This window comes from uncultured Ruegeria sp., assembly GCF_947497005.1.
Classification (GTDB): domain Bacteria; phylum Pseudomonadota; class Alphaproteobacteria; order Rhodobacterales; family Rhodobacteraceae; genus Ruegeria.
Window position 1 is genome coordinate 225859 of sequence record NZ_CANMFF010000008.1, and the last position, 40812, is coordinate 266670.

The following is a 40812-nucleotide window of genomic DNA, read 5'->3' on the forward strand; positions in this document are numbered from 1 at the left end:
CTGGCATATTAACGCATCGACACCCTGCCCAGTTTTACCGGAAACGCCATCGCTAGAATCATTTCGGAGATCCGCCTTAGGGAGAACATGAATATCGCCATCCTGAGTTGCCACACCCAACTGTTCTGGCGTTTCTGATAGAAAGACCCGAAGATCCGCGGCCTCCGCTCTTTTACGAGCCAGCTCAATCCCAAGGTTTTCAACGAAATCTTCGGTATCCCTCAACCCTGCTGTATCCAGAAGTGTGACGGGCAACCCGGCGAGGTCCATCCGAACCTCGATTACATCCCGTGTTGTACCCGCATATTCCGACGTGATTGCAGCGTCACGGCCGGCAAGCGCGTTCAGCAAAGTGGATTTCCCGGCATTTGGGAGGCCCACAATCGCAACCTCGAAACCATTACGAATACGCTCAGCGATTTTCACGCCATCTGCTTCGCGACGCAGGTCTGACATAACGCCATTTACCAGAACACGAACTTCCGGTGTGACATCCGTTGGAACCTCTTCATCAGCAAAATCAATCACGGCTTCCAGCAAAGACGCTGCGCGAATCAAATCGCGACGCCAACGTTCCGCCAACGCACCAAGTTCACCTGCCAGAACAGTCTGGGCCTGTTTTCGCTGAGCTTCAGTTTCTGCGTCGATCAGGTCAGCCAGACCTTCGACCTGTGTCAGGTCCATCTTGCCATTCTCAAGCGCCCGGCGCGTGAATTCACCCGGTTCGGCGATACGCAGCCCCTCCGTATCTGACAAGCAGCGCAACACCGCGTTGACAGACGCTGTGCTTCCATGGATCTGAAGCTCAGTCACATTCTCTCCGGTGAAACTGGCCGGGGCCTGGAATGTCAAAACCAACCCGTCGTCCAAACGCGCTCCACCGTGATCGCGCAAAGTGCGCAAGACCATACCGCGGTTTGGCAGCGTGCTTCCAGTCAAGCGAGCTGCAGCTGAATGCGCTTCGGGGCCAGAGAGGCGAATGACCGCCACCCCGGCTTTACCTTGCGCGCTGGCCAAGGCGAATATCGTATCCATTCGAAGGCCTCGCTTGAAACTAAGACCTGTGTCAGGTGTTCATCGAGTCGAAGAATTCACCGTTTGTTTTGGTTTGCTTCAACTTGGACAACAGGAATTCGATTGCGTCGGTGGTACCCATCGGGTTGAGAATGCGGCGCAAAACAAAAGTCTTGGCCAGATCACCCTTGTCGACCAGAAGGTCCTCTTTCCGGGTACCGGATTTGAGGATGTCGATCGCCGGGAACACGCGTTTGTCTGCGATTTTGCGATCCAGAACGATTTCCGAGTTGCCGGTGCCTTTGAATTCTTCGAAGATCACCTCGTCCATCCGGCTGCCCGTATCGATCAATGCGGTGGCGATGATGGTCAGCGAACCGCCCTCTTCAATATTCCGTGCCGCACCAAAGAAACGTTTGGGCCGCTGAAGTGCGTTCGCATCCACACCACCGGTCAGAACTTTACCCGAGGACGGCACCACAGTGTTAAACGCTCTACCAAGTCTTGTAATCGAATCGAGAAGGATAACAACATCTCGTTTATGCTCGACCAAACGCTTGGCTTTTTCGATAACCATTTCAGACACAGCCACGTGGCGCGTAGCGGGTTCATCAAAGGTCGAGGATACAACCTCACCCTTCACCGAACGTTGCATGTCGGTCACCTCTTCCGGGCGTTCATCGATCAGCAGGACGATCAGATAGCACTCAGGGTGGTTCTTCTCGATCGAGTTCGCGATGTTTTGCAAGATCACAGTCTTACCGGTCCGCGGTGGCGCCACGATCAAAGAACGCTGACCCTTACCGATGGGAGACACCAGATCGATGACACGCGCAGATTTGTCCTTAATGGTGGGATCTTCAACCTCCATTTTCAGACGCTCATCGGGATAGAGCGGTGTCAGGTTGTCAAAGGCGATCTTGTGCTTGGCCTTTTCAGGATCTTCAAAGTTGATCTTTGTAACTTTGATCAGTGCAAAATAGCGCTCATTTTCGTCCGGAGCTTTAATATCCCCTTCAACCGTATCCCCGGTCCGCAGCGAGTGCAGGCGGATCATCTCGGGCGAGACATAGATGTCATCCGGACCCGGCAGATAGTTCGCCTCGGGCGAGCGCAGGAAACCGAAACCGTCCTGAAGAACCTCCAGCACGCCATCGCCGCCAACGGTCCAGCCTTCATCCGCGCGTTCGCGCAGGATCTGGAACATCATCTCGCCTTTACGCATGGTCGAGGCGTTTTCGATTTCCAGATCTTCGGCCATCGCCAGAAGGTCTTTGGGGCTTTTGGCCTTCAGATCGGCCAGATTCAGAGTATCTGTTGTCATTATACAAACCTTCACCGCTGAGACTGCGGCACGAAGTTAAATTTCAGTACGGAAGATACGCCGCCCGGACGGGCGTGTTGACCCTTACATATGCGCAGCAAGGTTCGGAGTCAAACAGGCCCTCAGAACTTCAGAATGACCGCCAGAACGATGGCAACCATCAATACGGTCGGAACTTCGTTCATCATGCGGTACTGCCGCCCAGTGAGCTTATTTCGGCCCTCTACGAAGTCCTTGCGTCGTGCCATCAACCAATGATGAAACCAAGTCATTCCAATCACGGCAGCACCCTTTACCCAAGGCCACGACCAGTCCCATCCGATGATGCCTGGCGTGAACACCATGATCAGACCGCAGGCCCACGCCACGATCATCGCCGGCCCCATGATCACGCGCAGAAGCTTTTCTTCCATTTCAAGGAAGATCTGTTCAGCGCCATCAACGGTCTGTGCCTTTTCTACGTGATAGACAAACAGTCGGGGCAAATAGAACAATCCAGCCATCCATGAAATCACAGCCATGATGTGAAGCGCCTTCACCCAAGGATAGATCGTAAAAAGAAGATCGGTCATTTCGACTCCGGGCGTTGCTCGGGACTCTCCCTAATAAAAAAAAAAGAAAAGAAAAAGGATGATGGTTTTGTAGGGCGAGTAAAATCCGTGGATTACTTTTTTACACAAGTGTTTTCCCCAAGTGGACAGAACTAAAGAATTTGCAAGTGATTCTGTTAGTTGATATTTTAATCGTTTAAAAACAATTGGATACATACTTGCAGGCAATCTAGACTTGGGGATAACTGGTAGGAGTTCTTGGGATATCTAGATTTTCCTAGGAAGCCGACTTATCCTTGTCCCGGCTGGATGGGATTTGAGCGACTCATGGTTCTTTGCCGCGAAATTCCCAGGGTTGCGTGTCAACCGGAAAACCATACAAAGCACCCCAGAACTCTTATCGATTTGCACACGGGGTTTTCCACATGTCTGTCCCCATTCTTCTGGCTTCAGGGTCCTCCATACGCGCGCAGCTGCTTGAAAACGCAGGTGTACAATTCTCTGTTCAAACAGCGCGCGTGGATGAAGAGACGGCCAAGCGCGCTTTGCTGGCCGAAGGCGCTTCGCCACGCGATATTGCCGATACGCTGGCTGAAATGAAAGCCCGCAAGGTCAGCGACAAGAACCCCGGCGCGATGGTTCTGGGATGTGATCAGGTTCTGGACTTTGAGGGCCAGTTGCTGTCGAAGCCTGAAACCCCGGAACTGGCATTGGCTCAGCTGAAAGCCATGCGTGGCAAGCGTCATATGCTTTTATCCGCGGCGGTGATCTATCAGGATGGTGAGCCAATCTGGCGGCATGTGGGACAGGTACGCTTGCGGATGCGGGCCAGTTCCGACGCATATCTGAAAGATTATATTGCAAGGAACTGGGATAGTATCCGACATGCCGTCGGGGCCTACAAGCTGGAAGAAGAAGGTGTGCGCCTGTTCGCTACCATTGACGGCGACTATTTTAACGTTTTGGGTATGCCACTGTTGGAGCTTCTCAACTTTCTGGCTGTAAAAGGGGTGATCGATCAATGACGGACTACCAGGTGCCTTTGGCAGGCGTGATTGGTCATCCCATTGGACATTCACGTTCGCCCAAGCTGCATGGTCATTGGCTGAAGACCTATGGCCTTGCGGGTCATTACATTCCCATGGATGTGGCCCCTTCGGATCTGGAAACCGTGCTGCGAACCCTGCCCAAAGCTGGTTTTGTCGGGGCCAATGTGACCGTTCCCCACAAAGAGGCTGCGTTGAAGATCGCGGATCACGTGTCAGATCGCGCGACGGTGATTGGCGCGGCGAATACACTTGTGTTTCGCAAAGACGGCTCGATCCATGCAGATAACACCGATGGGTACGGGTTCATGGAAAACTTGCGCAGCGGAGCACCGGACTGGAATGCGAAAGATGGCCCGGCCGTTGTGTTCGGGGCCGGAGGGGCCGCGCGCGCCGTTCTGCAGGCATTATCTGATGCGGGCGTGCCGGAAATCCTGCTCACGAACCGAACCCACGCCCGAGCCGATCATCTGAAAGAAGAATTTGGCCAGCGCATCCGCGTGGTTGACTGGGTTCAGGCCGGAAACGTCATAGAGAATGCCGAACTGGTGGTGAATACGACCTCGCTTGGGATGCAGGGTCAGCCAGAGTTGCGAGTTCCGCTGGACGGGTTGCAGCCCGGCGCCGTTGTGACTGATCTGGTCTATGCGCCACTGAAAACCCGACTGCTGCAAACCGCGGAAGAGGCCGGGTGCACCATCGTCGATGGTTTGGGTATGCTGCTGCATCAGGCCGTTCCCGGGTTTGAACGCTGGTTCGGTGTCCGACCAGAAGTGGACGCAGGCACACGTGCGGCGGCATTGGCGTGAGTTTTATGCTTGGCCTGACCGGTTCCATCGGTATGGGGAAAACGACTACCGCGCAGATGTTTGTCGAAGAAGGCTGTGCCTTATGGGATGCGGATGCGGCGGTGCATCGGTTGTATTCCAAGGGCGGCGCTGCGGTTGATCCTCTGGAGCAAGAGTTTCCGTCTGCCATTCTGGACGGTGCGGTCAGCCGGGATGCATTGAAGCAGATAATTGCCGCCGACTCTTCTGCGCTGAAGACCATCGAAGCCATTGTGCACCCTCTGGTCGCCGCTGATCGTGCCGAGTTTCGGGAAAGCGCGACAACCGACATCCTAGTGTTCGACATCCCGCTTTTGTTTGAAACGGGCGGCGCCAAAATGATGGACGCGGTGGCGTGTGTTTCAATTCCGGTCAGCGAGCAAAAACGGCGCGTCATGGAACGGGGAACGATGACAGAGGCGCAGTTCGAGCAGATACGCGCCCGGCAGATGCCGAATGATGAAAAATGTGCGCGGTCGGATTATGTGATCGTGACCGACACTCTGGACCATGCTCGTGCGCAGGTGCAGGATGTGGTCAGGCAGATACGGGCGGGGATGGCGCATGCGTGAGATTGTACTCGATACAGAAACCACCGGGTTCGATCCCGAAAGCGGCGACCGGATCGTGGAAATCGGTGCTGTTGAATTGTGGAACCACGTCGCCACAGGTGAGACGTATCACGTCTATATCAACCCTGAACGTTCGATGCCGGAAGAGGCGTTTGGCGTGCATGGTATTGGCCCGGACCTGCTGGAAAACTCGCGCCCGCCTGAAAAAGGTGAAGTGACGCTGAAAGACAAACCGGTCTTTGCTAAGGTCGGTCACGGGTTTCGCGAATTCGTTGGTGATGCACGGCTGGTGATCCACAACGCGTCATTCGACATGAAATTCCTGAATGCCGAACTGAAATGGATGGGCGCCCCGCTCATCCCGATGGAACAGGCGCTGGATACGCTGGCGATTGCGCGCAAACGGTTTCCCGGTTCTCCGGCATCTTTGGATGCGCTTTGTCGTCGGTTCAATATCGACAATTCAAACCGTGTTTTGCACGGCGCTCTGCTTGACTCCGAAATTCTGGCGGAAGTGTATCTGGAGCTGATCGGAGGGCGGCAGCCTGATTTCGGCCTGTCGACATCAGCAACATCCGCGGCGGGTGGTGTCGACGATTGGCGTCCAACCCCGCGCGCCACAGCACTGCCATCCCGTATCACCGAAGATGAACGAGCCGCTCATAAAGTTTTTGTGGAAAAACTGGGCGAAAGAGCCCTGTGGACCCGTGCCTGATCCGGTCAGGCACGGGCCAAACCTCAGGCGTCAGCTTTCTGGGCTTGCTCGGCCTGACGACGCATCAATTCGTTGCGATACAGGGCAACGAAATCAATATTGTCCAGGTTCACCGGCGGGAAGCCGCCGTCACGGGTGATGTCGCTGACGATGCGGCGCAAAAACGGGAACAGCATACGGGGGCATTCGATCATCAGGAACGGGTGCAGCTGATCTTCCTGTACCCCTTCGACGTGGAACAACCCGCAATAGTCCAGCTCGCACAGGAACAGAACATCGTCCAGGCCTTTGGCTTTGGAGGTCAGGTTCAGTTTGACGGACACTTCGAACTGATGGTCAGCGGGGCGTTTTTTGGCATCCAGGTTCACCTGAACGGCGATTTCGGGCTGTACATCGCCCGATACACCTTTTTGTGCCATCACGTTCTCAAAGGACATATCGCGGATGAACTGCCCCAGAACACGCATCTGAACCTGCGGGGCGGCTTGGGCGGCAGAGTTTCCTGCAGCGTTTTCTTCGGCCATGGATCTACTCCAAAATTGAAATTCGCCACTGCTTATCAAGTTGGGCGCGCTACCTCAATGCTGGTGCGGGCCTTCCACCCATTTCGAGGGCTTGGATGGGTCTTTTTTAGGTTGGATCTCGGTGAATTCCCCATCGATGACGTCACTCTTGTCGAATGGGTTTCCCTGCGACTGATAGCCAGGACCGGGGCCCATCTGGAATTGAGCGACGGTGACCTTCGATTTCAAATAGCGGAAAACGGCAACCCTGACGCCCGGTATCAACAATGCAAATCCAACGGCATCAGTGAAAAACCCCGGTGTCAGCAACAAAGCACCCGACAAAAGGATCATCGCACCATGTGCCAGTGGTTCGGACGGATCATCAAGCTCGGCAAAAGAACGCTGCAGGTTTCCCAGTGCCATGCGACCTTGTGTCCTCACCAAAACTGTGCCCAAAACCGCTGTCAGTACTACGATGGCAAGGGTCGGCCACAAGCCAATCAACCCGCCAACCTGAATAAACAGCGCGATCTCGATGATAGGCACCAACAAAAATGCCAAGAACAGATACATTTGCGTTAACCTTTCCGTTAGGCCGTGCTGTGGACTTGCTACCCACGGTCACCTACATAGTGGCATGAGGCCGCGTATACAAAGTCGCGGTTCTGAAAAGAGGATGAAATGAACGAACCCATGATCCAGTTGCTGGTCCTGGCCGGAATTGCCATTTTCCTGATCTTGCGCCTCAAAAGCGTATTGGGCTCACGTGAAGGTTTTGAAAAACCGCCCGTGCAGCAACAACCCGAAGCGCATAAATCGCGCCGCGATTTCGAGGTGATCGAAGGCGGCCCGGATCATGACATTACCGACCATGTTGCGGAAGATAGCGAACAGGCACAAACATTGACCGCAATGAAGCGGGTCGAGCCGGGCTTTTCGGTCACCGAGTTTGTTCAGGGTGCACGCGGTGCCTATGAGATGATCGTGATGGGGTTCGAAAAGGGCAACCTGGATGAAATCCAGCCATTCTTGTCGGAAGAAGTATTCGATACCTTCGTGTCCGTCGTGTCCGACCGTGAAGATCAAGGCCTGTCCATCGAAGCGGAATTTATCGGGGTCAGGGAAACCACCCTGGCGGATGTGAAATTCGACAAGGATTCCAATCAGGCCGAGATCACCATGAAATTCGTGGGTGAGCTGACTTCGGTCGTGCGGGATCGCGGTGGGGATATCATCGAAGGCAATCCCAATACCGTTAAACGCCAAAAGGACAGCTGGACCTTTGCCCGCGTGATGGGCAAGGACGATCCGAACTGGCTGCTTGTCGCCACGGACGCATGATTGCAACGCTCCGGTCGCTATTTCTGGTGGGTGCAATGACCACTGCCAGCGCCGCCGGAGCTGAGGCAACGCGATCCATTCTGTCGTTCGATGATCTGCAGGGCTGGGCCGATGATGATCATGGTGCAGCCCTTTCGGTTTTCCTAAACACATGTGGTGATCTGAAGGATCCGGATTGGCGCGCCCTGTGCGGCGTCGCCAAAATCTATGACGCGGGCGCGGCACGGGCGTTCTTTGAGCTCTTCTTTCGCCCGGTTCTTGTTGAGGATGGCGAAGACGCCCTGTTCACCGGGTATTTCGAGCCCGAGCTTGACGGCGCACGTACCCGGACGGGCCGTTTCAAATACCCAATCTACAAGATGCCCCCCGAGGCCCGCACTGAGGGGCCATGGCTGAGCCGCCGTGAAATCCTGACCAGTGACGTGATGCAGGGTCGCGGGCTTGAGATCGCCTGGGTCGATGATCCCGTTGAGTTGTTTTTCCTGCAGATCCAGGGGTCTGGCCGTGTTCGACTGCCGGATGGCGGTGCCCTGCGCGTGGGATACGGAGGCGCGAATGGACATCCCTACAGGTCCATCGGTGTCGAGCTTGTGCGGCGCGGTATTCTGGGTTCGCATGAGGTCAGCGCCCAGATGATCCGCGCCTGGGTGCGCAAGAACCCCGAAGCAGGTGCAGAATTGTTGTTCCACAACCAGTCCTATGTTTTCTTTCGCGAAGTCTCGCGTGTTGCGCCCGAGCTTGGGCCTTTGGGTGCCATGAACCGATCCGTTACGACGATGCGCAGCATCGCGGCCGATCCGGTCTATACCCCGCTGGGTGCGCCGGTCTGGGTGGAAAAGGACGGCAAGAAACCAATGCGCCGCCTGATGATCGCGCAGGATACAGGCGCGGCCATCAAAGGCGCGCAAAGAGCTGATATCTTTTTCGGGACCGGTGACAAAGCCGGGCAAGACGCGGGCAAATTGAAAGATCCGGGCCGGATGGTGGTGTTGCTGCCCATCCAGCGTGCCTATGCCCTTTTGCCGGATGAGTTCTGATGACCAGGCGAAAGCTGACCAACGAAGAGATCGAGCTGTGGCGCAAGGTTACCAAGCAGGCTGAGCGGCTGCACCCGGAAATGCCGCAGACGGTCCATCCAACCTCCTTGCCGAAACCCAAACCCAAGAGAACGCCGAAACCCCGGTTCGACGCGATTGAACTTGGGCAGAAACATCAAGCAAAACCGAAACCAAACGATCTGAAACCGTCGGTGACAGATGCACTGCGCAAAGCTCCGGTTCAGATGGATACCAAGGCCTTTGGTCGGATGAAGCGGGGCAATCTGAAACCCGAAGGCAAGCTGGACCTGCACGGTATGCGGGTTGATACGGCCCACCCCGCGTTGATCCGATTTGTCCTGAGTGCGCAGGCACAGGGTAAGCGCCTTGTTCTGGTCGTAACCGGGAAAGGTAAGGACAGGGATGAACCCGGCCCGATCCCGACACCACGCGGTGTCCTGCGCAACCAGGTGCCTCATTGGCTATCCATACCCCCATTGGTACAGGCAGTGATGCAGGTCACGCCTGCTCATATCAGCCATGGCGGTGATGGGGCTTACTATGTGTATCTCAGGCGCGTGCGCTAAAGATCACGGCGGGCGTGAGAAATGCCAACCCAAACCAGAACGCATACCAGTATGAAAAACACGCCGATCCAGATGAATTGCGTGTTCAGCGATATGCCGGTGTCGATAAGAATACCGGTCAAACCCGGCCCGATGGCCGAGCCCAGGACCAGGATCGCTGCGGCCATTGCCTTGATGGCCCCGATATGCCGGGTGCCATAAAATTCGGCCCAGAATGCGCTGGGCAAAGTGCTGTTCGCCCCAACCGTCAAACCCAGAAACACCAATCCGATCGTCGCGCCACTGATTGAGTCGGTCATGCCCAGTATGACAAATCCGACCGCTATCGGAAGTTGGTAAAATGGCATGATGCGCGCGGTACCCCATTTATCCAATGCCCAGCCCGCCGCAAACAACGACAACAGCGATACACCGGTATAGACCGGAAACAGGGCGACCAACTGGATATGCTGCCAACCTTTCGCGTCAGCCAGATAGACCTGATGAAAGAAAAATGCGGTGATAAATGCCGATGGCGCAAGTATCGACGGCACCATGAACCAGAACAGGGGATGGAACAGGGCGTCCCGGCGGCTCCAGTGACGACCCTGCATACCTGTGGCAGAAAATTCACTGGATAGGCTTTGCGGTGTTCGTTCCTCGCGCAGTAACCGCGTCAGCACGGGAATACCCAGGACGGTGATACCCGCAGCGATGATCCACAGCCAACGCCAATCCAGAAAAGCCATGGCAGCCACAAAGATCAGAGGCAGCATTGCTTCGCCGATCGCATAGCCCGTTGACGCTATGGATAATGCTTTGCCCCGTGTAACCGTGAACCATCGTGCCATCGCGACCACGGCCAGATGCGTACTCATCCCCTGACCGAACAAACGCAACAAAAAGATCACCACCGGCAGGAGCGGCAGCCAGGTGTTCAACGCCATGGCAAGGCCAGCCAAAGCCAACCCCGCCAGCACCACAGGGCCCAACACCCGGACACGGAAGATGTCTGTTAATCCTCCGGCCCAGATCATCACAATGGCGGACAGGGTTGTGCCCAATGTGTATAGCCCGCCCCAAGCACCATGGCTAAGGCCGTATTCCGCGCGAATTTCGCCGGCGAAGATCGAGATGAAAAAGGTCTGCCCGAAGCTGGACAGAAAAGTCAGCAGAACACCGGTGCCAAGCCAGGTTGCATTGTCAACAAGGTATCGGCGCAGGTTGAACCGCGTCAAGGAGAGCTGACCTGAGCCTGTCCTGTTTCTGTCAGAACAATTTCAGTGGCGCCATCTGGATTGCGCTCGCTTGGTGGTACCAGGATATCGATTGCGGGCCGGTCTTCACGCCCGAAAGTACTGTTCACGCGTCGCAACGAGTTGAGGATCGACAGCAATGCCGGGGAGGTCGCGGCAACGAAATGCGAGGATCCCGCGTCGCTGTTGAATGCAGTCGTATCGATGACGCTGATCGGGAATTCCTCAAGCGAGTCAATCGAGCTGATATTTCCCAGCCTTTTACCCTCATGCGTGCCGCGCAGGCGGGCCGAGAAGTTCAGAATCTTATCCTTTTGGGACACCATTACAAGGAATGGATCCGGCGGGTTATCGATCCGCTTCATCTGCGAGCGGAACAGGTCGAGATCCAGATCGGGTGAGATCAGCACGACCCCTTCGATATTTCTGTTGGCCCAGCCGGGTTCCTGCAGCTCGGTTTGCCGGATCATTTCCATTGTCAAAGCGCCACCCATGGAATGGGCGACCAGAATCACGCGTTTGACACCCATGGATTTCAGTTCGCGGATGGTCTGCTCCAGCCCGTCGCGGGCAAACAGCATGCTGTCCAGATCATAGGCATATCCATAACCCGTTGCACGGCTTGGCCAAGAATACACCAGCGTCGAGCCTGGAAGTCCGATATCATGCGTCAGCTGTGCGGCGCGAAAGATCGTTTCGGTCTGGGTCGAATTGTAGCCGTGCACAAATATCGTGACGTCATCCTGGCCTCGCAAATGTTCACGTAGCCCTCCGGGCCCGTCCAACTCGGTCACATCCGCCAGGACGAATTCTTTCTGTGGATTTGGGTTCGCGTAAGAGAACCGGAGCGTACCCGGAGTATGTGTCGGCGGGACCGAAACCGTGGTTTCCAGAAACTTGAGCGTTTCACCGCGTCGGAAGCCATAGGATCCGTCGGCCTCGCGCGCTCGGGTCGTACTTGCGAATATGATTTCAGGAGTGCCCACATTTAAGGCAGTGGGCACGACTTCGGACACCGTCCGGTCAACGCAAGCGCTGAGCGAAAGGGATGCGAGCAGAATGATGAAATAGCGCAGCACGGGTCAGCCCTCGGGGTGAATTGTGCACACGCTACCGCATTCTTGACCAACGTCCAGCATGGTACGTCGGAAACAGCGAAAAAAACGGCTGGCCGTGTTACAAAACGTAACGGCTAAGGTCCGAGGACTTGGTCAACTCCCCAAGATTGTCGCTGACGAATTGCGCATCCACAGTGATGTCCGTACCGGCCCTGTCTGGTGCCGCAAAGGACAATTCCTCGAATACCCGTTCCATGACCGTGTAGAGCCGCCGCGCACCGATGTTTTCGATACTCTGGTTCACGTCAGCTGCAATCCGCGCCAGCGCGGCAATGCCGTCTTCGGTAAAGCTGACGTGTACCTCCTCGGTGCCCATCAAGGCTGTATATTGACGGGTCAGAGCGTTGTCTGTCTCGGTCAGGATACGCACGAAATCCTGTTCTGTCAGGGCGCGAAGTTCCACGCGGATCGGCAGACGTCCCTGCAATTCCGGTAACAGATCAGAGGGTTTGGCAATGTGGAACGCACCCGAGGCGATGAACAGGATGTGGTCGGTTTTCACTGGGCCGTGCTTGGTCGAGACGGTCGTACCCTCGATCAATGGCAGCAGGTCGCGCTGAACCCCTTCGCGGCTGACATCGCCACCGCGCGCATCGGAACGGGCGCAGACCTTGTCGATCTCATCCAGAAACACGATGCCGTTCTGTTCGACCGATTCCAGCGCGATGCGGGTGACTGTTTCATCATCCAGCAGCTTGTCGGCCTCTTCCCCGATCAGCGCGTCATAGCTTTCGGCGATGGTCAGGCGCTTCTTGACGGTTCGCCCGCCAAACGCCTTGCCGAAAATGTCGCCCAGATTCATCATACCCATCTGACCGCCCGGCTGCCCCGGAATGTCAAACATCGGCATCGGGCTTGAGGTGTCGGACAGTTCCAGCTCGATCACCGTGTCGTCAAGCTCCCCGGCTTTCAGTTTCTTGCGGAACATCTCGCGCGTGCCTTCGCGCGCATCCGCGCCTGCGATGGCTTCGATCACGCGATCTTCGGCAGCCTGATGGGCCTTGGCCTTAACGTCTTCACGCATGTACTCGCGGGTTTGCAGGATCGCCGCATCCGCCAGATCGCGCACAATCTGTTCCACGTCGCGGCCGACATAGCCGACTTCGGTGAATTTTGTGGCTTCGACCTTGATAAACGGCGCACGGGCCAGTTTGGCCAGACGGCGGCTGATCTCGGTTTTGCCGACACCGGTGGGGCCGATCATCAGGATATTTTTAGGATAGACCTCTTCCCGAATGTCATCCGACAATTGCTTGCGGCGCCAGCGGTTGCGCAAGGCAACGGCCACCGCGCGTTTGGCATCCTTCTGGCCAATGATGAAGCGGTCCAGTTCCGAGACAATCTCGCGCGGGGTCAGGTCGGTCATATGTGATCTATCCGGTTGTTTCGAACCGGAACCTAATCATAAGGCGTGAAAACACAAGCTTATCACGAAAATCTCACGTCAACACACGGCCTGTACACGGAAAATCGTGAAGAAGTGAATCGCTTCGTGATCGATTCCGCCGCAATAAAGCAAAATCAACGGGCTTGTCTGCCCGTGCCGTCAAAGGAGACAATACAACATGATGACTCGCCGTTCGCTCTTTCTGAATGCCGCCGCTGCAGGCGCTTCGCTGGCTCTGGTCAGTGCAAATACTGCTTTGGCCGGGGGGCACAAAGGTCACTTTGAGGGCCGGTCGAACCACGTTACCACCGGGTCGGTAAAGCTGGTTAAAAATGGGGACCGCTATATCGTTGAACTGGGAGACGACTTTTCACTGGATGGCGGACCGGACCCGCGCGTTGCATTCGGAAAAGACGGCACGTACGATCCCGACACCAAGCTGGGCGCACTGCTGAATCTGACCGGCAAGCAATCCTATGCTGTGCCGCCTACTCTGGACACATCGAAATACAACGAAGTTTACATCTGGTGTGAAGTTGCAGGTGTTCCGCTGGGCGTTGCTTCGCTTAAGTAATCTGGTTACAGAATTCAGAGATTTCGGGCCTTAGACACGCCATTAGGTGGAATTAAGTTGCTCTGTTACACTCCCGGAAAGGCATTTTCCGGGGGTTTTTTATGTCGAAGATTGCCAAGATAACATTGCTGTTTGTGGTTTTTGTGGATTTGATCGGGCAGGGGCTGGTCTTTCCCATCATCAATTCTCTGATCATGGAAACGAAATCCGGGTTCCTGCCTGAAAACACGGCCATGGGGCGCAGGCATTTCTTCTATGGCCTCGTGATCGGGTGCTTTTTCCTGTCGTGGTTTCTGGGCGTTGTCTATGTCTCGAAAGTATCGGACTCGATCGGGCGTAAGAACGCTTTGCTTGTGTGCCTTGGTGGCGCATTGGCCGGATATGCCCTGACCATTGCCGCGCTTTACCTCAACAGCCTTCTTTTGCTGATCGTCGGACGTTCGATCACCGGATTCACTGCGGGCAATCAGCCCATTGCCCAGGCGGCGATGATTGACGGCAGTACCGATGCGGCGGATCGGGACAGGAACATGGGCTATATCGTGACAGGTGTCAGTTTTGGACTTGTGGGCGGGCCAATCATCGGAGCGGTCTTGTCAGACGCCGCCCTGCTGGGCAGTTTTGCGACATTGAGAACCCCGTTTTATGGCGCGTTTGTCCTTGTACTGATCGCGATCTTTCTTGTGCTGTTCTTCTTCCAGGACACCCGGACTGATCGTGAACCTTTCGTGTTCCGTCCCCGTGACGTCACAGACAGCCTGATTGCGGTGCGGGGGCATCCAATGGTGCTGAAGATCCTGCCGGTCTATTCGTTTTTCATGATTGCGAACGTCACCTTCTACGTGTTTGTCGACAACTTCCTGACCAGTGCATTCGGATACGGAGTCATCGGTGGCAGCATGGCGATGGTGGTGATTGGCGTGGCGCTGGCCTTCTCCAGTACCTTCCTGGTGAAACCCGCGCAGGAGAGGTTCAGCAAACACGCGATTATCTACACATCGCTTGTGGTGATGGTGATTTGCGGATTTGCTTTCGCCTTCAGCCCGAGCGGTGTGTTCAGCTATGTGCCGGTCTTTTTCTTCTATTTCCTGTTCGGGGTCGCTTATCCAACGATGCTGGGCCTGTTTTCTTCCAGCGTCAGCGAAGCGGATCAGGGCTGGGTCATGGGCGTGACCACCGCCGTGTTCTGCCTTGCGGGTGGAATCATGTCCCTGATCGGTGGCGGACTGATGAGCATCGATATCCGCGTGCCCTATTACATCGTGATTGTCGCGGCGATTATTGGCTTGATCGGCATGCACCGCCGCTGGAAAGGTAAGGAAATCTCGGCGCTGCTAGCCTGAGATTGTCTCAACCGTCAGCTTGCCGTTGGTGTAGACACAGATATCGGCGGCAATGGCCATAGATTGACGTGCGACCTCTTCCGCCGACTTGTCGCTGTCCATCATCGCGCGGGCAGCTGCCAGGGCGAAGTTGCCCCCGGATCCGATGGCAGCAACATTGTGTTCAGGCTCCAGTACATCCCCTGCCCCAGTGATCACCAGAAGGTCCTTGCCGTCGGTTACGATCAGCATCGCCTCGAGCTTTTGGAGGTATTTATCAGTGCGCCAATCCTTGGCCAGCTCGACCGAGGCGCGGGCCAGTTGGCCGGGCGTGGCCTCAAGCTTGGATTCCAGACGTTCCAGCAACGTGAAGGCATCCGCGGTCGATCCAGCGAATCCTGCCACAACTTCGAACCCGCCGGGTGACAGGCGGCGTACCTTACGGGCCGTGCCTTTGATCACGGTCTGGCCCAGGCTGACCTGCCCGTCACCAGCTATGACGATCTGACCGCCCTTCTTGACGCCAATGATCGTCGTACCGTGCCAACCGGGAAAGTCGCTATCTGCCATGATCGTCTCCGTTTTCACTGGCGCTATATATGGGCTGGGCGCGGTGTTGACGCAACCCGTTCTAAAACCGCCCAAAAGATATGCAAGAAATGCAATTCGGGGTTACCGGACTAGCAATTGTGAGTCTGGTTGCGCGGGACTACATGAGGCTCACAACCGACAAAGGGTCGGCTGTTTCTTCACAAAGGACTGCGCACATGGCAACCACAGCTAACATCCATGCGCCGCTCGGAGCAGCTACCATCCTGCACGTGGCGGACGCGTTCACCAACGTCGTCAACACTGTTGTCGATTGGTACGAATCCCGCAAAACCCGCAGACTTCTGTCGGACCTGAGCGACGCCCAGCTGGACGATATCGGTCTGAGCCGCGCGGATATCGCCAAACTCTGATCATTCCAACGGATCACCAATTCGAGACAGCCGCCCGGAATTCCGAGCGGCTTTTTTTGTTCAGCTTCGAACGTATTTTCCAGCCAGATCGAGCAGAAACGCCTCAATTGCGGCCGTTGCAACAACGTGCCGTGTGCCGGCTTCTTCATCGATAACATCCAGTCCACCCTTAACTGCACGCACTTCAGCCCTGCCCCGCGGCAGGTCGGAGGCAACCAGCTCGCAATCCACTTTTTCAGGTGCCTGTACACCGATCGTCACAATGACGCGCATTTCGGAATGATCGATGCCCAATTTGGAAAACAGCGTGATCGAGGAATGATGCAGCGCATCCTGCACTGCGCGGCGGGCGGCCTTGGTATAATCCTGACCGTAAAGATCGTTTCCCGTCCCCATTTCCAGAATAATGCGTTTTTCACTCATTGTGCGGGCTCCATGTCGAAGGAAACGATCAGGGCGGCGTTGGCGATAACCGTGTGCCCGTCACTATGCGGCTTTTCGATATCCAGCCCGCCTTTTGTGACGGTGATATTAGGCTGACCATAGGGGAAGACAGCATTCAGAGCTTCGATATCCACTTGATCCGGCTGCTGCACCCCAATCTCGGCGTCAATGATCATCGCTTCTTTCGGAAACCCAAACAATTCGGCCATGTTGATCGAGTTATGCCAAAGTGCATCCTTGATCGCCCGCAGCGATGCCTCGGTATAATCCATTCGGCGCAGGGATGTACCCATACCGAACTCTACAAGGACCCGCGTTTTTGCCATTGGTTTCTCCGATGTCTTCAACAAAAAAGGCGCCCCGATCTGAGGCGCCTTTGGGACAATCTGTTAGGACCAGATTAGATGGATTCTTCGATCCAGCTTTGCAGGGCCGCTTTGGGGGCAGCGCCTGCGCGGTTCGAAACAACCTGACCGTCCTTGAAAATGAACAGCGCCGGGATGCCACGTACGCCCATCGCCGCCGCAGCGTTCGGGTTGCTGTCTACATCTACCTTGGCGATTTTAACCTTGTCGCCATACTCGGCAGCCAGTTCTTCCAGCGCGGGGCCGATTTGTTTACAGGGGCCGCACCATTCAGCCCAGAAGTCCACGACCACGGGAACGGTCGAGTTTTTGACTTCGGCGTCAAAGGTGTCGTCAGTAACGGCTACGGTCGACATATTCTGTCTCCTGAATGGGGTAATCTTGGGAACAGAACGTAGGTGCCGCTTAGGGGAAGGTCAAGATATCTGGGTGCGGGTCAATGCATCTGTCACAAGATCGTGTGGCAACCACATCAGGCTTGCCGTTCGGGTCCACAAAATTGCGGTACGAATGCTGTGGTCCGGATAGATCTGCGCCAGCGCCCGAGCATACGCCCCCATCTGTCGCAGCAGGCCTTCCGGGCAATCTGAAGCCCGGTTCGGAACAATGGAATTTGATTTGAAATCAATCACATGCACCTCGGTTTCGGATACGATCAGGCGGTCGGCGATCCCGTGCATCCGCCGCCCGCTCAAATCGGCAGTGATGGGCACTTCGGCCAAAGTGTCAGGTGCGAAGACGGGTTGCAAGTTTTCCGCAGTCAGCACACATGCGGCCTCATTCAAAAGCTCTTGCCGGACCGCGTCCTGCATATCGGGTAGCAACCGGGCGCATAACGCTGGCCAAAGGTCCTGTGCCGCTGTGGGAAGGTGCTCCAGCAGCAGGTGCAGGCGGGTTCCTCGCTGTTTGGCGGCGTCTTCATCCAAACCGGTATCACCGGGCAAAGATTTGGCCCCACCCAGATCCGAAGGGCTGAGCGCGCTTGCAGGCTCAACCGGTTCCGGTGCGGCGCGAAGGAATATGTCGGGCAGATCGATCCGCTCAGCGACAGCTTGAGGCTGATCGACCAAAGGCAGCGCTTCCCAATCCCCGTGGGACAAGCGTCGGACATCGGAAGTGGGCAATTGGGCTGCCCCGGCGCGCTCCATCGCCGCCTCAACCAACTGATACCAGCTGTTGCCGTCTTTCCCCAGCTCGCCGGCAGCGGCCACAATCAGCCACTTTTCAGCCCGTGTTAGAGCGACATACAGAAGCCGCAGCCGTTCATTTTCCTCGCGGTTGCGCGCCTCGTCCCGGGCCTGAGTGATCAGGCTTGGCGAAGCATCTGCCGAAACTTTCCATAACGGTGTTCCGCCAGCCACCATGATCTCGGAATCACGTGGCGGCTGGCGCCTGCCCGTATCGGGCAGAATGACGACCGGAGCTTCCAGCCCTTTTGATCCGTGCACAGTCATCACACGGATCATGTTACCGACACCGCTCATCTGCCGTTTGATTTCCAGATCATCGGTTTGCATCCAGACCAGAAACCCGGTCAAACTGGGGATATCCGTTCGCTCATACGCGAGCGCCTGAGACAACAGAGCGTTAATACCGTCTTCTGCTTCGGCCCCTAGTCGACCCAGCAGTTTTCGCCGCCCGTCATGGCGGGTCAGGATACGTTCGATTAGATCATAAGGGCGCAGAAAGTCGATCTGGCCGCGCAAATCGTTCAGTATGGCCAATGTTTCGGGGAACTCGTCCGCACGATTGCGTAACGCGGCCCAAAGGAATTGTTCCTGCCGTCTGTGCGCCAGATCGAAAAGCTGCTGTTCGGACCATCCGAACAAAGGCGATTTCAGAACCGTTGCCAGCGACAGGCTGTCTTCGGGCGTGGCCAGAAAGTTCAGCAGAGCGGCAAGGTCCTTGACCGCCAGTTCAGCACCGACCTTCAGCCGGTCCGCCCCTGCGATAGGCAGGCCTGCGGATTTGCAGGCACGGATGATTTCGGCAAACAGGTCCGAGCGACGCTGGACGAGGATCAGAAAATCCCCCGGCTGTACTTTGCGTCGAACGAAGTGACCGGGCTTGTCACCGTCTTCCGGGATCGTCTCCCCGCGTTCGATCATGGCCTTGATCGACTGCGCTACCTGCTCGGCCAGAATAACGGTGTGATGTCGGGCACCGGGCCGATCAACAGGATCGGTCCAATCGCCCTCTTCTGCATCGTCCACCTTTTCAACTACTGGCCACAGGTCGACGCGACCCGGCAGATCGGCTTTGAATGCGCGGTGCAGACTGTCCTTGTGAAACCCCGCATCTGTACGGTCTTCAAACAGGATGTCGACCAAAGACAGAATCGCGCTGGAGGACCGGAACGAATATTCCAGCGTGGAATCCCACAGTTTAGAGCCTGATTCTGTCAGCTTCCGACCAAACTCTTCCTGCATCCGGTCAAAGGCCTGCGGATCTGCTCCTTGAAATGAATAGATCGACTGCTTCTTGTCCCCAACTACAAAGATCGTGCGTTCAACCCCGGATCGGGCGCCTTCCCCGCTGGTGAATTCCTGCGCCAGTTTCTCGACCACATCCCATTGATCCGGGCTGGTGTCCTGCGCCTCGTCCACCAGAATATGGTCGATCCCGCCATCCAACCGATACAGCAACCATTCGGCCACCGCGGGGTCATTCAACACCTGCCGCGCGCGCAGGATCAGGTCGTCGAAATCCAGCCAGCCCCGCAGTTGTTTCCGTCGTTCGTATTCCGGCAGGAAAGTTGCGGCGAAATGGTGCAGAACATCGGTTTTCTGGGCGGAAACCAGTGCCAAGCGGTGTTCGCGCGACGCCTCGATCCGCAGCATGAGGGCCTCCAGTTGCGGCATCCGGTCGGCAAACGTGCCTTCGCGCAAAGCTTTGGTCGGAAAGCTGTTGATTTTGGCGGTGAATGGTTCTTTTGCTCCTTTACCGGTCAAAAACACACCTTCCAACATGGGTAAATGCGCCAATCGGGCCTCATCGAATCCAGACAGCTTCGCAGCAGCCTTGGCATTGTTGCCGCCGCTTTCAGTCAAAGCGGGCAGCATGGACTGGATCAGCTCGACCTCGCCGCCCAGAAACACCCGTCCGGCCAGAGTGGCTTCGTCAAAGCCTTCCGGTAGATCGAACCGCTTCAACAGACCGGGCCAGTCAAGAGGCTGTGTAAACAGGCTGCGCTTCTGCGTGATGGCAGCAGTCAGCTTGTCAAATCCGGTATCGGTGACAAATCGGGCGACATCCTCGATCAGCGTAGCTTGCGGGCCTTCGGCGAAATCCTCGACAATCTCTTCGCGCAACAAGGCTGCAGCGCGGTCTTCCATTTCGGAGAATTGCGGGCTGACACCGGCCTCAAGCGGGAAACGCCGTAGCAGCGAGGCGCAAAACGAATGAATGGTCTGGATTTTCAGACCTCCAGGCGTCTCGATGGCGCGGGCAAAGAGGGTGCGCGCCTGCGCTAACCTGCCCGAGTCGATTTCGCCGGATACGCCCAGATCGGTCAGTTGGGATAGCAGACCGGCATTATCTTTCATTGCCCATTGCCCGAGGCGATCAAACAACCGGTTCTGCATCTCGCTGGCAGCGGCCTTGGTGTAGGTCAGGCATAAAATATGCTGTGGCTGGGCGCCGCCCAGCAGCAAACGTGCGACCCTGTCGGTCAAAACCCGCGTTTTCCCCGACCCTGCATTGGCCGCCAGCCAGGTCGACGCATCGGGACGCGCTGCCTGCACCTGCCGCTCGGTCGCGTCGTTGCGCGGGCTCATGTCAGATCCTCGGGATGGGTTTCTGCTGTCCGGTCCCATTCACCGAACCTTGCCAGATGATCATAGTCACCGAAATCTGTGTCTTTGTGCAGCATCCGGCGGGAAGAAAACCCCTGTTCTGGCTCTAAATAGGCAGAAATCAGTTCTTTCAGCTCGGCAAGAACCTTATCAGTGGGTTCCTTGACCAAGGGCGCGGCCACCTCTTTGTAACTGCCGCCCATACCGATGAAGATGGCTTCTGCGACGTCAATCGGGTCAATGCCTTCGAATCCGCCCTGCTCTGCCATGGCAGCTTCGATCAAAAGCTGCTTATCGAATTTGGATTGCTGACTCTCGGTCGGGGGCGCACCGGTTTTGTAATCGATGATCCGCAACGCGCCGCGGCTGTTGTGATCAATTCGGTCTGCGCGTCCGACAATAGTGAAATCCAGAGGGCTCAGCACCAGCTTCATCGCAGCTTCAAACGCCACGGGCCCACCATCGCCCCGGCGCGAAAGCTCGGCGCCCAGGAAATCATCCGCGATTCGCTCCAGCCGGGCCAGCCAGAGTTTTCGGGCTGTGGGCCAGGCGACATGCAGGTCCAGCAGGTTCTGAGCGCGTTTCAGGAAATTCTCACGGGTCAGCAAAGCGACATCGAGCACGCTGTCTTTGACAAAATGTTCAAGGATTTCGTGGATCACAATGCCCCGCAGTAAGGCATCCGGGGCCTGCACAAGCGGATCCAATGGTTTCAGGCGCAGCACGTGTTTGGCATAGATGGCGTAAGGATCACGGATCAACCGTTTGATTTCAGTAACGGACAGACGGCGCGGGCGTGCTGCAACCGGAGGGCGCGGAGATGGGCGTGGCGCGGGGTCGACGCGTGGCGCGTCTTCCAGAACCTCGGACCAGTTGAGCCAGTGTTGGCCTTGGACGCGCATTCCGGCCAGCGCTTCGGGACCACCCTGCCCGGGCAAGCCCTGCAGCAGATTTGTCAGCCGGTTCAACCAGCGGGACGGCACCGTTTCGGCATCATCCGAGCGAATCGCACGGGTCAGCCAGACCTCGGGTGCGCCGACCGCCTGTTGGAAGTCATGCGCCGACAGGCCGATACGGCGTTCGGGCAGCAACAGGCCTACCTTGTCGCGCATCTGACGGTTCAGCCAAGGGTCGGGTGTTGGTGCCTCTGGCCAGCTTCCTTCGTTCAGCCCGCCGAGGATCAGCAGATCGGCACCTTGCACCCGCGCTTCGAGCGTGCCCCAGATCATGATGTGTGAATGCGGCGCATCGCGGTCACGAACCTCTTCGCCTGCAAGCAGAGCACCCAGCAGATCGGCAAAGTCATGTGCGGTCATCGGGCCGCCATGCTGCGCTTCGTCCCTGAGCGAGTTCAGAACCATCAGAGCTTTCTGGCCTGCGTTCTTGTCCCATAGCGTGCCGGTCTCACCTGAACTGCCCGCCGAAATCGCCTCGGCCAGTGTTGTGAGCCGATCTACCCAGTCGGCAAGATGCATTTCGCCGGTGATCATTTGATCGCAGAAGTGAAGTACGACCCATTTGATCCAGCTTTCGGACGCTTCTTTGCGCACTGCAAATGCCGTCAGGTTTATACTGTCCGGGAAGGGCGGGCCGTGGCGGCGTAGGTCAAGCTCCAGATCACGCGTATGCAGCAAATGGTTACCGCGTTCGCCACCATCATGGCATAGCGGGTGCTTCATCAAGGTCAGCAGCGCTTCGCCTTCCAGACGGCGCGTGAACAGGTTGGCCACATGGCGCAGAAAGCGACCGGGCGGGGACAGTTGCAGCGGCAAACCCGCACTGTCGTCCGGCACAATGTTCCACCGATCCAGCGCGGCGCTGACCTGACGGGTCAACATTCGGTCCGGCGTGATCAGGGCTGCGGTTTGACCGCATTCAGCGGCTTGCCGCAAGCGTAGGGCGATGGCCAAAGCTTCGGCACGCGGCGATTGCGCCTCGACCAGTGTCAGGTCTTTAGTGGCCTCCGGCAGATCGGTCAACCCCGGGCCTTCTGACATCCAGGCGTCGGTGATTGGAGCCGGTCGTAAAGCCAAAGATACCAGGCGGTTACGAGCAGGCGAGGGCGCTGACAGATCTGTCCAGGGGGTGATCTGATTGGGTGAAAGATCCAGTTTCTGCATCAGCTTGTGGAACCGGTATTGCGGGTGATCTTCCGAAGTCAGCGCATTGTCCAGTCCGTGCCAAACATGATCCGGCTGATCGAAATCATATCCAGGCAGCACCAGCGCGCCCTGCGGCAAGCGTGCGATGGCCTCCATCAGCATCAGAGTGGTTCCGCGTGAACCGGTGGAACCCGCCAAAATGATCGGATGTTTCGGGGGATCGACCTGCCAGCGCGCGATCAGGTTATCGACCACACGGCGTTGTCGGGCTTGTGCATCCATTGCCTGCGCGTCGGTGTCGATGAAATGATCTGCAATGCCAATAAATGCCTGCGCCCGTGCCCAATGGCCGGACATGTCGCTAACGTCCAGTTGCCGGATTGCTTCGGGTGAAACACCTTCGCCCTGCATTTCATCAATCAGTGCGGCAAGACTGTCGGACAGATCAAAGACCGAGGACCGGGCGGCCAGATCCGGCTGTTGTTCCAACAGCTTGGCCACCAGCTGCGTCAGTTCCAGACGCCGTCGCAGGGGCGGGGTGGCTTGGGGAATCTGCGCCAGATCAACGCTTTCACCCAGATCCGTGACCAAAGAAAGTCGGGGCAACAGGCAGGGCGGCCCCTGGTTGAACAGGTCGCGGACCCGCCGTTCCATTCTTCGTGTGTTCAACACCAATTGCACCCGCGCCAAGGCTTCGGGCGGGCCTGAAGAGCGTTGCCGCATACCATCGACCAATGCCTTGGGGAAATCTGTGCCGGGCGGCACGGCATAGACGCGGGGCAGGGTGCCGGGTTCAAACATCAACCAGCAAACCCTCGGCCAGGGCGATCCCTTCGGGTCGGCCGACATCGCACCAACGTCCCGGATACTCGACTGCGAAAAGGCGGCCCTGATCGCGCATCTGGTTCCAGAGCAGGTTCAAGGAAAAAGCTGTCTGTGAAAACGCGTGCAATCCGTCGGTTTTCAGGATCTGCGCACCTCCATACACTAAACCTGGTCCTCGTGTGATGCGCCCATCCTGATCGGCGGTGAAATCTCCTTCACCGGCATGACCCACGGTCTGGGCAGTTGGGACACACATCAAAAGCGCGTCCATTCGGGTTGGGTCCCATGCCTTTTGCAACAGGGACAGCGGGTTGGGACCCGACCAGATCGCATCGGTGTTCAGTGTGAATACCGGGTTGGTGGCCAGTAAGGGCAGAGCGGCCCGCAATCCACCGCCGGTTTCCAGAATTTCGGGTTCTTCGCGCGATACCGTCACCCCTTTGGGGCTGAGATGCGTTTCGAGCTGATGGGCGTGGTAATGCAGGTTCGCGACAGTGCGAACAGGGTCAATGTCTTCGACCAGATCCAATGCGTAGTCGATCAGTGGTCGCCCTGACACCTCGATCAATGGCTTGGGTTGGTCTTTGGTCAACGCGCCCATACGGGTACCAAACCCGGCTGCGAACAGCATGACGGCATACTGCGATCCGGTCATTGCGTTCTCAACCTGGCCAGGTTTTCGGGCGTGGGTCTGGGTAAAGCCTCATGCAGCAGGGACGCCACCGAAACAAGGGCAGGGTGATCCAGATCGCGCATCAGATGTGCCCAGACGGCAGGGATCATGTCCACGTAATGGGGTTTACCATAATCCGTCGCGAGGCGCGCAAAAACACCAAGGATACGGAGGTTTCTTTGTGCCCCTAATACGCTGTAAGCTGTGCGGAATTCATGGTCATCCATGCCAGACGCAGCGATGTAATGGTTGATCATCTGCATTTCGATCCCGGCCGAAACGTCGCGGCGTATGTCCTGCAGAAGAGAGACCAGATCATAGGCGGGATGCCCCAACATGGCCAACTGGAAGTCCAGCAAACCGACGCGTTTGACGCCTTCGCGCTCTGGCAACCACAACAGGTTTTCCGCGTGATAATCCCGCAGAATGACCACTTTCGAACCGGATGTTTCGCGGTGTAGAATATCCGCAAAACGGTGTTCAAACCGGCCAAGGGCGTCTGCGTCACATGCACCCAAGATGCCAGCTGCATATTTTGTGAAGGCTAGTGCAGCCAATTCCGTCATCAGGGCCGGATCATAAGACGGCAAGGACAAAGACGGCGCGTGATGCAGATGGAGCAGCACATCCGTTGCAGCGCGATACAATTCGCGTTCTTTGGTTGGGTCTTTTTTCAGTACGCGCGCAAAGAGATCGTCTCCCAGATCTTCGAGCAACAGAAAGCCGTATTGGGTATCTTCGGCGTAGATTTCCGGCGCGCTCAGGTCAACAGAACGAAGGTATTCCGCAACACGCACAAAAGGTTCGATATCGTCGCTTTTTTCGGGTGGCGCATCCATCAAAACGACAGTGCGCCCGCTGACCGGATCAGTCAGCCGTTCGTACCGGCGGTTTGAGGCATCCCCTGCAAGTGGCGCATGCGTTGCGCCGGCCCAGGGGGTATGCGCAATCAGAGCCTCGGCCAGGACCGTCCTGTTTGTCATGCGGTATTCTCCAGCTTTCCCACCCATTTCGGAGCGGACCAGGACAGGGTCACATGGCGGGAATCTATGTGATTAGGGTCTGTTTCAAAGGTCAGTTTCAATGCCGATTCAGGGGCCAACAGACCCAACTTTTCTGGCCATTCCACAAGGCAGATTGCAGCATCAAAAGCGTCGGTCAGTCCCAGTTCATCGACCTCTTCTACTGCACTCAAGCGATACAAATCGCAGTGCCAAATTTCGCCAACCGGAGTGTCGTAGGCCTGAACCAAAGTAAAAGTAGGTGAGGGAACGTCTTCGGGTTCGGGCAGAAGCGACTGAATGAGGTTGCGGGCGAAATGTGTCTTACCACTGCCAATTGAGCCTTCAAGCAGCAAAACATCGCCCGGGCCCAAAGACGCCCCGACACGCGCTGCGAATTCGGCAGTCTCGATAGGGGATTTGAAGGTCAGAGATCGGGCGGTCTGTGTCATGGCGCCACAATGAACTTGCGCCTTACTGGCTGCAACCCGGTTCAGGCGCTGATCTGTTCCCTCGCGGTGATTTTCGCGGGTTGCTCGGGCAGTGCAAACCGCACGATTGTCGCGCCGTTATGAACCGGAGTGACGGTGCAAATCACAGTGATGCCGGACCTCATCTGAATTTCAGCTGTCCATTCGGCCCGGTTGTCCCGCATTTCGACAAAATCCCGAATCTCACCCAAAATTGGTGTCGCGATGCAGTGATCCTGCCATCGTCGCGTGACGTCTGTGACTGTCTCGGTTTGAAACCCGACCTCTTGCGCGTCTTTCCAAAGCTTTTGATACGCATAGTTGGTAAAGGCCAGGGTACCGTCATCGGCAAAAACGGCGATTGAATCCACCAGTTTGTCCAGGATCGACTGCATCAGATCCATTTCAGCCCGGAAGCGACGCGTCAGTGTAATTTCTGCGGTAATATCCTCGAATAGAAAGGCCACCGCACCATCCGGATGAGGTCGGCCACTGACAGAATAGACCGACCCGGATGGCAGTGACCACGTCTCATGATAGTTTCCATCTTCCGCTGCTTCGAGAAGATCGTTCATCTGACGCCGCCAACTTCGGTAGTTCTTGGGTTCCGGCATCATGTGCTGATCCCGCAAACGGTCGAAGAAACTGCTGAGGCCGGGACGACAGCTGAGGAAATCAGGGGGCAGGGTGGTCAGGTCGATCAGGGCCGGGTTGAACAGGGCCAATTGACGATTGCGGTCAAAAATGGCGAGGCCGATGGACAATTGTGCGAACGTCTTGGTCATGGTCTGCACGAATTTGCGCTGGACGGTTTCGGCTTCGACAATCGCGTTGATATCAACGGCGTAACACAGGTGACCATTTTCCTGTTCGATCTGCGTCAAATCGAACCATAGTTTGTTGCTGCTACCTGACACATCCACCGATACCCGTGCTTTTCCGGCAGATCTCGCGGTTTCCTCGGGACCTGAGAATAGAGGCGCAGTCAGATCGGCGTCCTGATCACGTGCCTTACGAACAAGCGTGACATAGGCAGCGTTGCACCATTGCACCTGATTGTTGTGATCCAGTAACCAAACCGGATAAGGGGCCTGATCCATGGCCAGACGGGTTGGTTCGCTCGCGGCACCCGATCCTGCGGTGGTGGTCTTGACGTGCTCGCAAACACGCACGCGGACGATACCGTCAATCCACTCACACACCACCTTGCGTTCGACGGTGCAGTCTATGGCGGAAACCACAAGATTGCCCTGATCACGCACCATGTCCGGAGTTTCGGGGAAAGTGGGGAAATCCCTTTGCAGCAGGCGCCGCAAGTCCAGCCAGTTTTCAACATGCTCGAATCCGGCCAGCGCGATATCGGAATGGCTGATCAGCTGGTCGCCATCGAACAGGAACACGACATCGAACAGAGAAGTGTTTGAAAACAGACCAAAAGCCGCGTCGCGCTGTGCCCGGCGCGGCAACAGCCATTGAACGGCAAAACAGCACGAAACAAGACTGATCGCGGCCAGAATGATCCAATCGGCCATCAAACTCCCCAAGGCTTAACGAAATCCGGGCCGACTATGGGCGCGATTGGTTAACGGTCTCTTAATTCACACCTGAATGCGTTTGTTCGTACCCGAAGGCACCGGAGTGTCGCCTTTTTGCGCGTCTATCAATTTGCGAGGCCAGGACACTTTGACAATTGCTCCGCGTCGGTTCGGGTTGTCGGTCAGGTGCTGATAAGGGTCTGAACCATTGGCGAATTCGAGCTCGGCGCCGCTGCGTTCCAGCAGGGTTTTGGCGATGAACAACCCCAGGCCCATCCCTTCATATTCCGGGCGGGCTCTTTGGTCGGATTCAGCCCGTCTGCGGCGCATAAAGGGATCACCGATACGTCCGATCATGTGGGACGGGTATCCCCGACCGTCATCCATGATGCTGACTGTGATCCTGCTGTCGGTCCACTCGGCCTCGACCCAGACATTTGCACGGGCAAAGTCGACAGCGTTCTGGATCAAGTTGCGCAGCCCGTGGATGATCTCGGGTTTTCGCAAGATCGAGGGCTGCTGCACATCCCCGTCCTGCGCTGGGCCTTCGGAAAAATGAACAACCTTGCCTCGTCCCACATGTGGTTCGGCCGCTTCGTTCACCACTGTCGAAAGCGGAGCCTGCCGCAGATGCAGATCATCTTTGCCGGCGCGGCCCATATCGCGCAGAATGTCACGGCAACGATCGGCCTGTTCTCGGATCAAGGCGGCGTCTTCCTTCAGTTCGGGACGTTCGTCCAGTTCTTCGATCAGTTCCGCACTGGTCAGTTTTATCGTCGCCAACGGCGTGCCCAGTTCATGCGCGGCGGCTGCAACAACGCCGCCCAGATCGGTCAGCTTCTGTTCGCGCGCCAAAGCCATATGCGTTGCAGCCAGGGCTTCAGACATGGACTGGACCTCGGAGCTGACGCGATGGGAATAGGCCCCGATGAAAACGATGGCGATAATGATGGCGGCCCAATTGCCGAAAAGCAGGATGGCCGGAATATCCAAAACAAGCCCCAGACTGGTCCGCAACGGAAGATGAAATTCTGCCAGAACTGTTGTCAGAACAATCGCGACGGCTCCGACAATCAGAGTTGACCGCGTGCTCATGACATTGGCTGAAATTGTGACGGGCCCCAGCAGAAGCAGCGCAAACGGGTTATTCAGCCCGCCCGTCAGATACAGCAGAATTGACAGCTGCAGCAGGTCGAACAGAACCATCAGGAAGTTTTCAAACTCGGTCAGGCGCTTGTTTTGCGGAAACAGCAAAATGGCAGTCAGATTGCCCATGACTGAAATTCCGATGGCCAGATAACACAGGCCAAGTTCCAGCTGAACGTCATAGTATCTTTGGGCAACGGTGATCGCGGTGAACTGGCCAATAATGGCAACCCAGCGCAACAGGATCAGTGTTCGCAGGCGAATCCAGCCGCTCCGTTCCTGCCCGCGCCAAAAAGTCTGATTGGATTCTGCCATGGGCTGCTTATGTCCTGTTGCATCGGCTGTTCATCTTGATAAGTGTCCCGGTCGAAACGATCAACAACCCCTTGTGACCGGAATATCCAAATGACCCGCCTATACGCAATTCTTGCAGCAGTTGTTCTGGTCATTGGCCTTGGTGCTATGTGGCTTATGACGCGCGGCAGCGAATCCGGTGACCAGTTCGCGCAATGCCGGTCCACCCAGATCGCAGGTGGGGCTGCTGCTATTGGCGGACCGTTCGAATTGTTGAACGGCAAGGGTGAGGCGGTGACAGATAAAGACGTGATCACCGAACCGACGCTGGTTTATTTCGGTTATACGTTCTGCCCCGATGTCTGCCCTTTCGACATGTCGCGCAACGCCGAGGCCGTCGATATTCTGGCTGAACGCGGGCAATCGGTGACACCGCTGTTCATCTCAATTGATCCGGATCGCGACACGCCCGAAGTGATGGCCGACTATGCCTTTAACCTTGGCGGTAAGACCATCGCGCTGACCGGATCGCCTGAGCAGGTCAAGGCCGCAAGCAAGGCTTACAAGACCTATTACAAGGCACATGACAAAAGCGATGAATACTATCTGGTAGATCATTCCACCTTTACATACCTGGTCACACCGGAAGATGGGTTTCTGGAATTCTTCAAGCGCGATGACACGGCCGGGCAGATGGCAGACAAGGTTGGGTGCTTTCTGGATCAGGCCGCGTCCTAACAAGGTTGTTTGACCTTTGTTCCCGCGCTGCTATTACTCGTGGTCAAGCCAAAGGCATGAAATAGCGGAAAGACCTAACATATGGCAGACACCCCTCAGCTTGACATCGGCCCTGATAAATCCCTGCTTTTGGTTGATGATGACGAGCCGTTTCTGAGACGTTTGGCCAAGGCCATGGAAAAACGCGGGTTCGAGGTCGAAACCGCAGGTTCCGTTGCCGCAGGCCGCGCCATATCCACCGCTCGACCTCCTGCATATGCTGTAGTTGATCTGCGGCTTGAGGATGGCAACGGCTTGGATGTGGTTGAAGTGTTGCGCGAAAAACGCCCCGACAGCCGGGTTGTTGTTCTGACCGGTTACGGAGCGATAGCTACTGCGGTAGCCGCCGTGAAGATAGGTGCGACCGATTATCTGTCGAAACCAGCCGACGCGACTGACATCACCAACGCGCTGCTGGCAAAGGGCGACGAACTGCCCCCACCACCGGAAAACCCCATGAGCGCGGATCGTGTGCGGTGGGAGCATATTCAGCGGGTCTATGAGCTGTGCGACCGGAATGTCTCGGAAACCGCGCGGCGATTGAACATGCACCGCCGGACGTTGCAGAGGATTTTGGCGAAGCGTAGCCCGCGGTGAACCTATAAAACTTTCGATGACGGTTAAGTGATTTGTAACCTTGGGTCTTGTCCGGGACTGTTCGGTCTGTCTCAAATCTCAATTCAGAACAGGAAGTTGCTATGATCGGATATGTAACCGTTGGTGTCTCAGACATGGAGCGCGCTAAGGATTTTTACACCAACCTTTTCGCGGACAAGGGTGCGAAAGTTGTTCTAGACGCGGGTCGGATCGCATTCATCGGAAACACGCCCGACGCGCCGATGCTTGCGGTGTGTGAACCTTACGACGGCAACGCCTGCGCCGTCGGGAATGGTGCCATGGTGGCCTTTGCCGCCGAGTCCAAGGACGACGCCAAGGATCTCTATGACAAAGCAATCAGCCTAGGCGCTGTGGATGAAGGCGAACCCGGCCAACGTGTCCCTGACAGGTTCTATGGCGCGTATGTGCGCGACCCGGATGGCAACAAGTTGTGTTTCTACATCTTTGGTTGAGCCGCGGCGACTGCAAACCCCATACAATCTCTAAATTGCACGCCGAACAGCACCAGTATTATCCATTCATGGATGCTGCGGCGGGCATGAAATTTCAGCGCAGAGCTGCTGAGCCAGATGACGGTATCCAATGGCATTGGGGTGCAACCCGTCTGATGTCCAATCCGCAGTGTTTTCACCGTACCCGTCCGGCGGAGCCAGAAAAGTGCAATTGGCCATATCCTGACAGGTTTGTTGTGCGGCGGTGTTGAAGGCGGTTCGAAACGCCTCGTTTTCTGTGCTCCAGGATGCGGCGGTGACAGGCAGAACGGCGCGCCAGATCAACCTGTCGGCGGGTCTGAACACGTTTGCCAGCTGGGCAACGTATCCCAGAATCTCTTCCGGGGGTGTGTCCGTCAGGGCGTCATTGACCCCTATCCCCAGATACCATGTCGGGACATGCGCGATCAATTCCGGTTTGACCCTTGCGATCAGTCCTGGCGCGGTGTCGCGGCTGATCCCAAGATTCATCGTGTTTGGCATGATGTTGCTGGTCAACCATCCCTCGATGATTGAATCACCAATAAAGGCAATCTGAATATCGGGTGAAGCCAACGCCTGAGAAATCGGCCGCTCGTGCAGCCAGATCATACGCTTGTAGTGATCGGTTTCCGTGACCGGAACATGCGTCCCGGTGAGTTTGCGGACCGCTTTCGAAAGATACCCGGATTTGACCAAAACGGCTGCAAGAGCGAGGATGAGAACCAGATTGGCAGCAAGCAAGATCCGTTGTTTCATACTTGTATCACCATCTCTTTTAGCAGCTCAGTTCATCCTGACACCGCCATTTACACTTGCACGATCAGTTCTGCATGCCGCGCTGTATAGGCGTGCCGCACCTCGACAGGAGCGCGCAGCGTGATCTGTAACCCTGCCATGACCGCCTTGTCCGGACGACCAAAGAATTTGGTGGCCTCGGCCTCGGAAAAGCCTGCGATTTGTGTGGCCTCCATCCAGGCACTGATCTTGTCGGCCTTCTTAATCTGGCGTTTTACGGTTGCCGGTACTTGCGCAGGCAGGCCAAACCGGATGTGGATCGCCGCCGCCAGACGGTCATCCAATGCGCCATAGTCTGGGCCGACCGCTGATTTCACCGGTGAAATCATGTCACCGATCACATATTCCGGCGCGTCATGTAACAGGGCGGCCAATTGCCATTTCGCGGGTGCTTTGGGGGCAATGCGGCCGAAAATCTCTTCAACCAAAAGCGAATGTTCGGCTACTGAATAGGCGAAATCGCCGTTTGTCTGACCGTTCCAACGGGCGACAAAGGCCAGACCATGCGCGATATCTTCGATCTCGATATCCACCGGGGTCGGGTCCAGCAGGTCCAGCCTGCGGCCCGACAGCATCCTCTGCCATGCTCTGGGTTGTGTTGCCATTCTGCCATGCCTTGTGAAGTTGGACACGTTCAATTCGCGTTTTTATGGTATGATGTACCTGTCTGGATCACATGCTGCCAACATTTTCTTGAGCATTCGTGCTTTGAAACGGTGCGTTACGATCCCGACATCAAGGACTGAGGGGGGTGCGTACTCCTCCCAGTGTGCCCCTCTCGAACTGAAACACGTATCGAAAGGAGCATCCTATGTTCAAACGTTTATTTGCTATTGCCCTGACCTTCGGAATGGCCGCCACTGCCCCGCCAGCCTTTGCCCAGAATTGTGCAGAGCGTGATAACATCATTGCCAAATTGCAGGACAGCTATGCCGAGGAACTAGCCTTTGGCGGCCTGCAAAAAACACGTGGTGCACAAGCGGTATTGGAGGTTTGGACCTCGAAAGAAACGGGAAGTTATACCGTTTTGGTAACCAATGCGAACGGAATCAGTTGTATTGTCGCCGTTGGCACCGATTTTTTTGAAGCGATACCAAAGATAAGAATTGAAGGCACACCAAGCTGATATCAGCCATCTAGCTTCTAAAACCAGTCTTCAAAGTTGCCACCTGCCCCAAGGAATGCTAGGGGCAGCCGGGACTGTGATTTACCGGAAAATGGAGCACCTGATGGCCGGGGACTATATCGTTAAAGACATTTCATTGGCTGAGTTTGGCCGCAAAGAGCTGGACATTGCCGAAACCGAGATGCCGGGCCTGATGTCCCTGCGCTCGGAATACGGCGAAAGCAAACCTCTGGCGGGGGCCCGCATTGTTGGTTCGCTGCACATGACCATCCAGACAGGGGTTCTGATCGAAACGCTGGTGGCGTTGGGTGCGGATGTGCGCTGGGCGTCATGCAACATCTTCTCGACCCAAGACCATGCGGCCGCTGCGATTGCCGAGGCTGGTATTCCCGTTTTCGCCATCAAGGGCCAGACGCTGGAAGAGCACTGGGATTACCTGGACAAGTCGTTCATGTTCGAAGATGGCCCGAACATGATCCTGGACGATGGCGGCGATGCAACGCTGTACATCCTTTTGGGTGCTCGTGCCGAAGCGGGTGAGGACGTCATCCCGGTTCCGGGTTCCGAAGAAGAAGAGGTGATCAAGAAGCAGATCGCCAAGCGTATGGCGGCCAGCCCTGGCTGGTTCACCAAGATGCGTGACCAGATCCAAGGCGTGTCCGAGGAAACAACCACTGGCGTGAACCGCCTGTATCAGCTGGTGAAAGAAGGGCATCTGCCGTTCCCGGCGATCAACGTAAACGACAGCGTCACCAAGTCGAAATTCGACAATAAATACGGCTGTAAAGAATCGCTGGTCGACGGTATCCGCCGCGCCACCGACACCATGATGGCCGGCAAGGTTGCAGTTGTCTGCGGTTACGGTGACGTGGGCAAAGGCTCGGCTGCCAGCTTGCGCGGTGCAGGTGCCCGCGTGAAAGTGACCGAAGTCGACCCGATCTGCGCGCTGCAGGCCGCAATGGACGGTTTTGAAGTGACCCTGTTGGAGGACGAACTCGCCAACGCGGATATCTTCATCACCACCACCGGCAACAAGGATGTGATCCGCATCGAGCATATGCGCGCGATGAAGGACATGGCCATCGTTGGCAACATCGGTCACTTCGACAACGAAATTCAGGTGGCCAACCTGAAGAACCACAAATGGACCAACATCAAGGAACAGGTGGACATGATCGAACTGCCCTCGGGCAATCGTTTGATCCTGCTGTCCGAAGGCCGTTTGCTGAACCTGGGCAACGCCACTGGTCACCCGTCCTTCGTGATGTCGGCTTCGTTCACCAACCAGGTTCTGGCGCAGATCGAACTGTTCACCAAAGGTGATCAGTACGAAAACGACGTCTACATCCTGCCCAAGCATCTGGATGAAAAAGTGGCTCGTCTGCATCTGGACCGCATTGGCGTGAAACTGACCCAGATGGATGCAGATCAGGCTGCGTATATCGGCGTGAAGCCGGAAGGTCCGTACAAGCCGGAACACTACCGCTACTGATCGCCGTCTGATTATGACGCAGAACTCTGGACGCCGCCGGTTTGTTTACTCGGCGGCGTCTTTCATTTTCAGGCTTGTGGCTGTGGCGACCCTGTTGGGCGGTGGTGTTTGGTGGGTGTTGGCGCACCCCGAAACGCCTGTGCCATCGCATTGGAACCCAGTGCGCGATCTGAAAGTGACCGCCCCGATCACACCAGTGACAAAATTTCAGCTGAACCGCGCCCTGGCGGATGATGTTCAGTGCCGGGCCGCTTTGGCGGAAGCCGGCGTTCATTTCGCAGCGAAGGAGGATCTGGTTGTCGATCAGAACTGCGGCATAACCGGACGGGGTGTTCTGTCCCGGTTGGTGACATCACGGATCGAGAATGTTGAAACCAGTTGCACCACCACCTTGCGCCTGACCATGTGGGAGCACCACGTCGTGCAAACCGCTGCGCGGGACCTGCTTGGGACTGACATTACCCGAATGCGCCACGTCGGCAGTTACAATTGCCGTCGCATGCGCACCGCGCAGGGCCAAGACAATGGGTGGAGCAGCCATGCTCGCGCGGACTCAATCGATATCATTGGGGTGGATACCGGTGATGGTCGGACGCTGACCTTGTTATCCGACTGGCAGGGTGCAGGACCAGAGGCAGCGTTTCTGCGGCAGATCTGGCGCGGAGCCTGTGGCTGGTTCAGTGTGGTTCTTGGCCCTGATTTCAACCGTTTGCATGCGGACCATTTCCACTTGCAAGGCCCCGGCTGGGGGTATTGCCGTTGATTTTGCCGACAATAAAATTTCTGAGTTTGGTTGAGGGGGAGAAATCGTGGATTTTTTTCCTTTTAGAAAAACCCTGGACGCGGCTACTCTTTCGGCCATCGGTGAAAAGTACCGGATCAACGGATTAAGGAGACTAGGATATGGGCAAGCGCGACGATCTGATTGCCAAATACGCGGAAGACCTAAAGAACAAATGCGGTGTGGATCCCGATATGGACCTGCTGACCAAGGTCACCATTGGTTGTGGTCCGGCGATCTATGACGCAGATGCGGCGACTGTTGCGGCCAGCCAGGACTCCGAACTCGAAACCGTCAAAAATAACTTCCTGATCAAGAAGCTGGGTCTGGCCGACGGTCCCGAGCTGATGGAAGCGATCAGCAAAGCCATGGAAACCTATGGCATGTCCGAGCGTAACAAATACCGCGCGGTGGTTTACTACATGCTGACGAAACATTTCGGCAAAGAAGCCGTTTACAGCTGATCTGGCTTTGGTTTCTTGCTGCGCCCGCTGACTTTTTGGCGGGCGTTTTTGATTTGAATTGAAATTTAGGGACTTGGCGTTTGAAACGCAGGGCTCGGTTGGGCTAAGTTCAATTTGTGACCAGGACGGTCAGAACCAGATATTTCCATACGCGTGTGGTGAGTAGGGAGCACGCGGGGGTAGGGAAGGTTCTGAATCGTCAGGGCCTTCCCTAAATTCTCATCTAAGCTCGTTAAGAATGCGCGCAATGAATTTATCGAATTCCGTGGGCTGAGGGTCCGAACTCCTACGTGGGCCGCTTCCGCTGCCTGCCAGATACACTTCTATTCGTCCCGGGCGGGTTTTGCTGCCCGAGCTTGTAAAATCCCGTGCAACTCCGCCAAGTATATCAGCCGCCAGGGCCGCGTTTCCCGCATCATCCGGGTGATAATACCGAACTTGCGTCTGTTTGACCCGGAAGCCAACGCGAGCTGTTGCGACTACTGTTGCCCGCCCTTGCGTGAGCAGATCTAAAGCTCGGCTGCTGGCATCTTGCGAAACTCTTGACGGAACAAAAAGAGAGACTTCCAGGTCAATCGGGGATTGCGCAGGCGGGAGCGGTTTAATTTCTGCATAATATGGGACCGCAGCGATGGTGATCTCTTGCGGGATGGGATCAAAGTTTGGCAGAGATATTGGCAAGATACTGTTCTTGTTCAACGGGTTAGGTTGCCGAATGGGCAGCAAAACAGGAACCGAAAGCAAGGGTTGAACATCCGAAGGGTTGTAAGTCGACAATGCCGGTTCGAGCTGTGCTGGAATGAAGACCGCCGGTGGCATCGAAGACAATTCCGGTTCCAGTTCCGGAACCTGTGGTACAGGTTCCGGTATCTGTTTGTCTTCTGAACTCGAAACGCTCTTTGCGGGTGCTGGCGCAGTTACAGCTGCCTCAACCAGGACATTCGGATCGTCAGGTGTGCTATTGATCGCATCCTCAGGATCACTGACATGTGGCGGGTTGGAAACGGGCCCGGCCTCAGGTTCATCCGAACCGGTAAGAATGCCCGCTGAAATTGTTTCCTTCTGATCCGTTGGATTCGCATGTTCGGCTGCGGGCGTTCTGTCAGAAAGCAGTTCCTCGATTTCCGGAAGGTTTTCGGAGGATGTGTTCAGGCTTGCTGGATCCTCTCCGTCTGTGGAACGCCAATCGCCGACAAATTTTGCCACCGCCCATTGCAGGAAGGCCCCACAGACCAGGGCGGCAAGTATCATAGCTGTTCGATTTATTGGCTTTTTCCGGGCCTGAGGTTCGTCCAGATGCAGCGAACGAACACGGTCGGAAATGATTTCTTCGATTTCGGGCTCGTCCGGCGGCGGCTTATTCTCAGTCTCAGACGATATCAACTCGGGTTCTTCACGCACCTCTTCTGGCGCTCTGGCGAGGATCGCCGCGCGCTTTTCACGCGCCTCTTTCAGGCGCGATTCCCAGGTTTGTGATGTCTTCGCAGCAACGGCGTCTTCGAGTGTCCCACCGCTGCCTTCGTTGTCAGGCATGGGTTCATACTTTCCAGAATGACCGAACTCTATTCGAACACCGCCAAATGTCTACGATTGCAGAAAACGCTCTCGACAAGTCCCCACTCGGCAAAGCCCACGGAAAGATAACATTTTGTCAGGCATTTGAGAAGTTTTGCGCCTGAGCGAGATCTTTAAATCAATCAGGCTGCGTCCCGCCCAAGGCGCAGATCACGGTCCACTCGTATTCCGTTACGGGTTGCACAGATAGGCGGGAATTCTTCACCAACACCATGTCCGACAACCTCTCGTCACTCTTGATTTGGTCCAGCGTTACAGGTTTTGAAAAGGGCCGCAGGGCTTTGATATCCACACATTCCCACCGCTCGTCGTCAGTGGTGCTGTCGGGATGGACCTCGGCGCAGACCTCGACAATCCCAACCACCGATTTGTCCTTTTGCGAATGGTAGAAGAACCCCCGATCCCCAAGAACCATCTGACGCATGAAATTACGTGCTTGATAATTACGCACGCCGTCCCATTCCTCGCCCGTGTCGCCCTTTGCCACTTGCTGATCCCAACTCCAGGTCGAGGGTTCGGATTTGAACAGCCAATATGCCATCAGCCGATCACCTTCTTCCATGGGATCAGTTCAGCCGATTGGAACAATCCCGCCTTTGCATAGGGGTCGGTATCGGCCCAGACCTGGGCGGCCGCCAAATCTTCGACGTCGAGGATAATCAACGAGCCGATCATTGTGTCACCGTCCAGAAGCGGTCCGGCCTGAGATACCACACCAGTTTCCTCAATATAGCCCAGGTGGGCTGAGCGGTTGTCCAGTCTGGTTTGCAGTGCGCCGGGTTTGTCACGGGCAATGAGGGCGATCAGCATGTTATTCCTCCTTGAGGGGTCTGTTGAGCAAGGTTTGGATGGCTTCGGTCACACTGTAAGCGCCGTGGCTCAGATCCGCCACTGTTGCGCTGATGGGCATATCCAGCCCTTCCTTGGTGGCTATTTCAGACATGGCGCGGGCAGTGGCGACACCTTCGACCGTTGTGTGACGATCGAAAGGCCGGTTCAGACCCAAACTTAGGCCAAAACGATAATTTCTGGACAGGTCTGAGGAGCAGGTCAGCACAAGATCTCCAAGCCCGGACAAACCCATCAATGTGTCAGAACGCGCGCCGCGCATGGCGGCAAAACGTTGCATTTCCGCAAAACCGCGTGTCATTAACGCTGCTCGGGCACTGTCACCCAAGGCTGCGCCGATTGCAGCCCCGCAACCGATGGCGATGACATTCTTCAGCGCACCGCCAAGTTCAGCCCCGATCGTGTCTGTGGTTCGATAGAGACGCAGGTTCGCAGTGGTCAGTTCAGCCTGCAGCGCTTTGCCAAGATCCAAATCATCGCAAGCCAGCGTCAACGCAGTGGGCAAGCCGCGCGCGATGTCATCGGCAAAACTTGGCCCTGTCAGCAAAGCGATGCGGGCATCCGGGATAATGTCCTTGATGACGGCAACAGGTCCGAGGCCAGAGGAAAGCTCAATCCCCTTGCAGCAGGCCACCAATGTTTTGCCACACAGCCTTGGGGCATGGTCTTGCAAAGCCCGGCGCAATTGCTGCATCGGCACGGCCACGAGGACTGTCTCAGCCTTGGTCGCCTCTGCGATGTCGTCGGTTACGGCGATATCTTCGGGCAAGGCTATACCGGGCAAGCGAGCGGAGTTTTCACGCGTCTCATGCATCTGCTGCGCCTGATTGGCGGTCCTAGACCACAGCGTCACCGGCCCGCGCCCTGCCAGCGAGATTGCCAGAGCCGTGCCAAAGGCACCGGAACCTAGAACTGATAAGCTCATGCCTTGGCCCCTTTCTTGCCACTGCCCAGCATCGACGGGCTTCGTTGATCCAGTGGCCAGCGGGGACGGGCGGTCAGGTCCAACCCGTCGCGCGCGCCGGCGCGAAAACGTTCAAGGCCCGCAAAGGCAATCATCGCGGCATTATCCGTGCACAACGCCAGCGGAGGTGCCGTGAACCTGGTTCCTTTTTCGACGCATACAGATTCTATTGCGAATCGAATGGCCGTATTGGCAGCCACCCCTCCGGCAACGGCAATCACGGGATTAATCGGGTTGAGTTCCAGATACAGATCAATCGCACGCCGGGTTTTCTCGGCCAGTGTGTCCACAATGGCCTGTTGGAAGCCTGCGCACAGATCCGCGCGATCCTGACGGGTCAGGCCGCCGTTGTCGGCCACAATCTGGTCGCGCATCCGCATCAACGCAGTTTTCAATCCTGAGAAAGACAGGTCGCACCCCGGCCGGTCCAGCAGGGGCCTGGGAAAGCGCAAGCGTTTGGGATCGCCCGCTCGTGCCTCGGCCTCGACCGAAGGGCCGCCGGGTTGTGGCAGGCCGAGCAGGCGGGCTGTCTTGTCGAACGCCTCGCCTGGTGCATCGTCGATGGTGCCACCAAGGCGCGTGAAATGCTCGGGCCCGTGCGCGATCAAGTATTGGCAATGGCCGCCCGACACCAGAAGCATCAGATAGGGAAAGGCAATTCCGTCCGTCAACCGCGGTGTCAATGCGTGACCCGCAAGGTGATTGACGCCGACCAGTGGCAGGCCGGTCCCCGCGCTGATCCCTTTGGCGCACATGACGCCAGACATGACCCCTCCGATCAGACCCGGCCCGGCTGTGACGGCAATGGCGTCCAGGTCACGCAGTGACAGGCCAGCGGAATCGAGCGCTTGCACGACGCAGACATCCAGCTTTTCTGCATGCGCCCGGGCTGCGATCTCGGGCACGACACCGCCAAATGCACTGTGCAGGTCGGTTTGGCCATGCACAATTGATGACAGGATTTCAGCCTCGGCACCTTCTGTTTGGCGCACGACAGCTGCGGCCGTGTCGTCACAGCTGCTTTCCAGACCCAGTACCGTAAGTGTTTGCACCATCACCCTGATCCGTTGCATCATGATCTTACGGCGGGGTATCACCCTGCGCGGATGCAAACAATCCTGAAGGGCCAAGGCGGCACACGTTGTATTTGTTGATGACCCGCCCGCGCGCAGCCTCAGAAAGGTTCGTCGCGCAGTTGCCGACCCGCGTCAAATCCCGGGTTCAGGTCATCTATTCTCCGGTTATGGAGATTCGGCCTACGGCGGATGCAATAGAGGTCGGAGGTGTGCAGGGATTGATCTTTACTTCGGCCAATGCAGTGAATGCGGCGGCCTCAAAAGGCGTAGACCGCAATCTGCCCGCTTTTTGCGTCGGTCCTGTGACGACCGGTACGGCGAAAGGCTTTGGCTGGCGGGCCAAGATGGTCGGAGCCACGGCAGAGGAACTGGTAGGACATCTGCTGAAGTGCCGGCCCGAAACCCCACTTTTGCATCTTCGTGGTCAGCACACACGGGGTGACGTTGCCGGTCGGTTGACCGAATCCGGACTGACCGTGCGGGAACAGCCGGTCTATCAACAAAGGTTGTTGCCGCTAACATCCGAGGCGAACGGGGCTGCTGACGGGAAATTGCCGATAGTCGCACCGCTTTTTTCGCCGCGTTCGGCGCGACATTTTGCCGATGTTTGGGTTGGATCTGCGCCTCTTTGGCTTGCGGCAATCAGTCAGGCCACGGCCGATCCCCTTTATTCTTTGGACTATGCACGTCTTAAGATCGCGAAAGAGCCGACGCCCCAGAAAATGCGTAAGGCTGTTAAAAAGCTTGTGAAACATGTGTTGCGGGTTGAGGGCGGCGTGGTCCCCGACTAACTTAACCTGGGCTGTTATTCATCTGAATTTGGATTCGATAAGGGGAATATTGCGGTGGCTGGTAAGAAGAAAACCGAAAACAAGCCGGTGGAAGACCCCAAGGCGGATGACGTCGTCGAAACCGAACGGCAACAGGAAGATACGCCTGTTGACCCGACTGAGCCTGTAAAAGAGGACCATTCCGAAGCCGAAGCCGAAGCCGAAGCCGAAGCCGAAGCCGAAGCCGAAGCCGAAGCCGAAGCCGAAGCCGAAGCCGAAGCCGAA

Annotated in this window: 44 protein-coding genes and 1 pseudogene (1 of these 45 only partly in view); 19 read left to right on the top strand and 26 right to left on the bottom strand. The window is 56.5% G+C overall.

All coding sequences use genetic code 11. From position 1 onward, the window contains the following. The 3 genes from mnmE to Q0816_RS13575 all read right to left on the bottom strand — a co-directional run. Positions 1-1035 carry the 5' portion of a tRNA uridine-5-carboxymethylaminomethyl(34) synthesis GTPase MnmE gene (gene mnmE / locus Q0816_RS13565; RefSeq protein ID WP_298851375.1) on the bottom strand. 252 nt of this gene lie to the left of the window's left edge, so 1035 of the gene's 1287 nt are visible here — the first part of the coding sequence; its start codon is at positions 1033-1035; its stop codon lies off the left edge, out of view. Positions 1036-1066: 31 nt separating this feature from the next. After that, positions 1067-2338 carry a transcription termination factor Rho gene (rho, locus tag Q0816_RS13570; RefSeq protein WP_298851378.1) on the bottom strand — a complete coding sequence of 424 codons (1272 nt, stop codon included), beginning with the start codon at positions 2336-2338 and terminating at the stop codon, positions 1067-1069. Positions 2339-2460: 122 nt separating this feature from the next. Beyond that, positions 2461-2910, bottom strand: coding sequence for a CopD family protein (locus Q0816_RS13575; RefSeq protein ID WP_298851380.1), 450 nt, complete (start codon positions 2908-2910; stop codon positions 2461-2463). A gap of 404 nt (positions 2911-3314) precedes the next feature. On the opposite strand from Q0816_RS13575, the gene Q0816_RS13580 reads away from it, so the two are divergent. The 4 genes from Q0816_RS13580 to dnaQ are packed head-to-tail and all read left to right on the top strand — an operon-like array spanning position 3315 to position 6049. Beyond that, on the top strand, positions 3315-3914 hold the full coding sequence (locus Q0816_RS13580) for a Maf family nucleotide pyrophosphatase (RefSeq protein WP_298851382.1): 600 nt from the start codon (positions 3315-3317) through the stop codon (positions 3912-3914). Further along, positions 3911-4744 (top strand): shikimate dehydrogenase, encoded by an 834-nt coding sequence (locus tag Q0816_RS13585; protein WP_298851384.1) that lies wholly within the window; start codon positions 3911-3913, stop codon positions 4742-4744. Before Q0816_RS13580 ends, Q0816_RS13585 begins: the two co-directional genes overlap by 4 nt. Then, positions 4741-5334: a dephospho-CoA kinase gene (gene coaE, locus Q0816_RS13590; RefSeq protein WP_298851386.1), complete on the top strand. Its 594-nt coding sequence runs from the start codon at positions 4741-4743 to the stop codon at positions 5332-5334. The genes Q0816_RS13585 and coaE overlap by 4 nt, the downstream gene beginning before the upstream one ends. After that, entirely contained in the window at positions 5327-6049 is a 723-nt protein-coding gene (gene dnaQ / locus Q0816_RS13595) for a DNA polymerase III subunit epsilon (protein ID WP_298851388.1), read from the top strand. The genes coaE and dnaQ overlap by 8 nt, the downstream gene beginning before the upstream one ends. A gap of 23 nt (positions 6050-6072) precedes the next feature. Here the strand turns inward: dnaQ and secB are convergent, their stop codons facing one another. Next, entirely contained in the window at positions 6073-6573 is a 501-nt protein-coding gene (gene secB / locus Q0816_RS13600; protein WP_298851391.1) for a protein-export chaperone SecB, read from the bottom strand. A 54-nt stretch (positions 6574-6627) separates the two neighbouring features. Continuing rightward, on the bottom strand, positions 6628-7128 hold the full coding sequence (locus Q0816_RS13605) for an FxsA family protein (RefSeq protein WP_298851394.1): 501 nt from the start codon (positions 7126-7128) through the stop codon (positions 6628-6630). A gap of 108 nt (positions 7129-7236) precedes the next feature. Here Q0816_RS13605 and Q0816_RS13610 point away from each other — a divergent pair, with 108 nt between their 5' ends. The 3 genes from Q0816_RS13610 to Q0816_RS13620 are packed head-to-tail and all read left to right on the top strand — an operon-like array spanning position 7237 to position 9520. Then, positions 7237-7896: a Tim44/TimA family putative adaptor protein gene (locus Q0816_RS13610; RefSeq protein WP_298851396.1), complete on the top strand. Its 660-nt coding sequence runs from the start codon at positions 7237-7239 to the stop codon at positions 7894-7896. Positions 7897-7931: 35 nt separating this feature from the next. After that, entirely contained in the window at positions 7932-8933 is a 1002-nt protein-coding gene (locus Q0816_RS13615; protein WP_298851398.1) for a murein transglycosylase A, read from the top strand. After that, positions 8933-9520 carry a Smr/MutS family protein gene (locus Q0816_RS13620; RefSeq protein WP_298851400.1) on the top strand — a complete coding sequence of 196 codons (588 nt, stop codon included), beginning with the start codon at positions 8933-8935 and terminating at the stop codon, positions 9518-9520. Before Q0816_RS13615 ends, Q0816_RS13620 begins: the two co-directional genes overlap by 1 nt. Here Q0816_RS13620 and Q0816_RS13625 read toward each other — a convergent pair. The 3 genes from Q0816_RS13625 to hslU form a co-directional block, all read right to left on the bottom strand. Beyond that, the gene (locus Q0816_RS13625) at positions 9517-10737 is read right to left on the bottom strand and encodes an MFS transporter (RefSeq protein WP_298851402.1); all 1221 of its coding nucleotides are present in this window, start codon (positions 10735-10737) and stop codon (positions 9517-9519) included. The two genes, Q0816_RS13620 and Q0816_RS13625, sit on opposite strands and share 4 nt — an antisense overlap. Further along, a complete protein-coding gene (locus tag Q0816_RS13630; protein WP_298851405.1) occupies positions 10734-11834 on the bottom strand; it encodes an alpha/beta fold hydrolase in 1101 nt (366 codons plus the stop codon). Before Q0816_RS13630 ends, Q0816_RS13625 begins: the two co-directional genes overlap by 4 nt. 97 nt (positions 11835-11931) lie before the next feature. Further along, positions 11932-13239 carry an ATP-dependent protease ATPase subunit HslU gene (hslU, locus tag Q0816_RS13635; protein ID WP_298851407.1) on the bottom strand — a complete coding sequence of 436 codons (1308 nt, stop codon included), beginning with the start codon at positions 13237-13239 and terminating at the stop codon, positions 11932-11934. 199 nt (positions 13240-13438) lie between these two features. On the opposite strand from hslU, the gene Q0816_RS13640 reads away from it, so the two are divergent. Together Q0816_RS13640 and Q0816_RS13645 are read left to right on the top strand one after the other, a co-directional pair. Next, on the top strand, positions 13439-13834 hold the full coding sequence (locus tag Q0816_RS13640; RefSeq protein WP_298851410.1) for a DM13 domain-containing protein: 396 nt from the start codon (positions 13439-13441) through the stop codon (positions 13832-13834). 101 nt (positions 13835-13935) lie between these two features. Beyond that, a complete protein-coding gene (locus tag Q0816_RS13645) occupies positions 13936-15177 on the top strand; it encodes an MFS transporter (protein ID WP_298851412.1) in 1242 nt (413 codons plus the stop codon). Here Q0816_RS13645 and hslV read toward each other — a convergent pair. Further along, complete coding sequence (hslV, locus tag Q0816_RS13650) at positions 15169-15726, bottom strand: ATP-dependent protease subunit HslV (protein WP_298851414.1); 558 nt, start codon at positions 15724-15726, stop codon at positions 15169-15171. The two genes, Q0816_RS13645 and hslV, sit on opposite strands and share 9 nt — an antisense overlap. A 197-nt stretch (positions 15727-15923) precedes the next feature. Here hslV and Q0816_RS13655 point away from each other — a divergent pair, with 197 nt between their 5' ends. After that, the gene (locus tag Q0816_RS13655; protein ID WP_298851416.1) at positions 15924-16118 is read left to right on the top strand and encodes a DUF1127 domain-containing protein; all 195 of its coding nucleotides are present in this window, start codon (positions 15924-15926) and stop codon (positions 16116-16118) included. A gap of 60 nt (positions 16119-16178) precedes the next feature. Here the strand turns inward: Q0816_RS13655 and Q0816_RS13660 are convergent, their stop codons facing one another. The 10 genes from Q0816_RS13660 to regB form a co-directional block, all read right to left on the bottom strand. Continuing rightward, positions 16179-16541: a Lin0512 family protein gene (locus Q0816_RS13660; protein ID WP_298851418.1), complete on the bottom strand. Its 363-nt coding sequence runs from the start codon at positions 16539-16541 to the stop codon at positions 16179-16181. Beyond that, complete coding sequence (locus tag Q0816_RS13665; protein WP_298851420.1) at positions 16538-16888, bottom strand: Lin0512 family protein; 351 nt, start codon at positions 16886-16888, stop codon at positions 16538-16540. The genes Q0816_RS13660 and Q0816_RS13665 overlap by 4 nt, the downstream gene beginning before the upstream one ends. Before the next feature lie 74 nt (positions 16889-16962). Then, positions 16963-17283: a thioredoxin gene (gene trxA / locus Q0816_RS13670; protein WP_298851422.1), complete on the bottom strand. Its 321-nt coding sequence runs from the start codon at positions 17281-17283 to the stop codon at positions 16963-16965. A gap of 60 nt (positions 17284-17343) precedes the next feature. Further along, the gene (addA, locus tag Q0816_RS13675; RefSeq protein WP_298851426.1) at positions 17344-20703 is read right to left on the bottom strand and encodes a double-strand break repair helicase AddA; all 3360 of its coding nucleotides are present in this window, start codon (positions 20701-20703) and stop codon (positions 17344-17346) included. Further along, entirely contained in the window at positions 20700-23624 is a 2925-nt protein-coding gene (gene addB / locus Q0816_RS13680; protein WP_298851428.1) for a double-strand break repair protein AddB, read from the bottom strand. The genes addA and addB overlap by 4 nt, the downstream gene beginning before the upstream one ends. Next, positions 23617-24303 (bottom strand): nucleotidyltransferase family protein, encoded by a 687-nt coding sequence (locus Q0816_RS13685; protein ID WP_298851430.1) that lies wholly within the window; start codon positions 24301-24303, stop codon positions 23617-23619. The genes addB and Q0816_RS13685 overlap by 8 nt, the downstream gene beginning before the upstream one ends. Beyond that, positions 24300-25304 carry a phosphotransferase gene (locus tag Q0816_RS13690; protein ID WP_298851433.1) on the bottom strand — a complete coding sequence of 335 codons (1005 nt, stop codon included), beginning with the start codon at positions 25302-25304 and terminating at the stop codon, positions 24300-24302. Before Q0816_RS13690 ends, Q0816_RS13685 begins: the two co-directional genes overlap by 4 nt. After that, the gene (tsaE, locus tag Q0816_RS13695) at positions 25301-25774 is read right to left on the bottom strand and encodes a tRNA (adenosine(37)-N6)-threonylcarbamoyltransferase complex ATPase subunit type 1 TsaE (RefSeq protein ID WP_298851435.1); all 474 of its coding nucleotides are present in this window, start codon (positions 25772-25774) and stop codon (positions 25301-25303) included. Before tsaE ends, Q0816_RS13690 begins: the two co-directional genes overlap by 4 nt. A gap of 41 nt (positions 25775-25815) precedes the next feature. After that, positions 25816-27324, bottom strand: a complete 1509-nt coding sequence (locus tag Q0816_RS13700; protein WP_298851437.1) for a PAS-domain containing protein — start codon at positions 27322-27324, stop codon at positions 25816-25818. A 66-nt stretch (positions 27325-27390) separates the two neighbouring features. Further along, positions 27391-28788: a sensor histidine kinase RegB gene (regB, locus tag Q0816_RS13705; RefSeq protein ID WP_298851439.1), complete on the bottom strand. Its 1398-nt coding sequence runs from the start codon at positions 28786-28788 to the stop codon at positions 27391-27393. A 90-nt stretch (positions 28789-28878) separates the two neighbouring features. Between regB and Q0816_RS13710 the strand changes: the two genes are divergently transcribed. The 3 genes from Q0816_RS13710 to Q0816_RS13720 all read left to right on the top strand — a co-directional run bounded on the left by Q0816_RS13710 (position 28879) and on the right by Q0816_RS13720 (position 30614). Beyond that, entirely contained in the window at positions 28879-29505 is a 627-nt protein-coding gene (locus tag Q0816_RS13710) for an SCO family protein (RefSeq protein WP_298851441.1), read from the top strand. An 81-nt stretch (positions 29506-29586) separates the two neighbouring features. After that, positions 29587-30141 (top strand): ActR/PrrA/RegA family redox response regulator transcription factor, encoded by a 555-nt coding sequence (locus tag Q0816_RS13715; RefSeq protein ID WP_298851444.1) that lies wholly within the window; start codon positions 29587-29589, stop codon positions 30139-30141. Positions 30142-30242: 101 nt separating this feature from the next. Continuing rightward, positions 30243-30614: a VOC family protein gene (locus Q0816_RS13720; RefSeq protein ID WP_298851446.1), complete on the top strand. Its 372-nt coding sequence runs from the start codon at positions 30243-30245 to the stop codon at positions 30612-30614. 66 nt (positions 30615-30680) lie between these two features. Here Q0816_RS13720 and Q0816_RS13725 read toward each other — a convergent pair whose 3' ends face one another. Together Q0816_RS13725 and Q0816_RS13730 are read right to left on the bottom strand one after the other, a co-directional pair. Beyond that, positions 30681-31391 carry a GDSL-type esterase/lipase family protein gene (locus Q0816_RS13725; protein WP_298851448.1) on the bottom strand — a complete coding sequence of 237 codons (711 nt, stop codon included), beginning with the start codon at positions 31389-31391 and terminating at the stop codon, positions 30681-30683. A gap of 50 nt (positions 31392-31441) precedes the next feature. Beyond that, positions 31442-32035, bottom strand: a complete 594-nt coding sequence (locus Q0816_RS13730) for an HD family hydrolase (RefSeq protein WP_298851450.1) — start codon at positions 32033-32035, stop codon at positions 31442-31444. Positions 32036-32241: 206 nt separating this feature from the next. Between Q0816_RS13730 and Q0816_RS13735 the strand changes: the two genes are divergently transcribed. The 4 genes from Q0816_RS13735 (at position 32242) to Q0816_RS13750 (ending at position 35293) form a co-directional block, all read left to right on the top strand. Then, positions 32242-32556 carry a hypothetical protein gene (locus Q0816_RS13735; RefSeq protein ID WP_298851452.1) on the top strand — a complete coding sequence of 105 codons (315 nt, stop codon included), beginning with the start codon at positions 32242-32244 and terminating at the stop codon, positions 32554-32556. 103 nt (positions 32557-32659) lie between these two features. Beyond that, the gene (gene ahcY / locus Q0816_RS13740) at positions 32660-34048 is read left to right on the top strand and encodes an adenosylhomocysteinase (protein WP_298851454.1); all 1389 of its coding nucleotides are present in this window, start codon (positions 32660-32662) and stop codon (positions 34046-34048) included. Positions 34049-34061: 13 nt separating this feature from the next. Further along, complete coding sequence (locus tag Q0816_RS13745; protein ID WP_298851456.1) at positions 34062-34811, top strand: extensin family protein; 750 nt, start codon at positions 34062-34064, stop codon at positions 34809-34811. Between the two features lie 140 nt (positions 34812-34951). Further along, positions 34952-35293 (top strand): DUF2853 family protein, encoded by a 342-nt coding sequence (locus Q0816_RS13750; protein WP_298851459.1) that lies wholly within the window; start codon positions 34952-34954, stop codon positions 35291-35293. Between the two features lie 219 nt (positions 35294-35512). Here the strand turns inward: Q0816_RS13750 and Q0816_RS13755 are convergent, their stop codons facing one another. From Q0816_RS13755 to tsaD, 5 genes are all read right to left on the bottom strand, one after another. Then, entirely contained in the window at positions 35513-36826 is a 1314-nt protein-coding gene (locus Q0816_RS13755; protein WP_298851461.1) for a hypothetical protein, read from the bottom strand. Positions 36827-36986: 160 nt separating this feature from the next. Further along, a complete protein-coding gene (locus Q0816_RS13760) occupies positions 36987-37409 on the bottom strand; it encodes an EVE domain-containing protein (RefSeq protein WP_298851462.1) in 423 nt (140 codons plus the stop codon). Next, positions 37409-37678, bottom strand: a complete 270-nt coding sequence (locus Q0816_RS13765; protein WP_298851463.1) for a YciI family protein — start codon at positions 37676-37678, stop codon at positions 37409-37411. The genes Q0816_RS13760 and Q0816_RS13765 overlap by 1 nt, the downstream gene beginning before the upstream one ends. 1 nt (position 37679) lies before the next feature. Beyond that, positions 37680-38642, bottom strand: a complete 963-nt coding sequence (locus tag Q0816_RS13770) for an NAD(P)H-dependent glycerol-3-phosphate dehydrogenase (protein ID WP_298851464.1) — start codon at positions 38640-38642, stop codon at positions 37680-37682. Continuing rightward, positions 38639-39736 carry a tRNA (adenosine(37)-N6)-threonylcarbamoyltransferase complex transferase subunit TsaD gene (gene tsaD, locus Q0816_RS13775; protein ID WP_298851466.1) on the bottom strand — a complete coding sequence of 366 codons (1098 nt, stop codon included), beginning with the start codon at positions 39734-39736 and terminating at the stop codon, positions 38639-38641. Before tsaD ends, Q0816_RS13770 begins: the two co-directional genes overlap by 4 nt. A 98-nt stretch (positions 39737-39834) precedes the next feature. Here tsaD and Q0816_RS13780 point away from each other — a divergent pair, with 98 nt between their 5' ends. Beyond that, positions 39835-40548, top strand: coding sequence for a uroporphyrinogen-III synthase (locus tag Q0816_RS13780; RefSeq protein WP_298851467.1), 714 nt, complete (start codon positions 39835-39837; stop codon positions 40546-40548). Between the two features lie 54 nt (positions 40549-40602). Beyond that, positions 40603-40812: pseudogene (locus tag Q0816_RS13785) on the top strand (hypothetical protein); the annotation flags it as partial.

Coding starts and splice junctions, on each gene's coding strand:
- rho (WP_298851378.1), bottom strand. CDS start 2,338: ATGACAACAGATACTCTGAATCTGGCCGATCTGAAGGCCAAAAGCCCC.
- Q0816_RS13575 (WP_298851380.1), bottom strand. CDS start 2,910: ATGACCGATCTTCTTTTTACGATCTATCCTTGGGTGAAGGCGCTTCAC.
- Q0816_RS13580 (WP_298851382.1), top strand. CDS start 3,315: ATGTCTGTCCCCATTCTTCTGGCTTCAGGGTCCTCCATACGCGCGCAG.
- Q0816_RS13585 (WP_298851384.1), top strand. CDS start 3,911: ATGACGGACTACCAGGTGCCTTTGGCAGGCGTGATTGGTCATCCCATT.
- dnaQ (WP_298851388.1), top strand. CDS start 5,327: ATGCGTGAGATTGTACTCGATACAGAAACCACCGGGTTCGATCCCGAA.
- secB (WP_298851391.1), bottom strand. CDS start 6,573: ATGGCCGAAGAAAACGCTGCAGGAAACTCTGCCGCCCAAGCCGCCCCG.
- Q0816_RS13605 (WP_298851394.1), bottom strand. CDS start 7,128: ATGTATCTGTTCTTGGCATTTTTGTTGGTGCCTATCATCGAGATCGCG.
- Q0816_RS13610 (WP_298851396.1), top strand. CDS start 7,237: ATGAACGAACCCATGATCCAGTTGCTGGTCCTGGCCGGAATTGCCATT.
- Q0816_RS13615 (WP_298851398.1), top strand. CDS start 7,932: ATGACCACTGCCAGCGCCGCCGGAGCTGAGGCAACGCGATCCATTCTG.
- Q0816_RS13620 (WP_298851400.1), top strand. CDS start 8,933: ATGACCAGGCGAAAGCTGACCAACGAAGAGATCGAGCTGTGGCGCAAG.
- hslU (WP_298851407.1), bottom strand. CDS start 13,239: ATGACCGACCTGACCCCGCGCGAGATTGTCTCGGAACTGGACCGCTTC.
- Q0816_RS13640 (WP_298851410.1), top strand. CDS start 13,439: ATGATGACTCGCCGTTCGCTCTTTCTGAATGCCGCCGCTGCAGGCGCT.
- Q0816_RS13645 (WP_298851412.1), top strand. CDS start 13,936: ATGTCGAAGATTGCCAAGATAACATTGCTGTTTGTGGTTTTTGTGGAT.
- hslV (WP_298851414.1), bottom strand. CDS start 15,726: ATGGCAGATAGCGACTTTCCCGGTTGGCACGGTACGACGATCATTGGC.
- Q0816_RS13655 (WP_298851416.1), top strand. CDS start 15,924: ATGGCAACCACAGCTAACATCCATGCGCCGCTCGGAGCAGCTACCATC.
- Q0816_RS13660 (WP_298851418.1), bottom strand. CDS start 16,541: ATGAGTGAAAAACGCATTATTCTGGAAATGGGGACGGGAAACGATCTT.
- Q0816_RS13665 (WP_298851420.1), bottom strand. CDS start 16,888: ATGGCAAAAACGCGGGTCCTTGTAGAGTTCGGTATGGGTACATCCCTG.
- trxA (WP_298851422.1), bottom strand. CDS start 17,283: ATGTCGACCGTAGCCGTTACTGACGACACCTTTGACGCCGAAGTCAAA.
- addA (WP_298851426.1), bottom strand. CDS start 20,703: ATGAGCCCGCGCAACGACGCGACCGAGCGGCAGGTGCAGGCAGCGCGT.
- addB (WP_298851428.1), bottom strand. CDS start 23,624: ATGTTTGAACCCGGCACCCTGCCCCGCGTCTATGCCGTGCCGCCCGGC.
- Q0816_RS13685 (WP_298851430.1), bottom strand. CDS start 24,303: ATGACCGGATCGCAGTATGCCGTCATGCTGTTCGCAGCCGGGTTTGGT.
- Q0816_RS13690 (WP_298851433.1), bottom strand. CDS start 25,304: ATGACAAACAGGACGGTCCTGGCCGAGGCTCTGATTGCGCATACCCCC.
- tsaE (WP_298851435.1), bottom strand. CDS start 25,774: ATGACACAGACCGCCCGATCTCTGACCTTCAAATCCCCTATCGAGACT.
- Q0816_RS13700 (WP_298851437.1), bottom strand. CDS start 27,324: ATGGCCGATTGGATCATTCTGGCCGCGATCAGTCTTGTTTCGTGCTGT.
- regB (WP_298851439.1), bottom strand. CDS start 28,788: ATGGCAGAATCCAATCAGACTTTTTGGCGCGGGCAGGAACGGAGCGGC.
- Q0816_RS13710 (WP_298851441.1), top strand. CDS start 28,879: ATGACCCGCCTATACGCAATTCTTGCAGCAGTTGTTCTGGTCATTGGC.
- Q0816_RS13715 (WP_298851444.1), top strand. CDS start 29,587: ATGGCAGACACCCCTCAGCTTGACATCGGCCCTGATAAATCCCTGCTT.
- Q0816_RS13720 (WP_298851446.1), top strand. CDS start 30,243: ATGATCGGATATGTAACCGTTGGTGTCTCAGACATGGAGCGCGCTAAG.
- Q0816_RS13725 (WP_298851448.1), bottom strand. CDS start 31,391: ATGAAACAACGGATCTTGCTTGCTGCCAATCTGGTTCTCATCCTCGCT.
- Q0816_RS13730 (WP_298851450.1), bottom strand. CDS start 32,035: ATGGCAACACAACCCAGAGCATGGCAGAGGATGCTGTCGGGCCGCAGG.
- Q0816_RS13735 (WP_298851452.1), top strand. CDS start 32,242: ATGTTCAAACGTTTATTTGCTATTGCCCTGACCTTCGGAATGGCCGCC.
- ahcY (WP_298851454.1), top strand. CDS start 32,660: ATGGCCGGGGACTATATCGTTAAAGACATTTCATTGGCTGAGTTTGGC.
- Q0816_RS13745 (WP_298851456.1), top strand. CDS start 34,062: ATGACGCAGAACTCTGGACGCCGCCGGTTTGTTTACTCGGCGGCGTCT.
- Q0816_RS13750 (WP_298851459.1), top strand. CDS start 34,952: ATGGGCAAGCGCGACGATCTGATTGCCAAATACGCGGAAGACCTAAAG.
- Q0816_RS13755 (WP_298851461.1), bottom strand. CDS start 36,826: ATGCCTGACAACGAAGGCAGCGGTGGGACACTCGAAGACGCCGTTGCT.
- Q0816_RS13760 (WP_298851462.1), bottom strand. CDS start 37,409: ATGGCATATTGGCTGTTCAAATCCGAACCCTCGACCTGGAGTTGGGAT.
- Q0816_RS13765 (WP_298851463.1), bottom strand. CDS start 37,678: ATGCTGATCGCCCTCATTGCCCGTGACAAACCCGGCGCACTGCAAACC.
- Q0816_RS13770 (WP_298851464.1), bottom strand. CDS start 38,642: ATGAGCTTATCAGTTCTAGGTTCCGGTGCCTTTGGCACGGCTCTGGCA.
- tsaD (WP_298851466.1), bottom strand. CDS start 39,736: ATGGTGCAAACACTTACGGTACTGGGTCTGGAAAGCAGCTGTGACGAC.
- Q0816_RS13780 (WP_298851467.1), top strand. CDS start 39,835: ATGACCCGCCCGCGCGCAGCCTCAGAAAGGTTCGTCGCGCAGTTGCCG.